Consider the following 57,671-nt stretch of genomic DNA (forward strand, 5'->3'; position numbering starts at 1 on the left):
TCGCCCAGATGCAGACCATCATGACCGCAATGATCGAGAAAGGTGGCAACGTCCTCGCTACCAGGGTGAGCGCGGTCAAGGGGAGAAAGCTCAAGGATCTCTTCCCGGAGGCGGTTTATCACGCCGATGCCCGCGCCCTGACCATCGAGCAGCACCCGGTGGAGGTACGCGGCAAGGGGAAGGTCCTCATCGTCTGCGCCGGCACCTCGGATATCCCGGTCGCAGCCGAAGCGGTGCTGACCGCGCGGCTCATGGGAAACGAGGTGGAGAAGCTCTACGACGTCGGCGTGGCGGGGCTGCACCGGCTCCTCGCCAGGCGGTCACTCATCTCCGAGGCCTCGGTCATCATCGTCGTCGCCGGAATGGAGGGGGCGCTCCCCTCGGTGGTCGGCGGCCTGGCGGACAAGCCGGTCATCGCCGTCCCCACCTCTGTCGGCTACGGCGCGGCCTTCGGCGGCGTCGCCGCGCTCTTGGGGATGCTCAATTCATGCGCCGCGGGTGTCACCGTGGTGAATATAAACAACGGCTTCGGAGCGGCCTACGCCGCCAGCCTGATCAACAGGGTACATGCATGAAGTTGCTTTACTTTGACTGCTTTGCGGGGATCGCCGGCGACATGACGGTGGCGGCCCTCCTGGAACTGGGATTGCCTATCGAGAAGCTGCGCGAAGACCTCGCCGTTCTCCCCTTGTCAGGCTACAAATTGGAAAGCTCGCAGACCGAGCGCCACGGGGTCTCCGGGACCACGTTCAAGGTCACGCTCCTCCAGGAGGACCAACCGCACCGCCACTACTGCGGCATCGAGAAGATGATCGAGGCGGCCCCCCTGAAGCCGCGGGTCAAGGAACTGGCGCAGCGGATCTTCAGGAGACTGGCGGAGGCCGAGGCCGCCGTCCACGGCGTCCCCCTGGAGCGGGTCCACTTCCACGAGGTCGGCGCCATCGATTCCATCGTCGATATCGTCGGCACCGCCATCGGGCTCGACTACCTCGGGATAGAGAAGATCTACGCCTCCCCCCTCCCCTTCGGCCGCGGGTTCATCCACACCGCCCATGGGCGGCTCCCCGTTCCGGCGCCCGCCACCGCGCATCTCATGCAGGGTATCCCCCTCTCCGGCGACATCGGCGAGGGCGAGCGCGTGACCCCGACCGGTGCGGCCATCGTCGCCTCGCTCGCCGAATCCTTCGGCCCGCCGCCCCCCATGACGGTGAAGGGGATGGGATACGGCGCGGGGGAAAAGGATTTCGCGGAGGTGCCGAACCTCCTTCGCCTGGTGCTGGGTGAGGACGGGGAAACGGGGGAGAGGGCGGAGGAGGAAGTCCTGGTCATCGAGACCCACATCGACGACATGAACCCGGAGCTCTTCGGATTCCTCATGGAAAGACTCCTCGAGGCCGGCGCTCTGGACGTGGCCTTCAGCCCGCTGCAGATGAAGAAGAACCGTCCCGCCACGCGGCTCACCGTGATCGCGGCCAAGGATGACCTGCAGAAGCTCTCGGGAATCATCCTCTCCGAATCGTCCACCATAGGGGTCCGCTACTACCCGGTCCGGCGCATCACCCTCGCCCGCAACATCGAGGAGCGGGAGACGTCGCTGGGAACGGTGAGGGTGAAGGTGCTGGAAGACGGACGGGTGGCGCCGGAGTATGAATCGTGCCGCGAGATTGCCGTGGCGCGCTCGCTGCCGCTCATAGAGGTGTACAGGACCGTGGAAAGGGAGACCTGGAAGGCATGAAGGCGTTCATTCTCATCGCCGCCACCTGGTTTGGCACCGGCTTTTCCCCCATAGCCTCCGGGACCGTCGGGACTCTCGGCGCCATCATCTTTTACCTGGTGCTCGCCCAGCTTTCGCTACCCCTTTATATCCTGACTACCGTGGCCTTCACAGTATTCGCCTGCTGGGTAGCCGGCCAGGCCGAGGCTCTTTTCGGCGAACACGACTCGGGCAAGATAGTGATCGATGAGGTGGCTGGCTACCTCGTCACCATGACTGCCGTGCCGCTCTCGTGGAAGGCGATCTGGATCGGCTTTTTCCTCTTCCGGATCTTCGACATCACCAAGCCGCAGCCGGCCCGCTGGTTCGACCGCTCGCTCAAAAACGGCTACGGGGTGGTACTGGACGACGTTTTCGCCGGGCTCTACGCCTGCCTCGCCACCCACCTCGTCTTGAGGTTCCTGTGAAGATATCGACCCTCTCCATCGGCGACGAGCTTCTCTGCGGCGAGGTCGTCGATACCAACGCCTCCCACATCGCGGCCAAGGTGTACGACGCCGGGATGCGGGTATCGAGACACCTGACCGTGGGTGACGACCGGGAGGCGATAGTTTCGGCGCTGAGGGAACTGGCCTCGACCGGCGATGCGGTGATCGTCACCGGGGGACTCGGACCCACCCCCGACGATGTGACGGCCGAGGCCGCGGCACAGGCAGCGGGGACTGTGCTCGAACTCTCCGATGAGGCGGTCGAACACCTGGCGCGCTTTTCGGCACGGGTTTCCGGCGGGCTGCACCCGGGAAACCGCCGGCAGGCGATGGTCCCGAAAGGCTGCTCACTAATCCCCAACCCGCTCGGCACCGCCTGCGGCTTCAACGTGAAGGTGGAAGGGGCGGAGCTCTTTTTCCTCCCGGGGGTTCCTTTCGAGATGGAAGCGATGCTCGGGGAGACGGTGCTGCCGGCCCTGGCGAGGAATGGGAGCCCGGGATGGAGAAGGATCACCCTCAAGCTTTTCGGCATCTCAGAGGCCGCCGTCGCCGCCAGGCTGGAAGGCTCCATCGCCGAAGGCTCTCCCGTCCAGCTCGCGTACTGCGTGAAGTTCCCCGAGGTCGACCTGATCCTCCGCGCGCCGTCCCTGCACGAGGACCTGCTGGATGCGGCGGCGGAAGAGATCCGCGGGCGCTTCCCGGCTGAGTTATTCGCGGAGGGCGACCAGACCATCGACGACGTCCTCGCCTCCTTGTTCAGGAGGAGCGGGCTCACTCTCGCGCTGGCCGAATCGTGCACCGGTGGCATGATAGCGGCTCGCATCACCTCGCAGGCCGGGAGTTCCGCCTATTTCCTCGAGGGGAACGTCACCTACAGCAACGCGGCCAAGACCAGGATGATCGGGGTCCCGGCCGGGCTGATCGATTCCAAAGGGGCGGTAAGCGCCGAGGTCGCCTGCGCCATGGCCGGCGGGGCCCGGCAGGCGGCGGGAAGCGACCTGGCCCTCTCCGTCACCGGGATCGCCGGCCCTGACGGGGGGACGCCGGACAAGCCGGTCGGCACCGTCTTCATGGCCCTGGCCGACGCCACCTCGTGCCGGGTCGACAGGTACAACTTCCACGGCGACCGTCAAAGGGTCCGGGAGATCACCTGCTTTACCGCACTTGACTGGCTGCGGACGTACCTGGCGGCTTTAGGGGAAGAATAATGGCACCTTCCCCCACCCCCTCGCCCCTCCCGCCAGGGGAGGAGGGATTCGTGCAGCTTTTCTCTCAGCTTAACTTTCAGGTCCCAGCTTCCATCTTTGCAGCTTCTGGTTTCAGTCTTTGCAGCTTCTGGTTTCAGTCTTTGCAGCTCCAGCTTCACAATCTTTGCAGCTTCCGCCTTTCAATCTTTACACCTTTGCGTCTTTGCGGCTTTGCGTGAGTAGTTATCGCTGGTACAGGGGGATCCGCCTTGCACTTTGCACCACTCACACTGCTGATCGTCTGCGAGTCCCTGCTCTTTTGGGTCGAGCGCCACATCGCGCTGCCGGTAGGGATCCATCTTGCCGCCACCCTCTCGCTTGCGACCACGCTGCTCATCCTTTCCGTAACCATGCGGAACAGGGAGGGGCGCGTCCTGACCGGCCTGCGCCGGGAAATCACGGGAATGCAGCAGGAGGTGGCCAAGGCGGCGCGCCGCTACAAGTCACTGCTGGAGGGAGCGGGGAATGCCATCTTCGTCTTCAATGCGGAAAGCGGCGTCCTCCAAGAAGCCAACCGTAAGGGTACCGAGCTGCTCGGTTTCACCAAGGCGGAGCTCTGCTCCATGATGGGGCGCGAACTGCTCCCCGCGGACGAGCACGAGAAGTTCCGCTCCTTCGTCTTCCAGCTGAAACGCTACGGCCGGGGTAGCACCGAAGCACTCCAGTTCCAGAGAAAGGACGGCTCGCTCTTCTTGGGGGAGATCGACGGGAGACTGATCGATCTAGGCGACCAGCAAGTCGTCCACTGCATCCTGAGGGACATCACCGACAAAAAGCGGGCCGAGAAGGAGATCTGGCAGAGAAACCGCGAGCTCTCCATCCTCAACGACATCCTGACCGGCATGAACCACGGGCTGGGCCTCGATGGCGTCCCGCAGGAGACGTTGGCCGACATCATCGAGCTCTTCCAGGCCGGCGGCGGCACCATCCACCTGCTGGGCCCCTCGGACGAGCCTCCGCAGCTCTCCGCCTCCCGGGAGGTCTCGGCGCAGTTGGGAAAGATGATCGCCGCCTTCATCGCGACAGCCCCGCAGCGTTTCCGGAACGTCCATGTCCGCTGCCATGCCGACGACGCGTTATTCTCCAGCGCCGCAGCCGACGGGTGGGGCTGCCTCACCTCGGTCCCCCTCACGGTCCAGGGGCACCTGATCGGCGTGATGCACCTCATGCACCCATCCCCGCAACACTATTCGGAGGAGGAACTCCGCTTCCTGGAGAGCGTGGGCAAGCAGGTCGCCAACGCGGTGGAGAAGAACCGGCTCTTCGCCGAGCTGAACTGGAAGAGCGCCGAACTCCTCCGCTCGCACCACCTCCTGGAAAAGACCAGCCACAACCTCTCCGTCTCCGAAATCAAGCTAAAGCGGAACCTTGCGCTGGTGGAGCAGGCCAACCTCGAGCTGAGCCGACTGGACCGCATGAAGAACCAGTTCCTGGGGATGGTCTCGCATGAGTTCAACACCCCCCTCACCAGCATCATCTCCGGCGCCGATCATCTGCTGCAGAACTCGGCAACCGGCGACTCCGCCGAGGTGCTGCAGATGGTCCGGGACGGGGGGCTGAGGCTCAAGGAGCTGGTGGCGGACCTTCTGAAGCTGATCAGGCTGGAGGCGCAAGGTGACGAGCTCGAGCCGTCGGCGGTGCACCTGAAGCAGTTCCTGGAGTTGATGCAGGAGAACCTCAAGCACCAGCTGGAGGAACGGAAACAGACGGTGAGGCTGGTAGACCTGGAAACGATCCCCTTCTTCGACGCGGACCGCGAGTACCTGGAGCGGATCTTCGGGGAGCTGCTGGTAAACGCCATGAAGTTCGGCCCGGAGGGGAGCGAGATCGAGGTCTGCGGCAAGGTAGTGGAGAAAAGTGCGCTGTTAAAGCGGCGGGAGACCCTGGAGAGATTCAACGCGGAGTTCCTCAAGCGCTGCGGCGATCGCTGCTATTTGCAGGTGGAGGTCCGTGACCGCGGCATCGGGGTTCCCCCGGAGGAACAGCAGGGGATATTCGAAATCTTCTACGAGGTGGGAGACATCCGGCATCACTCGAGCGGCAGCAGCATGATCCACGGCAAGGGGGCTGGCCTGGGCCTGGCCATGGTCAAAGGCATGGTGGAAGCTCACGGCGGAATGGTCTGGGTCGAGAGCACGGCGGGGAGCTCGTTCTTCCTTTTGCTGCCGCTGGAGCAGGAGCTGAGCCAGCCGGCCCTCTTTTAAGGCATGGCCCCTCCGGCCACCGAAGGAAGCTGCAGAAGTCTTCCCGCCCCCGGCTGGAGAGGGGGATCATCGCCGGACACCGCGCTGAATCCCCCCTACGGCATCCCCCGTCGGCGGGAGGTGCAGATAAAAGACCTTTTCGATGTTCAGCTTGAAATGGCGCTAGAGGTTGTGCTATGTGTGGAAGATATTACGGCAAGAGGAGATATCACCGATGCTCGACAAGGAAAAAGCGATAGACCTGGCACTAAGCCAGATAGAGAAGCAATTCGGCAAGGGTGCCATCATGAGACTCGGCAACGACGAGGCCCTTCCGGACGTAGCCGCGATCCCGACCGGCTCGCTGTCGCTTGACCTCGCACTCGGCGTCGGCGGGGTCCCCCGCGGCCGCGTCATCGAGATCTTCGGACCGGAATCCTCCGGCAAGACCACCCTGGCACTGCACATCATCGCCGAAGCCATGAAGCTTGGCGGCATAGCCGCTTTCGTCGACGCGGAGCACGCGCTCGACATAGGCTACGCCAGGAAGCTCGGCGTCAAGACCGACGACCTGCTGGTCTCCCAGCCGGATACCGGCGAGCAGGCACTGGAGATCGCCGAGACCCTGGTGAGAAGCGGCGCCATCGACGTCCTGGTCATCGACTCGGTTGCGGCCCTGGTGCCGAAGGCCGAGATCGAGGGTGACATGGGCGATTCCCACATGGGCCTGCAGGCGCGACTGATGTCCCAGGCCCTCAGGAAGCTGACCGGCATCATCTCCAAGTCCAACTGCTGCGTGATCTTCATCAACCAGATCAGGATGAAGATCGGCGTGATGTTCGGCAACCCCGAGACCACCACCGGCGGCAACGCGCTCAAGTTCTACGCCTCGGTCAGGATGGACATCCGCAAGATCGCCGCCCTCAAGCAGGGCAACGACATGATCGGCTCGCGCACCCGCGTCAAGGTGGTCAAGAACAAGGTAGCCCCTCCCTTCAAAGAGGTTGAATTCGACATCCTCTACGGCGAAGGCATCTCCAAGGAAGGGGACGTCCTCGACCTGGCCGTGGAGCGCAACGTGGTGGAGAAGAGCGGCGCCTGGTTCTCCTATGGCAAGGAGCGCATCGGCCAGGGCCGCGAGAATTCCCGGATGTTCCTGAAGGAGCACCCGGAAATGACCGCGGAAATCAGGGCCAAGCTTCTTGCTCCGGAAGCCGCGGCGCCCGCACTCTAATATATGGAATTAAACGAAATACTGGCCATAGCCATGAAGGCGAAAGGGTCGGACGTCCACCTCAAGGCGGGCATCCCCCCGATCGTAAGGATAGACGGACAGTTGAGGGCCATACCGAACGCCGAGAGGCTGACGGCCGATGGCGTCCGGAATATGGCCCTCAGCATCATGAACGACAGGCAGAAGAAGATCTTCGAAGACAACTTCGAATCCGACCTCGCCTACGGTGTCCCGGGGCTCGGGCGCTTCAGGGTCAACGTCTTCGCCCAGAGGGGCACCACCGCCATGGTCCTCAGGGCCATCCCGATCGCCATCCCGACCATGGAGTCGCTGAACCTCCCGCCGGTGCTGAAGAAGCTGGCACTGGAGCATCGCGGGCTGGTCCTGGTCACCGGAACCACCGGCAGCGGCAAGTCGACCACCCTCGCCTCCATGCTCGACTACATCAATGAGAACCGGACCTGCAACATCATCACCATCGAGGACCCGGTCGAATACCTGCACAAGGACAAGAAGAGCATCATCAGCCAGCGAGAAGTCGGCTTCGACACCCTCAACTTCGGCAAAGCCCTCACCTCTTCGCTGCGGCAGGACCCGGACGTGATCCTGGTCGGCGAGATGCGCGACTACGAGACCATCGAGATCGCGCTGACCGCCGCGGAGACGGGGCACCTGGTGCTTTCCACCCTGCACACCCTGGACGCCGCCGAGACCATCAACAGGATCATCTCGGTCTTCCCCCCCTTCCACCAGAGGCAGGTCAGGATGCAGCTCTCGGGGATCCTGAGGGGGGTCGTCTCGCAGCGGCTGGTGCCTCGGGCCGACACCAAGGGGCGCGTGCCGGCGGTCGAGATCATGATCGGCACCGCGCGCATCAAGGACTGCATCGACGACGAGGAAAAGACCAAGCAGATCCCCGACGCCATCGCCCAGGGATTCACGACCTACGGGATGCAGACCTTCGACCAGTCGCTCATGCAGCTGCTCACCAAGAAGCTCATCAGCTACGAGGAGGCCCTCAGGCAGTCCAGCAACCCCGACGACTTCGCCCTGAAGGTATCGGGCATCTCCTCCACCTCGAACTCCACCTGGGACGACTTCACCAAGGATGAACCGGAGAAGGATAAGGGCGGAGAGATGGTCATCGAGAAGTACTAGGTGAAGCAGGGATCCTCTTTCGACTCTGGCCTGAGGATACTCGCGCTGCGCGACCATTCGGAGGCGGAGCTAAGGAGAAAGCTCAAGGAGAAGGGGTACGAGGGAGGGGGGATCGAGGAGACGGTGGAGAGGCTGAGAGAGCTCGGTTACCTCGATGACGCCCGCTTCGCCCGCCACTTCGCCTCTTCCGCCATCAGGAACGGCAGGGGGTACGGACCACGGCTTAAGCTGGAACTGGCCCGGCGCGGAGTGGCTGCCGGGATAGTAAGCGAGGTCCTTGCCGAGATCGACCGGGAGTTCAGTGAAAGGGAACTGCTGTCGGATCTCGTCGGGCGGCGTTTCGCGGGGTTCGATCCCGAGACGGCAACAGAGAAGGAGCGGCGCAGGGTGGTGGCATACCTGCAGAGAAAAGGGTTCTCGCTCTCGGCCATCTTTGAAAGGCTTAAAACCGTGAAAGGTGAAGGGTGAAGGGTGAATAAAACCTGGCCTTGTACCTTCTGCATCCACGCGGCATGTTACGCGCGGGATTAGAATCTGATCGAATCGGATCAAACTCCAGTCCCCCTTTGAAAAAGGGGGATTTAGGGGGATTTGATTGTGACGGCCAAGAGGCACATCCCCCCTTTTAATGGGGGAAGGAAAACGACACAGACTTTATTTTGATTGCTGAATAATTTAATTTTATTGAGGTTTACATGACAGGCAGAGAGATCCGGGCCAAGTTCTTCGAGTACTTCCAGAAAAAGGGACACACCTTGGTGGAGAGTTCAAACCTCATCCCCAAAAATGACCCGACCCTCCTTTTCACCAACGCAGGGATGAACCAGTTCAAGGATACCTTCCTCGGTCTCGAAAAGCGGGACTACGTGAGGGCGGTCTCCTCGCAGAAGTGCGTGCGCGCCGGGGGCAAGCACAACGACCTCGAGAACGTCGGCCGCACCGCCAGGCACCACACCTTCTTCGAGATGCTGGGCAACTTCTCCTTCGGCGACTACTTCAAGAAGGAGGCCATCGCCTTTGCCTGGGAATTCCTCACCGGCGACCTGGGCCTGTCGAAGGACCGGCTCTACGTGACGGTCTACAATGACGACGACGAGGCGGCGGCCATCTGGCACGAGCAGGAAGGGGTGCCCAAGGAACGGATCTACCGCTTCGGCGAGAAGGACAACTTCTGGTCGATGGGCGACACCGGTCCGTGCGGACCCTGCACCGAGATCTTCTGGGACAACGGCCCCGGGACCGGTTGCGGCAGCCCCGACTGCGCGGTCGGCTGCGACTGCGACCGCTACATGGAGATCTGGAACAACGTCTTCATGCAGTTCAACCGCGACAAGGACGGCACCCTCGCGCCCCTTCCCAAACCCTCGGTCGATACCGGCATGGGCCTGGAGCGCGTCTCCGCCGTCATGCAGGGTGTGACCTCCAACTACGACACCGACCTGCTGCAGGGGATCATCCGCCACATCGAGACCCTCTCCGGGAAGAAATACCGCGCCGACGAGAAGGACGACGTCTCCATGCGCGTCATGGCCGACCACTCCCGCGCCATCACCTTCCTGATCTGCGACGGCGTCCTTCCCAGCAACGAGGGGCGAGGCTACGTGCTGAGGCGCATCATGCGCCGCGCCGCCCGCCACGCCAAGATGCTGGGCATCAGCGATCCCGTCATGTACAAGGTCGTGGACGCCGTCAACCTCATGATGGCAGACGCTTATCCGGAACTCCTGGAGCGCGAAAGCTACGTGAAGAAGGTGATCCACGCCGAGGAGCAGCGCTTCGCCGAGACGCTGGACCGCGGCCTGGCCATCCTCAATGACGAGACTGCCCGCCTGAAAGCTGCCGGTGAGAAGGTGATCTCCGGCGAGGTCGTCTTCAAGCTCTACGACACCTTCGGCTTCCCGGTCGACCTCACCGCTGATATCGTCGAGGCCGAAGGATTCACCCTCGACGAGGACGGATTCGCCCTCTGCATGGACAGGCAGAGGATGAAGGCCAGAGAGAACTGGAAAGGCTCCGGCGAGGAAGGGCTTGCCTCCATCTTCAAGGAGCTGCACGGCACCGGCATCACCAGCAACTTCGTCGGCTACTCCGAGCGGACCGCCTACTCCCCGATCAGCGCCATCATCAAGGACGGCATCGTGGTCGAAGAGGCCCACGAGGGCGACGAGGTCGAGATCATCACCGCCACCACCCCGTTCTACGGCGAGTCCGGCGGGCAGGCCGGCGACACCGGCTGGATCTCCACCGGCTCCGGCCATGTCGAAATCAGCTCCACCTCCCGCCCCTACCCCGATCTCATCGTTCACCGCGGCAAGATCACCTCCGGCAGCGTCAGGGTGAACGAGGCTGGCGATCTCAAGGTCGACACCGCCAGGCGCGCGGCGACGGCCAGGAATCACACCGCGACCCACCTGCTGCAGGCCGCCCTCAGGGAAGTGCTGGGCGACCACGTGAAGCAGGCGGGCTCCCTCGTTGCTCCGGACCGCCTGCGTTTCGACTTCACCCACTTCTCGGCCATGACTCCGGGCGAGATCAGAAGGGTGGAAACGCTGGTGAACGGCTACATCATGGAGAACTCCGGCGTGGAGTCCCGCGAGATGGCGGCCTCCGAGGCGCTTGCCTCCGGCGCAACCGCACTCTTCGGCGAAAAGTACGGCGATGTGGTCCGAGTCGTCAGGGTCGGTGACGTGAGCAGCGAGCTCTGCGGCGGCACCCACGTGCATGGCGCGGGCGAGATCGGCTTCTTCAAGCTCGTCTCCGAAGTCGGCATCGCAGCCGGGGTGAGAAGGATCGAGGCCCAGACCGGCACCGGCGCGCTGGCCTTCGTGCACGGGCTCGAGGACGAGCAGCGCGGCGTCGCGGCACTGGTGAAGGCCGAAAGCGGCACGGTGCTGGACAAGGTCGACAAGCTCCTGGCCAACCAGCGCGAGCTGCAGAAGGAACTCGAGGCGCTGCAGGCGCGGCTGAACGCTTCCAAGTCGGCCGACCTCATCCAGCGGGTCCGCGAGCAAAACGGCATCAAGGTCCTCTCGGTCAAGGTCGACGGCGACGCCAAGGGGCTGAGGGAGCTCTCCGATACGCTGAAGGAGCGGATCGGCTCCGGCGTCATCGTGCTCGGCACCAGCGACGGCGTCAAGGCCAACCTGCTGGTCGCCGTGACCTCCGATCTCACCTCGCGCTGGAAGGCCGGCGACATCATCAAGGCCATCGCCCCCATCGTGGGCGGCAACGGCGGCGGCAAGCCCGAGCTGGCCCAGGCCGGCGGCTCCAAACCGGAGAACCTCGCCGAGGCGCTGGAGGCGGTTTACCAGATCATCGGCTAGGTCTAGGCGTTTACCTCCCCCCCTTGACAAAGGGGGGAGATTTGCCTTTACCGGCAGCGGCAAATCCCCCTGAATCCCCCCTTGCCAAAGGGGGACTTCTGAAAGAGGTGAAGTACGCATGTTCGAACTCACCCAGCAATCGGACCAGGCGCTGGTCCAGGACAGGGAGCGAAAGACCCTGCTGATCGTCGACGACGAGCCGGTGATCCGCGACCTCTGCATGAGGGCCCTGCGCGACTACAACGTGGTCGAGGCGGCTGACGGCGAGGAGGCGCAGGAGATCTTCGGGCGCGGCGGGATCGACGTCATCCTCACCGACGTGATGATGCCGAGGGTCGACGGTCTCGAGCTCCTTAAGAGGGTGAAGGACCGGGAGCCGACAGTGGTGGTCATCATCATGACCGGCTTCGCCGACAAGGAACTGATCCTCAAGGCCCTCAAAGCCGACGCCGACGATTTCATCACCAAGCCGCTCAACCTGCTGCAACTGAAGAGCGCGGTCGACAAGGCGCTGGTCAAGAAGGCGCTCAAAGAGGAGATTGCCAACCTCAAGAACCTGGACCAGTTCAAGACCAACTTCCTCTCCCTGATATCCCACAAATTCCGCACCCCTATCACCTCCATCTCCCTCTTCCTCCAGAACCTCGCCGCCGGCGTCTACGACCCGGACGACGAAATGACCAGGGAAAACATCGGCCTCATCTACGAGGAAGCCTGCTACCTCGGCAAGCTGGTGGGCGATCTCCTCAACTTCTCCACGCTCATGGATACCGGTGGCGGGTTGCAGCTCCAGGGTTGCGACCTGAACGCGCTGATCACCAAGCTGGTCAAGGGGGCGAGGGAGTTGCTGGCAAAGCCCGGCATCTCCGCCGTCATCGAACTGGACAAGGTGCCGGAGCTCCTTCTGGACCGCGACAGGATCGCCTTCTCGATCCAGCAGGTGATCGACAACGCCGTGAAGTTCTCCGGCGACGAGGGGACGATCCGTATCGGGCTGAAGAGCGTGGGCGACAGCTGCCAGATCACCATCGAGGACGAGGGGATCGGCATAGCCAAAGAGGAACTCCCGAAGGTTTTCGAGAAGTTCTATCAGGTCGACGTCGACAGGACCGGCCAGATCCGCGGCTTCGGACTCGGACTCTTCTATGCCCGCGAATTCATAAGGATGCACGGCGGCAGCATCTCCATCCAGAGCGAGCCGGACGTCGGGACCAAGGTAGTGATAAGCATCCCCACCAAAGTCAGCAACAGCCCCTGAACCTGCCAAATTCACCCCTCTTTGAAGTTGATTATTTCCCCCTATCTGCTATATTAGCCTCTTTCCATGCAGAACTAACCATTCAGAGGCAGTCATGCAGAAACTCATAGAGAAGGCGAGCACTCTCATGGAGGCTCTTCCCTATATCAGACGTTTTTCCGGAAAGACCATCGTCATCAAGTACGGCGGCCACGCAATGGCCGACGAGAAGTTGAGAAAGTCCTTTGCACTGGACGTCATCCTTCTCAAATACATAGGCATAAACATCGTTGTCGTACACGGCGGCGGTCCGCAGATCAACGAGACACTGAAGCGCTACGGCATCGTCTCCGAATTCGTCAAGGGTATGAGGGTCACCGACGCCGAGACCATGGGCGTGGTGGAGATGGTGCTGACCGGCCAGGTCAACCGCGAAGTGGTCGGCTACATCAACCAGAGCGGCGGTCGCGCCGCGGGCGTATCCGGGAAGGACGGCGATCTGCTGATCTGCGAGAAACTCCTGCAGGAGATCCGGCAGGACGACGGCAGCGTGGAGAAGGTCGACATCGGCTATGTCGGCGACATCATCGAGGTCAACCCCGCCCTGCTCCAGGCGCTGGAGAAGGGCGGCTTCATCCCGGTCATAGCCCCCATCGGCGTAGGGCGCGACGGACAGAGCTACAACATCAACGCCGACGTGGTGGCCGGGAAAGTAGCGGCGGCCCTCAATGCCGAGAAACTGATCCTGCTGACCGACGTTTCGGGGGTGAAGAACAAGGAAGGGGAGTTGCTGTCGAGCATTTCCCTCGCCAAGGTACCGGCGCTGATCGACAACGGCACCGTCACCGGCGGGATGATCCCCAAGGTCACCTGCTGCACCGACGCCCTCGCCGCCGGGGTAAAGAAGGCCCACATCGTCGACGGCAGGATCGAGCACGCCATCCTGCTGGAGATCTTCACCAACGTGGGGATCGGGACGGAGATAGAGGCTTAGAAGAAAAGGAGTACAGCAATGAATTCAGCAGCGTGGATTGAGAAGTCAGACAGATACATAATGAAGACTTACGGCCGCTACCCCCTGGTCCCGGTCAAGGGCGAGGGTTGCTACCTGTGGGATGCGGACGGGAAGAAGTACCTCGACTTCCTGGCTGGCGTCGCCGTCAACAACCTCGGGCACTGCCATCCCGCCGTCACCGCGGCGCTGGCGAAGCAGGCTGCCGAGCTGATCCACTGCTCGAACTACTACCACATCCCGCAGCAGATCGAACTCGCCGAACTCCTTTGCAGCCACAGCTTCGCCGATAAGGCCTTCTTCTGCAACTCCGGAGCCGAGGCCAACGAAGCCGCCATCAAGCTGGCCCGCAAGTACAGCCGCGAGAAGTACGGCCTCGACCGCTACGAGATCATCACCGCCATCTCTTCCTTCCACGGAAGGACCATGGCGACCGTCTCGGCCACCGGGCAGGAAAAGGTCCAGAAATTCTTCGATCCGCTGCTGCACGGTTTCCGCCACGTGCCGTTCAATGACGCCACCGCGCTGCGCGCCGCCATCTCCCCCTGCACCTGCGCCGTCATGCTGGAGCCGATCCAGGGCGAAGGCGGGGTCGTGGTCCCCGATGCCGACTACCTTCAGGAAGTCCGCCGGATCTGCGACGAGAACGGCCTCATCCTGATTTTCGACGAAGTACAGGTAGGGATGGGCCGGACCGGCAAGCTTTTCGCCTATGAACATTTCGGAGTGACCCCGGACATCATGACCTTGGCCAAGGCGCTGGCAGGCGGAGCCCCGATCGGGACCATGCTGGCGACCGACGAGCTCGCCGCAGCCTTCAGCCCGGGCACCCACGGTTCGACCTTCGGCGGCAATCCGTTGGTAACTGCCGCGGGAGTCGCCACCCTTCAGGTCATCCTGGGTGAGGGTATTCTCAACAGGGCCTGCGAGATCGGTGAGTACCTGATGGGAGAGCTCGAGGCCCTGCAGCGGAAGTTCCCGGTGATCACCGACGTCCGCGGTATCGGCCTCATGATCGGGGCGGAGCTTTCCATCCCGGGCGGCGACATCGTGAAAAAGGCGCTGGAGCGCGGGCTGCTCCTGAACTGCGCCCAGGACAAGGTGCTCCGTTTCGTTCCGCCCCTCATTGTGGGCAAGAAGGAAGTGGACGATATGCTCTCGATCCTGAGTGACATACTCGAGGAGATGAAGTAAGGGGCTCGAAAGGCAAATCCCCCCTGTCCCCCCTTTGACAAGGGGGGGACGCTCCGGGCAGTGCCGTAGGAGCGCCCTTCCGGGCGCGAACCCGCGGATCACGTTGTAACAAAAAGCTGACGACCGCGACGGTCCATTAAAATAAAGAAGAGAGACGCCAGCATATGAAAAAAGATTTCCTCGCCCTGAGCCACTTCTCGAAGGCGGAACTCGACGCGATCTTAGCGCTGACCAAAGAGCTCAAGCAAAAGCAGAAGAGCGGCATCGAGCACCACCTGCTCAAGGGCAAGACGCTGGCCATGATCTTCGAGAAGTCCTCGACCCGGACCAGGATCTCCTTCGAAGTAGGGTTCTACCAGCTGGGCGGGCACCCGCTCTTCATCTCCGGGAAGGACTCCCAGATGGGACGCGGCGAGCCGATCAAGGACACCGCCCGTGTCATCGCCCGCTACTGCGACGGCGTCATGATCCGCACCTTCGCCCAGGAGACGGTGGAAGAGTTCGCCAAATACGCATCGATCCCGGTCATCAACGGCCTTACCGACCTCCACCACCCCTGCCAGATCATGGCCGACATCTTCACCGTGATCGAGCACAAGGGGAGCTACGAGGGGCTCAAGTTCGCCTGGATCGGGGACGGCAACAACATGGCCAATACCTGGATCGAGGCCGCCGCCATCTTCGGCTTCGACCTCGCCCTCGCCTGCCCCGAAGGGTACGATCCCGACCCGAAGGTGTTGGAGTGGGCCCGCGCCAACGGCAGCTCCAAGATCGTGGTGACCCGCGATCCGAAGGAAGCAGTCAAAGGCGCCGATGTCATCAATACCGACGTCTGGGCGAGCATGGGGCAGGAAGAGGAGCAGAAAATCCGCGAGAAGGCATTCGTCGGTTTCCAGCTCAACGAGGAGTTGGTCGGATTGGCCAACCAGAAGTCGATCGTGCTGCACTGCCTCCCGGCCCACCGCGGCGAGGAGATCACCGACGGCGTCATCGAAGGTCCCCACTCCGCCGTCTGGGACGAGGCTGAAAACCGCCTGCACGTACAGAAGGCCATCATGGCTACGCTGATGAAGTGAGGTAACAACAGCTTTTGGGAGCCTTGTGAGATGAAACCTCTAAACGAAATAAAAGAGATCATCCGGGATCATAAGGTGGAGTTGTCCGAACAATTCGCAGTCAGCGAAATCGGCATTTTTGGTTCCGTCGTCCGTGGCGAAGCGCGTGAGGACAGTGACGTCGATGTGCTGGTCGAATTCAGTCGTCCCATCGGGCTCATGAAGTTCATGTCTCTGGAGTACCACCTTGAGCAGCTTTTTGGTGGCACGAAGGTTGATCTTGTCGCCAGGAAATCTCTCAAGCCGTACATAGGCAAGGTTATCCTGCGAGAAGTCCAGTATGTCTGACTACAGAGATGTCCGGGACTATCTGATAGATATGAGTGATGCCGTTGAGAGCATCCTTGAGTTCACTGGTGGCATGACCTATGAAGAGTTCACCAACGACAAGAAGACGCTCTATGCAACAATCAGGGCCTTTGAGATTCTCGGTGAAGCAGCAAAACACATAGATGAATCGATCAGACTTCAGTTCCCGTGCGTTCCATGGAGGCTGATTGCGGGAATGCGGGACAAGCTGATCCACGAATATTTTGGGATATCAGTTGAGACGGTCTGGAGCACGATACAGGACGACCTGCCTGAAGTGCAAAGAGATCTGGCGCCTGTCCTGGAAGAACTAGTATATAAAAAACCTTAAGGAGAACCCATGGCTAAGAAAGAAGTGAAAAAGATCGTCCTCGCCTATTCCGGCGGGCTGGATACCTCCATCATCCTCAAGTGGCTCAAGAACGAGTACGGCTGCGAGGTCGTGACCTTCTCCGCCGACCTCGGCCAGGGCGATGAGTTGGACCCGATCCGCGACAAGGCTTTCGCAACGGGCGCCGATAAGGTCTACATCGACGACCTGCGCGAAGAGTTCGTGCGCGACTTCGTCTTCCCGATGTTCCGCGCCAACGCCATCTACGAAGGGCACTACCTGCTCGGCACTTCGATCGCCCGTCCGCTGATCGCCAAGCGCCAGATGGAGATCGCCGCCATCGAGGGCTGCGACGCCGTTTCCCACGGCGCCACCGGCAAGGGCAACGACCAGGTCCGCTTCGAGCTCGGCTACTACCACTTCAACCCGGCCATCACCGTTATCGCTCCCTGGAGGGAATGGAAGCTGAACAGCCGCCAGGCGCTGATCAACTACGCCAAGAAGAACGGGATCCCGATCCCGATCACCAAGAAGCGTCCCTGGTCCAGCGACCGCAACCTGCTGCACATCTCCTTCGAAGGCGGCATCCTTGAGGACACCTGGCTCGAGGCGCCCGAGAACATGTACGTGCTGACCAAGTCGCCGGAAAAGGCGCCCAACAAGCCGCAGTACATCGAGATCGAGTTCGAGAAGGGCAATGCTGTCGCAGTCGACGGCGAGAGAATGTCCCCGGCTCAGCTCCTGGCCCACCTGAACGTGCTGGGCGGCGAGCACGGCATCGGCCGCGTCGACCTGCTGGAAAACCGCTCGGTCGGCATGAAGTCCCGCGGCGTCTACGAGACCCCGGGCGGCACCATCCTCAGGGAAGCCCACATGGCGGTCGAGCAGATCACCATGGACCGCGAGGTCATGCACCTGCGCGACTCGCTGATCCCGCGCTACGCCGAGATGGTCTACAACGGCTACTGGTTCGCTCCCGAGCGCGAGATGCTGCAGACGCTGATCGACGAGTCCCAGAAGACCGTCAACGGCGTCGCCCGCGTCAAGCTCTACAAGGGCCACTGCCGCACCGTTGGGAGGAAGTCGGAGACCGACTCCCTCTTCAACCTCGACTTCGCCACCTTCGAGAAGGATCAGGTCTACAACCAGCAGGACGCCGAGGGCTTCATCAAGCTCAACTCGCTCAGGCTGAGAATCCGCTCCCTGATGCAGGCGAACAAGAAAAAATAAGGTATAAGGTCACTTCAGGAGGTAATAGGGGCACGAGAGCATCGTGCCCCTATCCGCTTATATGGAGCAGCAACCTTTCAAGGCGGGTCATATAGTCACCTCGGTCGTCGCCGTCATCGTTGACGGTGATGATCAGATCCTCCTTACCCGGAGAAACGTCCCGCCCTTCCAGGGCGAATGGGTCATGCCGGGGGGGAAGATCGACCTCGGCGAGCCGATCGTCGAGGCGCTGAAGCGCGAGGTGTGGGAGGAGGTCGGCCTGGAGGTAGAAGTCGGCGATTTGATAGATGTTTTCGAGCACGTGACCCCCGGAGCCGACAACTATCACTTCATCATCATCTACTACCGGTGCACCCCTCTTTACTGCGACGTCAAGCACAATGACAGCGAGGTCGCCGAAGCACGCTGGGTGCGCCCGGAGGAACTCGATAAGTACAGGATCCCCGCCGGCGCCAGCTTCATACTCGGGAAAGTATTCCCGGGGCTAAGGGCCAAGGGCTAAAGGCTAAAGGAAAAAAGAAGACCATACCGCCAGCCCGTATAAAACGTATAAGACAAATAGCTAATGATCCCTTAGCCTCTTGCCCTTAGCCCTTAGCCATTAGCTCCTTTTCTAGCCCCTTAGCCCGAGCGCCGTCCTATGGTCAAGATCATAGAAAAGCATCTCCACCTCGACTTTCCCCTGGGTCATCACCTGCACTGCCTCATCGCCCAGATCCCGAACCGACTGAGACGCCAGGACCACCTCTACTGCCTCGAGAACCCGGACGAACAGTGGACCATGGTGAAGGGTATCCTGGACCTGGTCGCGGCGGGGGAAGGGAACATGAAGAGGCTGCACTTCCTGATGTTCCCGGAGTGCTCGATCCCGATGGCCCGCTTCGAAGAGATGCTGTCCATCATCGACAAGGGATTCCACGCCAACACGGTGACCATGTTCGGGCTTGAGCAGATCACCCTGCGGGAATACCGCAAGATGCTGATCCGCTACCACGCCGACAACTCCGAGGTGATCGAGATCCTGGAGCAGGACGTGGATTCCGGCGACATCCTGGGAATGCCGGTCAACTGGTGCTGCATCGCGGTCAAGGAGGCCACGGGCAAGCTGCGGGTCTTCCTGGAGGCCAAGACGCATCCCTTCCGGGGCGAGGAATTCCTCGACAAGGACCACGACCTGTACCGCGGGCGTCACTTCTACCTCTTCAGGGGAGAGCCCGCCTGCTTCAATTTCATGTCGATCATCTGCCTTGATTTTCTCTACCGGGACCTCTACTCGTCCAACATCATGCAGATCGTCGACTGCGCGAACAACCTCTTCTTCACCAAGAGGCAGTCGCTGGACGCCCTCTTCGTCATGCAGTGCAACCCCAAGCCCGAGCACCGGACCTACCGCGACGTGCTGAGCGGCTTCTACGGCGAGTATCTCGAGGATACGCCCGGGGTGCGCGACACGGTGACTATTTTCGGCAACTGCTCGGATGAAAGCGCGGTGGAGGGGGTGCAGTGCGACGCCTGCTACGGCGTCTCCTTCGTGGCGATCAGCGGCAGGCACAAGATGCTGCAGTACCAGGAACGGGAATTCTCCAGCGACGATTTCGATGGCGCCCCGGTGTGCCGGCTCAGATTCGGCTCGCAGACCAGGCTCTACTACTTGAACCTCCCGCTCCACCACGAGCTCGACCCCCGCAGCTCCAGGCTGCCGCTCAAGGTCCACTCCGTGCTGAAGTGGGAAGAGGGGAAGTGGGTCAAGTCGGGCGACGGACAGGTCCCCGGCTTCTAGCGTTTTGACCATGACGCCCCCTCCCCCATCCGGGTGAGGAGTGGCGGACAACAATCCGCCATCCGGCGGGAATAACGTATTACAGAAACAGCGGCCACCTGCGGGGAGGCCCATGCTGGCATCAAATTCAAAGCAGCAGGAGACTCAAACATGTCAAAAGACAAACTCTGGGGCGGGCGCTTCACCCAGCCGACCGACAAATTCGTCGAGGAATTCACCGCTTCCATAAACTTCGATAAGCGCCTCTACCACCAGGACATCCGCGGGTCCATCGCCCATGCCACCATGCTCGGCAAGCAGGGGATCATCCCGATTGAGGACGTCGAGGCCATCGTCAGCGGCCTGAAGGGCATCCTCGAGCAGATCGAGGCCGGCACCTTCGACTTTTCCGTTTCGCTGGAAGACATCCACATGAACATCGAGGCCAGGCTCTCCGAGCGTATCGGCGACGCCGGGAAACGGCTCCACACCGGGCGATCCAGGAACGACCAGGTCGCGCTCGACATCCGCCTCTACATGAGAGACGAACTGGTGGAGATCTCGGCCTACATCGACCTCCTGATGGACGCGCTCATCTACCAGGCCGAGCAGAATCTTTCCGTCATCATGCCGGGCTTCACCCACCTGCAGACCGCCCAGCCGATCCTCTTCTCGCACCACATGATGGCCTATCATGAGATGCTCAAGCGCGACAAGGGCCGGATGGAAGACTGCCTCAAGCGCACCAACGTCCTGCCGCTTGGGGCCGGCGCCCTGGCCGGGACCACCTTCCCCATCGACCGGGAGTTCGTGGCCCAGCTGCTCGATTTCCCCGAGGTCACCCGCAACTCGCTCGACTCCGTCTCCGATCGCGACTTCGCCCTCGAGTTCTGCTCCGCTTCTTCGATCCTGATGATGCACCTCTCCCGCTTCTCCGAGGAACTGATCCTGTGGTCCACCAGCGAGTTCAAGTTCGTCGACCTCTCCGACTCCTTCTGCACCGGCTCCTCCATCATGCCCCAGAAGAAGAACCCGGACGTCCCCGAACTGGTCCGCGGCAAGACCGGGCGCGTCTACGGGAACCTGATGTCGCTCCTCACCGTGATGAAGTCGCTCCCCCTGGCCTACAACAAGGACATGCAGGAAGACAAGGAGCCGCTCTTCGACACCGTCGACACCGTCAAGGGGAGTCTCAAGATCTTCGCCGACATGGTTCGCGAGATGCGTATCAACCCGGTGCGCATGAAGGAAGCTGCCGCCGGCGGGTTCTCGACGGCGACGGACGTGGCGGATTACCTGGTGAGAAAGGGTCTCCCCTTCCGCGACGCCCACGAGGTGGTCGGTAAGGCGGTCCGCTACTGCATCGAAAACAACATGGACATACCCGAGCTCTCGCTTGCCGAATGGCAGCTCTTCTCCGGCCGCATCGACAGCGACATCTTCGAGTCCATCACCCTCGAGGCCTCCGTCAACGCCCGCAAGGCAACCGGCGGCACCGCCCTCGAGCGGGTGAAGGACGAGATCGCCCGGGCCAAGGAGGGGAGGTAACAGGTGGCGGGCGCGCGAAGGCTCCTTTTCCTGCTCCTCGCCCTCGCCGCGTCGGGGCTCGTCTCCGGCTGCGGCAAAAAAGGACCGCTCATCCCCCCCGAAGCGCTGGTGCCGGCGCCGATCTCCGACCTGGCCGTGACGCAGAAGGGGGAACGATTCGAGGTGAAATGGTCTGCCCCGTCGAAGCTGGAAAGCGGCGCACGACTTACCGATCTCGCGGGTTTCCTGCTGTTCCGTCGACCGGTGCTGCCGCCGGCCGAGGACTGCGAGGAATGCCCGACCGCCTACGGCGAGCTGGCGAAGATCGAGCTGGACTACCCGCGTAACGTCAGAAGGATAGGCAACAGTTTCCTTTTCGATGACCTTGACCTCAGCAAGGGGAAGACCTACCAGTACAAGGTCCGTTCCTTCACGGCCGGAGGGGTTCAGAGCAAGGATTCCACCAGAGCGCGCCGCACCGCCGTTACTCCTCCCGCTCCCCCCGTTCTTGAGGTTCTCCCCGCCGCGACCGGCGTGGTGCTCGCCTTTGCCGCCGCCCCCCCGACGGAAGGATCCCTCGTCGGGTACAACATCTACCGGTTCAAAGAGGGCGCGGAAATGCCGCTCGCCCCGCTGGTTTCCGCATCCAGCGCCTGCACCACCTACGAGGACAAGGAAGTTTTGATCGGCACCCGCTACAGCTATTACGTGACGGCCGTCGCAAAGGTCAATGGCGAGACGGTGGAAAGCGATCGGTCCCCTGTCGTGAGCGGGGCCATAAGCGGGCGGGATTAGGGGCGTCTCCTTGCCTTTTTAACCCTTTCATGATAATAACCGATAGACCGAAAACATGGGCGCCGCCCCATAAAGGCGCACCCCTTGGAGCATGCATGAAGATCACCAGAGCTGAAGTGGAGCATGTGGCGCGGCTGGCCCGGTTGGAGCTTTCCGAGCCCGAGCTCGACACCTTCACCGCCCAGATGGACTCGATACTCGCCTACGTAGAGAAGCTAAACGCCTTGGACACCGAAGGGATCATTCCGACCTCGCACGCGGTACCGATGGAGAACGCGTTCCGCCCCGACGAACTGCGGGACGCCATCGGCGTCGATGCAGCCCTCGCCAACGCCCCCAAGCACACCGAGACCTTCTTCAGAGTGCCGAAGGTGATCGAGTAGGTTGTGTCTCCCCACCTTCTTTCTCCCCCGCCCTTGACGGGACTACGCGTCGGAGCGCTTCGGCGCGCAGGCAGGAGGGGCAGGGGGGGAAGCTGCCACCTGCGTCAGTCGTGGAAACTACCCCCACCCCCTCACCCCCTCCCTCGAGGGGAGGGGACTTTGTTCGATTTGGAACTGCGGAGCGTTTAATGGAAATTTTCGACCTGACCATACATGAACTGCATGAGAAACTGAAGGCTAGGGAGCTCTCCTCCGTGGAGGCGACCAAGGCCCTCCTCGCCCGCATCGAGTCGGTAGACGACCGCGTCAAGGCTTACATAACGGTGACTCCCGAGCAGGCTCTTGCCGAGGCAGAGGCGGCGGACAAGCGCATCGCGGCCGGCGACATCGCCCCACTCACCGGCATCCCCATCGGCCTCAAGGACATCTTCGTCACCAAGGGCATCCGCACCACCTGCGGCTCCAAGATGCTGGAGAACTTCATCCCGCCTTATGACGGGACGGCTGTGGCCCGACTCAAGGGGCAGGGCGCGGTCATCGTGGGCAAGCTCAACCAGGACGAATTCGCCATGGGTTCCTCCTGCGAGTCCAGCTACTTCGGCTCGACCAGGAACCCCTGGAACCTCGAATGCACCCCTGGCGGCTCGTCTGGGGGCTCTGCTGCGGCGATCGCGGCGCGTGAAGCCACGGGGACCTTGGGCACCGATACCGGCGGATCGATCCGCCAGCCCGCCTCCCACTGCGGCTGCGTGGGACTGAAGCCCACCTACGGCAGGGTCTCCCGCTACGGCGTCATCGCCTATGCCTCCTCCCTGGATCAGGTCGGCCCCATGACCCATGACGTCACCGACGCCGCCATCATGCTCAAGGCCGTCGCGGGGCACGACGTGATGGATTCCACCTCCGTCGACACCCCGGTTCCCGACTATGCTGCAGGCCTTGGAGCGGGAGTCAAGGGACTCAAGATCGGCCTCCCCAAGCAGTACTTCATCGAGGGGCTCGACCCCGACGTGAAGAAGGCCATGGACGAGGCGATCGCGGTGTACAAGAGCCTGGGCGCCGAGATGAGGGAGGTGAGCCTCCCGCATACCGAGTATGCCGTCGCCACCTACTACCTGATCGCCACCGCCGAGGCCAGCTCCAACCTGGCCCGCTACGACGGCGTCCGGTTCGGCCACCGCAGCGAGGCTGCCAGGGGGCTGACCGAGATGTTCTCCAAGAGCCGCGCCGAAGGGTTCGGGGCGGAGGTCAAGCGCAGGATCATGCTGGGGACCTACGCCCTCTCCTCCGGGTACTACGACGCGTATTACCTCAAGGCCCAGAAGGTCCGCACCCTGATCATGCAGGACTTCCTGAAGGCCTTCGAGGAGGTCGATGTCCTGCTGACGCCGGTGGCCCCGACACCGGCCTTCACCATCGGGGAGAAGCTCGCCGATCCGCTCCAGATGTACCTTTCGGACATCTTCACCATTCCGGTGAACCTGGCGGGGACCTGCGGCATCTCGGTACCTGCCGGCCTGAGCAGGGGAGGTCTTCCGATCGGGCTCCAGCTGATCGGCAAGCCGTTCGGCGAAGAGTCCATCCTCAGCGCGGCCTACTCCTTCGAGAGGGAGACGAAGTGGCACGAGATGAAGGCGGCACTGTAAAACCTTTTTCGCCGCGGAGAACTTCTGAGGAAATCTGAGAAAGACAATACCCTGAACCAGGGGTAAAGACCCTCAGGCTGCTTTTGACTATATTTTAGAAAGAACTTATAGCTTGGTTTCTCCGCCTTTCTCCGAATTTCTCCGTGGCTAATACTTTGTTTCGAACGCGAGACAACCTTTTTCGCCGCGGAGAACTTCTGAGGAAATCTGAGAATGCAAAGTTCCAAGGAAGGGGTGAACCCCTCAGGCTGCTTTTGAGACGTTTTTTTGGAAGTGACTTCAGCCTGGTTTCTCCGCCTTTCTCCGATTTTCTCCGTGGCTAAACGATTTTGTTTTTGGAGCTCTCCTATGAAATATCAGGTAGTAATCGGGCTTGAGGTCCACACCCAGCTCACCACCAACACCAAGATCTTCTGCGGCTGCTCGACCCGCTTCGGCAGCCAGCCGAACTCCCAGACCTGCCCGGTCTGCCTCGGTTTCCCGGGGGCGCTCCCCGTCCTGAACAGGAAGGTGGTCGAATACGGCATCAAGGCCGGCCTCGCCACCAACTGCACCATCACCCCGCGCAACGTCTTCGCCCGGAAGAACTACTTCTACCCGGACCTCCCGAAGGGTTACCAGATCAGCCAGTTCGACCTCCCCATCTGCCAGCACGGCCACCTGGACATCGAGGTGGACGGCCAGCAGAAGCGGATCGGCATCACCCGCATCCACATGGAGGAGGACGCAGGGAAACTCGTCCACGCCGACGTCCCCAGAATCGGCGACGACTCCTGCGTCGACCTGAACCGCGCCTGCACCCCGCTTCTCGAGATCGTCTCCGAGCCTGACATGCGCTCCCCGGACGAGGCCATCGCTTACCTCAAGAAACTGCACCAGATCGTGGTCTACCTCGGGATCTGTGACGGCAACCTCGAGGAGGGAAGCTTCCGCTGCGACGCGAACGTTTCCCTGATGCCGGTCGGCTCCAACGTCTTCGGCACCCGCGCCGAACTCAAGAACATCAACTCCTTCCGCTTCATCAAGCAGGCGATCGAGTACGAGATGGAGCGCCAGGCCGAGATCCTCGACGACGGCGGCCGCGTCATCCAGGAGACCCGCCTCTTCGACCCGAACACCGGCACCACCCGCTCCATGCGCGGCAAGGAAGAAGCTCACGATTACCGCTACTTCCCGGACCCGGACCTGGTCCCGGTGATCATCGAGCCGAACTGGATCGAGGAGGTCCGCGCCTCCCTCCCGGAACTCCCCGAGGCCAAGCGGGAGCGCTTCATGAGCGAGCTGGGGCTTCCGGAGTACGACGCCGAGGTCCTGGTGGCAAGCCGCGAACTGGCACAGTACTTCGAGGATACCGTCGCCCTCTTCGCTCAACCCAAGACTGTTTCCAACTGGGTCATGGGCGAGGTCACCCGCGCCCTCAACGATGATGGCAAGGCGATCACGGAATCTCCCGTGACCCCGGCTCTGCTGGCCGAGCTGCTCAAGCTGATGGAGAAAGGGACCATCTCTGGCAAGATCGCCAAGACCGTCTTCGACGAGATGTACAAGACCGGCAAGGACCCCGCCACCATCGTCCAGGAGAAGGGGCTGGTCCAGGTTTCGGACACCGGCGCCATCGAAGCCATGGTCGACGAGGTGCTGCAGAAGAACCCGGGCCAGGTGGCGGAGTACAGAGGCGGCAAAGAGACCCTCTTCGGCTTCTTCGTCGGGCAGGTGATGAAGGCCTCCAAAGGGAAGGCCAACCCCGCCGTGGTGAACGAGCTGCTGCAGAAAAAGCTGAAAGGGTAAACGTTTTCCTCCCCCCTTTATCAAGGGGGACTTTAACAGCCCTTCTCAAGGGGCGACCGTCAGAGGTAACAGCATGTCCTTTAGAACCATCGAGTGGCGCGACAACAAGGTGATCATGATAGACCAGACCAAGCTCCCGGGCGAGGAGGTCTACAACGAGTACACGGACTTCAGCGGGGTAGCCGAGGCTATCCGCGGCATGATCATCCGTGGGGCCCCGGCCATCGGGGTCGCCGCCGCCATGGGGGTAGCTCTCGGCGCCCGCGAGATCATCGCAGACACCTTCGACTCCTTCTACCGCCAGTTGGAAAACGTCTGCGACGTGCTCGGCCGCACCCGCCCCACCGCGGTCAACCTCTTCTGGGGGCTGGAACGGATGAAGCGGGTCGCCCAGCAGCATCGCGACCTCGACCTCAACTCGATCCGGGAAATCCTCAAGGCCGAAGCGATCAGCATCGAGCAGGAGGACCTGAAGATCTGCCGGGAAATCGGCCGGCATGGCTGCGCCCTGGTCAAGGAAGGCGCTTCCATCCTCACCCACTGCAATGCCGGAGGCCTGGCTACCGCCGGCTACGGCACCGCTCTCGGGGTCATCCGCGCCGCTCACGATGCCGGCAAGGGCATCCGCGTCTTCGCCGACGAGACCCGTCCCTGGCTGCAGGGGGCCCGCCTCACCGCCTGGGAGCTGATGAAGGACTCCATCCCCGTCACCCTGATCACCGACAACATGGCCGGCTGGCTGATGAGGACCGGGCAGATCGACTTCTGCGTGGTCGGCGCCGACAGGATCGCCGCCAACGGCGATACCGCCAACAAGATCGGCACCTACAGCGTTGCCGTCCTCGCCAAGGAAAACAGGATCCCCTTCTACGTCGCTGCCCCCATCTCGACCCTCGACCTCAAGCTGGCCAGCGGCGACGACATCCCGATCGAGGAGCGGACCGCGTCCGAAGTCACCCATGTCCAGGGGGTACGGACCGCCCCTGAAGGGGTGAAGGTCAGGAACCCCGCCTTCGACGTGACCCCCGCCCGCTACATCACCGGAATCATCACCGAAAAGGGTGTGGTGCGCGGCGACTACGAAAGGGAGTTGAAAGCACTGGTCGGGTTATGAACCGCCTCTCCGACTTCGCAGCCTCGCTCTTCTCTGCCCTGGCGGGTGAAGCCGCCGCCGAACTCCCGCTTCTCCTCGAGCAGGGAGGCTTCAGCTACGGAGCCCGCTCCGCCGAAAACCTGCGCCTCCTGGGGGAGTTGCTTCCCCGGGAGCAGCTGGTCGAAATAGTCCTCGCCGCCCTGGCTACCCCGCTGCCGGACATGGCCCTGAACGGGGTCGAGCGCGTAGCCAACATAGTCGGACGCGACTCCCTCATCGAGCTATGCTCCCGCCGCGCCCTCATCGTCCAGTTGATGAACATCTGCGGTTCCTCCCCCTTCCTCACCAACATCATCTGTAAAGAGAGATCGTACTTCGACCGCCTTTTCAACGAGCGCGACGTCATGCGCCGTCGGTCCGAGGCGGAGATGCTGGCAGCACTGCGCAGCACGGTTCCGGAGGGTACGCCATACCAGGAAGTCTTCCCCTATCTGCGCCGATTCAAGTACGCCGAGGTGCTCCGCATCGCCGCCCGCGACCTCAACGGCCTCGCCCCCCTCGAGGAGGTCACCGGGGAGCTCGCCTCGCTGGCCGCCGCCACCCTGCAGATCGCCTATGAAGCCGCCCTCCGGGAGCTGGTCCAGGAGCATGGGACGCCGATCGCCCAGACGCCGGAGGGGCCGGTCGAGGCGACCTTCACCATCATCGGCATGGGCAAGCTTGGCGGCCGCGAACTCAATTTCTCCTCAGACATCGACCTGATCTACTTCTACTCCTCGGACAAGGGTGAATCGACCGGCGTTCCCGACGGCAAGGGGGGGACCAGGGGCAAGCTCTCGCTGCACAGCTTCTTCGTCAAGCTCGCGGAGATGGTCAGCCGCGCCATCTCGCAGGTGACCGGGGACGGCTTCGTTTTCAGGGTCGACATGGGACTGAGACCCGACGGCAAGGCCGGCGATCTCGCCCACTCCATGCGCTCCGCCGAGATCTACTACGAATCGTGGGGCCAGTCCTGGGAGCGCGCCGCCATGATGAAGGCACGCCCGGTGGCCGGTTCCATCGAACTCGGCGAGGCCCTCCTTGAAACGCTCACCCCCTTCATCTACCGGCGCTACCTCGATTACAACCTCATCGAAGACATGATGTCGATGAAAAAGAAGATCGACGCGTCGCTGGCGAGGTCGCAGGAGTCGGAAGTAAATATCAAGCTCGGGCGTGGCGGGATCCGCGAGATCGAGTTCTTCATCCAGGCGCTGCAGCTTGTCTACGCGGGGAAGGCTCCCAAGCTGAGGGAGAGGAACTCCCTGATGGCCCTGCAGACGCTGCAGGAGTCCCGGGTCATCAAGGAAGCCGACTGCCTGGCACTCAGTGACGCTTACCGCTTCCTGCGCACGGTCGAGCACCGGATCCAGGTGGTCCAGGAGCGCCAGACCCACGCCCTTCCCACCAAGGAAGACGAGATGCGGGCCCTGGCGCGGCGTTGCGGTTATCTCAGGAGGGACGGGATGCAGCGCTTCGTCGAGGCGCTTGAGGTGCACCGGAAAACCGTCTCAGCCATCTACGGCGACCTTTTCCTCTCCCGCGACAAGCGCATCAAGGAGGAGGTCCTTCCCGAGGTCTATTTCTTCCTCGACCCCAGCGCGGACCCGGACCTGATCAAGGACATGCTGGCCGAGCGCCGTTTCGAGAACCAGGAGACGGGCTACGAGAACCTGCTGGTGCTGCGCGACGGCCCTCCCAAGCTGAACCTCACCGAGCGTGCCAGGCGGACCCTGGAGAAGATCGCCCCCCTCTTCCTGCAGGAGGTCTTCGCCTCCCCGGACCCCGACCTGGCACTGGCGAACCTCGACCGGTTCCTCATCTCCACCAGGACCCGCTCCACCTTCTATGCCCTCCTCGCGGAAAACCGGGATGTCCTCAAGGTGATCACCTCGATGTTCGGCATGTCCGAGTTCCTCTCCAAGATCTTCATCGGGCACCCCGAGCTTCTGGACAGCCTGACCACTCGTGGATACGCCTACCTGCGCAAGGAACGGGAGGTCATGGCGGCGGAGCTCGACGGGCTTCTCTCCCAGGCTGACGACTTCGAGGAGCAGCTCGACGCCATGAGGCGTTACCGGCACGAGGAATTCCTGCGCATCGGCATGAACGACGTGCATGGGAAAATGGGGCAGCCCGAAGTGGCCATGCAGTTGAGCAACCTGGCGGAAGTCTGCCTCGCTGCCGCCTGCTGTATCGCGACCGGGGAATTGGCACGCTTCGGCAGGCCGATCGTTGCCGCCGAGGACGGCTCCGTCCATGAGGCCTCCTTCGCCATCGTGGCCATGGGCAAGCTCGGGGGGTACGAGCTCAACTACCACTCCGACCTGGACATCATCTACATCTACGACGGACAGGGGATGACCGACGGCGAGAAGAGCATCACCAACAGGGAGTACTTCGCCAAGCTGGGCCAGAAGATCATCATGATCCTGACCACGCAGACCCGGGAGGGATTCGTCTACAAGATCGACACCCGCCTTCGCCCCTCCGGCAACGCCGGGCCCCTGGTCACCTCCGTCGATGCCTTCATCAGCTATCACTCCACCGAATCCCAGATCTGGGAGCGGCAGGCGCTGACCAAGGCCAGGGTCTGCTACGGAGAGCCCAAGCTCAAGGAGGTCGTGGAGGAGGTAATTGAACGGGCGGTCTACGGGACGGCGGCCGACGAAACGGTGAGGGGCGAGATCCACCGCCTGCGCATGAGGATGGAGAACGAGCTGGCCAAGGAGAGCGAGGGGAGCTACAACATCAAGACCGGCCGCGGCGGGATGGTTGATGTCGAGTTCATCATCCAGTTCCTGCAGCTGAAGTACGGCATCGAGCACCGGGAGCTTCGCAACTGCAACACGCTGCAGGCCCTGGAGGCTATGCGGAAACTGGAGATACTGCCGGAGGAGGAGTTCCAGGCGCTCTCGGAAGGATATCGTTTCCTGCGCCGGCTGGAAAACCGGCTGCGGCTCATCCACGACTACTCGATGAACGATCTCGGCGGCCCCCTCAGGTACCTCAACAAGCTGGCGCGCAGGCTGGGGTACGACGCGCAGCTGAAGAACCCGGGGCAGGCGCTGATGGCAGATTACGAGCGGGTCACGGGTGCGGTGCGCGCGGTGTACGAGAGGGTCTTCTTCCCCATTGCGCCCGCCGCCTGAGCGGTTTTTGTCACCTTATGGCGATCGCGGAGGAGGATTGATTGGAAGTAAGAATCTATTACGAGGACACCGACGCCGGAGGGGTCGTCTACCACGCCAACTACCTCTGCTACATGGAACGGGGGAGGATGGAGTTCCTGAGGGGGCATGGCCTCTCGGTGCGCGAGATGCACGATCAGGGGATCATTTTCCCGGTCGTCGCCATCGAGATAAATTACCGGGCACCGGCCCGTCTGGACGATCTGCTGGAGGTTGAGACGGAGATACTCGAGGTGCGTAACAGCGCCTTCGTGGCCGGACAGCGGGTGATAAGGAAGGAAGACGGGAAACTGCTGGTGGAAGCGCGGGTGACGCTGGCCTGCGTGGGAGAAGGGATGCGCGCCCGTCGCCTCCCGCCGCTGCTGAAGGAACTGCTGGTCTCACTTTCCGCCTAAGGAGTACAGATTCGACGCAAGTGGCAGCTCCGGAGATTCTTGCGTGCGTCGACAAGCTCGGCACGAACGGTTCAACACGAACGGTTTAGCCATCGTTTAGCCATCGTTCAGCCATCGTTCAGTGCTTCGATAGGCTCAGGCTCTGCAGGGACGGGCGCGATCAGCTTTGGGTGCTTCGACAAGCTCGGCACGAACGAAAATGGAGCCTTTAGGTGAGAGGGGCGAACTGAAAAGAGGATACTGAGAAGTCTCGGTATCCTCTTTTTTCATGTCAACGGTTCACCCTGGCTTGTCGAAGGGCGTGGGATTACTTGGGCTGGTTTCTTCGCTCCTCGAGGAACATGTCGAGGGCGAGGAGGAAGACGCCGACACAGATGGCGGAATCGGCTACGTTGAAGGCGGGCCAGTGGTGGCTGTACCAGTGGGCGTCCAGGAAGTCGATGACCTCGCCCAGCCTGACGCGGTCGATCAGGTTTCCGAGCGCGCCGGAGAAGATCAGCGAAAGCGAAACCGCTGCCAGCTTCTGGTCCTCCCGAAGCTTCCTGATGACGGCCACGATAACGAAGGCGGCCACGGCGGAGATCAGGATGAAGAAGGGGAGCCGGAAACTGGAATTGGCCAGGATTCCGAAGGCCGCGCCCTTGTTGCGCAGATAGGTGATGTTGAAGAACCCTTCGATGACGGTGATCGAGCTGTGCAGCGCCATGCTGCGGTCGATATAGAGCTTGGTCACCTGGTCCACGACCAGCACCAGCACCGAAACCACCAGAAGGATGATGTATCTTGATTTCATTCGAGATCCAATTTTGCTCCTCGCCAGAGGGGCATCTCCCCCCTCCCTTGAAGGGAGGGGGCCGGGGGGTGGGTGAAGCTGCCAACTGCAGAAATGGCGGCGCCTTCCCCCACCCCCTACCCCCCTCTCTCAGGGGAGGGGGGAGTGGTTTTGTGCCCCCTCCGCAGAAGGGGCTGGTTATCGTTTAAAGGCGACTGCCTACTTCACCGCCGCCAGGCACTTCGGGCACAGCGTCGGGTGATCCGCATCGCTGCCGAGCTCCTCGCTGTAGACCCAGCAGCGCTCGCACTTGTCGCCGGCGGCCGCGGCAACGGCAATCTCCAGTCCCTCGACCCCTTCGGCCGTGTAAATCTCACCGGCAAGATCGTCTGTCACGTACGCCTGCGAAACGATGAAGATCGCCGCCAACTCGCCCTCGAACTCCTTCAGCAATGCAGCGGTGTCTCCGGACGCCTTGATGGCGACGGCGGCATCGAGGGAGTGCCCGATCACCTTCTTCACCCTGGCAAGCTCCAGGGCCTTCGAAACCTCGGAGCGCACCTTCATGATCTTCTCCCAGCGCTGCGCCAGGGCCTCGTCCTTGTTCGACGGGATGAGCTCGGGGAAGAGCGCCAGATGCACGCTCGACTCCCGCCCGCCCGGCATCGCCTCCCAGACCTCTTCGGCCGTGAAGGAGAGGACCGGCGCCACCATCCTGACCAGTGAGTCGAGAATTGTGTACATCACGGTCTGCGCGCTCCTTCTGGCCAGCGACGTGGTCTTGCTGGTGTAGACGCGATCCTTGAGGATGTCGAGGTAGAAGGCGCTCATCTCGACCGTGCAGAAGCCGTTCACTGCGTGGTAGAGGATGTGGAACTCGCACTCGTTGTAGGAGGTCAGCACCTTCTCCTTCAGGAGCTCCAGCTGGTGCATGGCCCAGCGGTCAAGTTCAGGCATGTCGGCGTAAGCTACCGTGTCGGTCTCGGGATTGAAGTCGTGAATGTTCCCGAGGATGTAGCGGCAGGTGTTCCTGATGCGGCGATAGGCTTCGGAGAGCCGGGTCAGGATCTCCTGGGAGATGCGCAGGTCGTCGCGGTAGTCCTGGGCGGCGACCCACAGCCTCAAAACATCGGCGCCGAACTTCTTGATCACGTCTTCCGGGGCCACGACATTGCCGACCGACTTGCTCATCTTGCGACCCGAGCCGTCCACGACGAAGCCGTGGGTCAGCACGTTCTTGTAGGGGGCGTGACCGCGGGTACCGACGCTGGCCAGCAGCGACGAGTGGAACCAGCCGCGGTGCTGGTCGCTTCCTTCCAGGTACATGTCGGCGGGTGCGCGGAGGTCGTCCCGCAGCTCGAGGACGGCGGCATGGGAGACGCCGGAGTCGAACCAGACGTCGAGGATGTCGGTTTCCTTGTCGAAGTCGGTCTTGCCGCAGGAAGGGCAGCTGGTCCCTTCGGGCAGGAAGGCGGCGGCGTCCCAGTCGTACCAGACGTCGGAGCTGTGCTCGGCGAAGATGTCGGCGACGTGGTGCATGATCTTGCCGTCGGCCAGCACTTCTCCGCAGCTCTTGCAGTAGAAGGCCGCGATCGGAACGCCCCAGGAGCGCTGCCTGGATACGCACCAGTCCGGGCGGTTCTCGATCATGCCGTAGATCCGCTCACGGCCCCACTTGGGAATCCAGTTCACGTTGTTGATCTCGGCGAGCGCGTTCGCACGCAGGTCGTTCTTTTCCATCGAGATGAACCACTGCTCGGTGGCCCGGAAGATGATGGGCTTCTTGCAGCGCCAGCAGTGCGGATAGGAGTGGGTGATCTCCTTGTGAGCCAGGAGCGCCCCCACCTCGGTCAGCTTCTCGATCACCGATTGGTTGGCGTCGAAGACGAACTGCCCGGCGAAGAACTCGATGTTATCGTAGAAGCGCCCGCGGTTGTCGACCGGGTTGTAGATGTCGAGCCCTTCCCTCAAGCCCACCTCGTAGTCCTCCTGGCCATGCCCCGGAGCGGTGTGGACGGCGCCGGTTCCGGCCTCGAGGGTGACGTGCTCGCCAAGGACGATCAGGGAGTCGCGGTCGTAGAACGGGTGACGGCAATGCCGGCCGGCGAGAAGGGGCGCCTTGAAGGTGGCGATGACCTTCCCTTCGGCGCTGATATCCTTCAGGAAGCTCTCTTTCAGGCCGTCGGCGACGATGAGGATGTCGCCGTTCACGTCGAGGGCCACGTAGTCGAGCTCCGGGTGGAGAGCCACGGCGAGGTTCGCCGGAAGGGTCCAGGGAGTGGTGGTCCAGATGACGATGGAAGCCTTCTTCCCGGCCAGTTCGGGCACCACGTCGCCCGCCTCGTCCTTGAGCGCGAACTTGACGAAGACGGACGGGGACTTGTGGTCGGCGTACTCGACCTCGGCCTCGGCCAGCGCCGTCCCGCAGGAGGAGCACCAGTGCACCGGCTTCTTCCCCTTGTAGAGGCCGCCGTTCTCGGCGAAGCGGGCGAGCTCGCGGGCGATGGTCCCTTCGTAGCTGTTGTGCAGGGTCAGGTAGGGATGCTCCCAGTCACCGAGGACGCCCAGTCGCTCGAACTCGGCGCGCTGGATGGCCACGAACTTCTGGGCGTACTCGCGGCAGAGCTTGCGCATCTCGAGCTTGGAGATCTCGTGCTTCTTGGAGCCGAGGTTCTTCTCCACCTGCAGCTCGATCGGAAGGCCGTGGCAGTCCCAGCCCGGAACGTACGGGGCCTCGAAGCCGCTCATCCTCTTGCTCTTGAGGACGACATCCTTCAGTATCTTGTTCAATGCGTGGCCGATATGGATGTGACCGTTGGCATACGGCGGACCGTCGTGGAGGATGTAAAGCGGCCTCCCTTTGCCGGTCTCTTCAACCTTGGAGATGAGGTCGGTCTGCTCCCACCGCTTGAGCATCTCGGGCTCGCGCTGGGGGAGATTTCCCTTCATCGGGAAAGAGGTAACAGGCAGGTTGAGTGTATCCTTGTAGTCCATTTATGCGGCCTCCGCTGTTGATAAAGCCATGAGAAAAACGATTTAAGCTACAAGGAATACCCTGTCATGTCAAGCCTAAAGGGGGAATTTGTGTTGTAATGAATAGTGCCAAGTGCTATAAGAGCGCTGCCAATCTCGTCCCCTCCCCTTCAATGGGGCAGGGCGGGGGACGGGAGCTGGCCTGGCAGCGCGCAGTGTGAAATCGAAAGGGATTCTAGAGCATGCAAAAACACGCACAATCGTACTGGGGCGGGGTCGTCAAATCGATGGGCCTCGTCTTCGGCGACATCGGTACCAGCCCCATTTATACGCTTACCGTCATCTTCGCCCTCACCAAGCCGACCGAGGACAACATCTTCGGCATCCTCTCCCTGATCGTCTGGACCCTGATCGTCCTGGTGACGGTCGAATACGCCTGGCTCGCCATGAGCCTGGGCAGAAAGGGGGAGGGGGGGACCATCGTGCTCAAGGAGATCCTGGTCCGGCTCCTCAAGGGCGGACGCTATCTCGGCCTGGTCAGCTTCCTCTCCTTCGTCGGTGTCTCGCTCCTTTTGGGCGACGGCGTTATCACCCCCGCCATCAGTATCCTTTCCGCCGTTGAAGGTCTGGTGCTGATCCCGGCCTGCGCCAGCCTCACCCAGTCCACGCTGATCCTGATCGCCGCCGTCATCGCCGTCATCCTCTTCGTCTTCCAGTTCAAAGGTACCGACAAGGTCGCCGGCGCCTTCGGGCCCTTGATGGTCCTCTGGTTCCTGGCCCTTACCGTATCGGGCCTCATCGGCATCTACCACTACCCCGCCATCGTCAAGGCGGTCTCGCCGTGGTACGCGATCAAGTTCTTCCTCCAGAACGGCCTCTCCGGCTTCTTCGTCCTCTCCGAGGTCATCCTGTGCGCCACCGGCGGCGAAGCGCTCTACGCCGACATGGGGCACCTGGGGAGGAAGCCTATCGTCCGGGCCTGGTATTTCGTCTTCATGGCGCTGGTCATCAATTACCTGGGACAGGGGGCCTTCCTCCTCGGGCATCCGCACGCGAAGAACACCCTCTTCGGCATGGTGCAGGGAGAATCGCAGTTAGCCTACATCCCCTTCCTGATCCTGACCGTCATCGCCACCGTCATCGCCTCCCAGGCCCTGATCAGCGGCGTCTTCTCCATCGTCTACCAGGGGATCACCACCAGGATCATGCCCCTGATGAAGGTCGACTACACCTCCAGCCATCTCAAATCGCAGATCTACATCGGTTCGGTGAACTGGTTCCTGATGCTCATGGTCCTCTTCATCATGCTGATCTTCGAGAAGTCGGAGAACCTGGCAGCGGCCTACGGCCTGGCGGTCACGGGGACCATGACCATCACGGGGATCATGATGACCATCATCTTCGGGCACACCACCAAGAAGTGGAAGGTCCCCATCGCCGTCTTCGTGACCATCATCGACTTCGTCTTCCTGGTGGCCAACCTGAACAAGCTCCCGCACGGCGGTTACTGGTCGCTGATCCTGGCCGGCGTCCCCTTCACCACCATCCTGATCTGGACCAAGGGGCAGCGCGCCCTCTACAAGGCGCTCAAGCCGCTCGACATCGAGACCTTCATGCTCTCCTACGAGCAGATCTACCAAAAGGGGAGGACCATTCCCGGGACGGGGCTCTTCTTCACCCGTGAATGGCACGTGGTGCCGCCGTACGTGGTGCACTGCATCATCCGCAGCAACATCATCTACGAGCGCAATGTCTTCATCTCCATCCTCAGGACCGACGAGCCTTTCGGGGTCGCTTCCAAGCTGACCAAGGACCGCGGACCCGGCCTCGAGTCTTTCGAGATCTACGCCGGCTACATGGAAGTGATCGACATCGAGGGACTGCTGAAGAGACACGGCATCGTGGAGAAGGTCATATTCTACGGCGTCGAGGACATCCAGACAGGCAACCCGATCTGGAAGATCTTCGCCATGATCAAGAAGCTCACCCCGAACTTCGTGCAGTTCAACAAGCTCCCCGCCAGCAAGCTCCAGGGCGTGCTGACGCGGGTGGAGATGTAGACGCCGCATTTCTGACCTCAGTTGTCAAAACCTTGACCCACCCCTCATTCCTCCCCTGAAACCTCTGGGATATTGAAGCCTTTCAGTCAGCAACTGCCGTGGTACGGTAGTTGCTGACCTGGTTTCGTCGCACCATATCCATTGCCAGAGGTTCTTCAGATGAAAGTATCGATGCCGAGCGGCTCCACCCACGGGTGGGGGATCGCCGGGACCTATCTCCAGCGCGAGATCGCCAAGCTCCCTCCCGTCGAGGGGGTAACGCTCCACTGCATGACGCGCAGCCTGGCCCCGCTCAAGCCCGAGGAGTGGGACTCCATCAATATCGGCTACTGCTTCTTCGAAGACAACATCGAGATCCTCAATTTCGCCCGGCAGATGGGTAAGAAGTGGGACTTCATCGTGGCCGGCTCGAAGTGGTGCGAATACCATCTGAGGATCGGCGGGGTGTCCAACACCTGCACCATCCTGCAGGGGGTCGACCCGGCCAACTTCTACCCGCTCCCCCTCCCCCCCGCTGACCGCTTCGTGGTCTTCTCCGGCGGCAAGTTCGAATTCCGCAAGTCCCAGGACATCGTGATCGCGGCCATGAAGGTCTTCATGGAGCGTCACCGCGACGCCTGGCTTTCCTGCAGCTGGACCAACCAGTGGCCCTTCTCGTTGGCCACCATGGCCAATTCACCCTTCATCACCTACCGCCACGACGAGCAGAACTTCCTGGACCTTCCGCAGAGGACCATCCTGGCCAACGGGCTCGACCCGGCGCGGGTCCTGGCCCACCCGCTGGTCGATAACGCCTCGATCCGCCGCATCTTCGCCGACACCCACCTGGGGCTTTTCCCCAACCGGTGCGAGGGCGGGAACAACATGGTCATGTGCGAGTACATGGCCTGCGGGCGGACCGTGATCGCTTCCGGGACCAGCGGGCACGCCGACGTCATCAACGCCGACATCGCCTACCCGCTCTCCAACTACCGCCCCATGGTGGTCAACAACGATGGCGTGCAGACGGCAGTGTGGGAGGAACCGCTGCTGGAAGAGGTGATCGAGCGGCTCGAGTCGGCCTACCAGCGCCGCGATGAACTGGCAGCCAAGGGTGCCAGGGCGGCTGCCGAAATGAACATGCTGAGCTGGGAGGGCGCGGCGCGCCAGTTCCACTACCTGGCCATGAAGCTTGCCAGCCAGGCCGAACTCCGCAGGATGAAGGGTGTCTAGACCGTCCGGGATAGCCGGAACGAGCTCCGGCCACAGCTTCGCCCGCGCCCTCGACCTGCACCGTGCGGGACAGATCGCGCAAGCCGCCGAGATCTACCGGGCACTGTCGTCCGAGGGAGGGCTCTTCGCCGCGGATGCCAGGATCAATCTGGGCGCCATCCTCGATGATCTCGGGCAGCACGAAGAGGCGCTGCTGAACTATCGTGACGCCCTGGCACTGAGGGAAGGAAACCCGCTGGCCCTGAACAACATGGGGAACTCCCTGATGAAGCTCGGCCGCTTCGCCGAGGCGGCGGAGGCCTTCCAAAACGCGGTGCAACAGGCCCCGGATTGCCAAGAGGCACGTATAGGCCTCGGAGCCGCCCTGCAAAGGGAGGGGGACGCGGCGGGCGCCATCGCCTCTTTCCGGGAAGCGTTGGTCCGGGACCCCGCGTGCGCCGAGGCCCATTGGAACCTCGCCCTGGCGCTCCTCATCGCCGGAGAGTTCAGGGAAGGTTGGATGGAGTACCAGTGGCGCTGGCGCAGGGACTCGTTCACCTCCCCCCGGCGCGCCTTCAAGGAGCCCCTCTGGGACGGCTCACCGCTAAAGGGACGGCGCATCCTGATCCACTGCGAGCAGGGACTGGGCGACACCATCCAATTCATGAGATACCTCCCGCTGGTCGCGTCCGCCGGCGGCGTGGTGCTGGCGGAGTGCCAGTCGCCGTCGCTGCGCCCTCTCCTTCAACGACTGCCGGGCGTGGCGGAGGTTTTCGTCATGAGCGAACCTCTCCCCTCCTTCGACCTGCAGGCGCCGCTTCTGTCGCTCCCCCATCTCTTCGGCACCACGCTGGGCGATCTCCCCGACCAGGTCCCGTACCTCACCGCCGATCCTGCCCGCGTCGGGATCTGGAAACGACGACTCTCCCCTCATGATGGAGTGAGAGTCGGGATCGTCTGGGCCGGGAAGCCGGTGCCCGATCCCTTTCGCTCCAGCACAATCCAGGCATTCGCCCCCCTTGGCCAGATCCCGGGCGTCACGCTGTACTCGCTGCAGGTCGGCGACCGAGCGGGTTCCTCAACGTCTGTCCAGGGACCGGCGCTGATCGACCTCACCCCCCACATTGCAGATTTCGCGGACACGGCGGCGCTGGTCTCCCTCCTGGACCTGGTCATTTCCGTCGACACCTCCGTTGCACACCTGGCGGGGGCGCTGGGGAAACCGGTCTGGCTCCTCCTCCCGAAGGCCGGCGACTACCGCTGGCTTCTTGAGCGCGAGGACTCACCGTGGTACCCGACGATGCGCGTTTTCAGGCAGGAGCGGCAGGGTGAGTGGGCATCGGTCATGGAACGGGTATCCGGGGAACTCAAGGAGGTGGCCTGGCGGCATCTGGAGGAGGCGTCTGCCCGGGACCCTTTCAACGGCTGGCGGATCTACCAGTGCGGCATCTTTCTGGCCGAGCAGGGGAAACACCGGGAGGCGACGGTGCGCTTCACCAAGTCCGCCCAGCTCCTGCGCTCCGACTGGGAGCCCCATTACAGCCTGGCCATCTCGCTGCAGCAGCTTGGGCGGATTGGCGAGGCCAGGGAAAGCCTGCAGAACGCGGTGGCGATACGGGGCGATCTGGCCATGCTGCACGAGGCGCTGGGGATCATCAGGCAGATGCAGGGCGATCTTCGAGCCGCCACCTCCTCTTATGAGCAGGCGCTGAAGCTGGACCCGGATCTGGTGAAGGCCGGATACAACCTCGCCACCGCCTATCGCGAGACCGGCAGGTTTGATGAAGCCATTGCATTGTTCAGGAGGGTGATCACGCTCGCTCCGGGGCACGCTGATGCTCATTGGAACCTCGCCGTGCTGCTACTCCTCAAAGGGGATTTCACGGAGGGGTGGCGGGAGTTTGGCTGGCGCTTCAGCAAAACCGGGCTCGCACCCGCCCGCAGGTGGCAGGACGTTCCACGCTGGGACGGCTCCCCCCTCGTCGGCCGGACTATCCTCCTCTATGCGGAACAGGGCCTGGGCGACACGCTGCACTTTGTCCGCTACGCCCCGATGGTGGCCGCGCGCGGCGGTCGTGTCGTGGTCGAGGTGCAGTCGAAGTCGCTGGCGAGTCTCATTCGCCGGGTCGCCGGAGTCTCGGACGTTGTGGTCTTCGGCGAAGAGCCGCCAGCCTTTGATTGCCAGGCCTCGCTTCTGGATCTCCCGCAGATATTCGCCACCGACGTGGCTGCTATTCCGGCCGAGGTCCCCTATCTCGTCACCGATGCGGCGTCGACGGGCAAGGCCGCCAAGCTGATCCCCCGCGACGGCTCGTTCAGGGTCGGGATCGTCTGGGGTGGCAACCCCGGCCACACCAACGACGCCAACAGGTCGATCCCGCTGGAAAGGCTGACCCCGCTGGCACAGGTCCCCGGGGTTACCTTCTACTCCCTGCAGCTCAGGGAGCGGGAGGGAGAGGCGGAACTGATGTCGCGGCTGGGATTCAGGGACCTCTCCCAGGCCATCGATGACTTCTCCGATACCGCGGCGTTCGCGGCGGAGCTTGATCTCGTCATCACCGTCGACACCTCCGTTGCCCATCTCTGCGGAGGGGTGGGGCTTTCCGTCTGGGTGCTGATCCCGTTCATCCCCGACTGGCGCTGGCTCGTCGGCCGGGACGACTCCCCCTGGTATCCGACCATGCGCCTCTTCAGGCAAGCGGCGGCCGGCGACTGGGATGGGGTCATCCTGCAGGTGCGGGAGGCGCTGATGGCGGTTTCATCCCGGACCGGAGAGGGATCGGCCGAGCTGCACAAGACACGCGGGCTGGCCCTCAGCGGACAGGGGCGGTTCCCGGAGGCGATCGAGGAGTTCCACCGGGCGCTTCAGGGCGACGCCTCGGATTGCGACCTCCTCAACAACCTCGGTTGTGCCCTGGCCGGTGCCGGGAGGCATGAGGAGGCGGTTCAAGCCTACCGGCAGGTGATCTCCCTCAGCCCGGACTTCATGGTCCCTCATTACAACATGGGGAACAGCCTCAAGGTCCTGGGGCGTCCCGCCGAAGCCATCGAGGCCTTTTCACGGGCTCTGGCTCTGGACCCGAAGCTGCCGCAGGGATGGCACAACCTGGCGCTCTCCCTTCAGGATGCCGGGCGTCATGACGAGGCCAGGGCCGCACTGGAGCGGGCCATCAGCATCAGCCCCGGCTATCTGGAGGCAAGACATAACCTGGGCGAACTGTACCACCTGCTGGGGGACCTGGACGCGGCTATGGTTTGCTTCAAGGAGGTCATCAATCGAGATCCCCGTTATATTCCCTCCTGGAACGCGCTGGGGATTGCGCTGCAGGTGCAGTACAAGCTGGAGGAGGCCGCAGAATGCTACCTGAAGGCGCTCTCGCTCGACCCCGACTATCTGCACGCCCTCAACAACCTCGGCTCCGTCAGCAAGGGGCTGGGGCTGCTCGACCGGGCGGTGGCCTGCTACCAGAGGGTGCTGACGATCGATCCCGAGTATGCCGATGCCCGCTGGAATCTCTCTCTGGTGCAGCTGCTGCTGGGGCAATACGAGGAGGGATGGAAGGGGTACGAATGGCGGTTCCGGAAGGTGGATCCGATACCGCGGAAGAGCTTCCCGCAGCCCCTTTGGGACGGCCGGCCGCTAGAGGGGCGGGTGATCCTGCTCCACAGCGAGCAGGGCTTCGGCGACACCGTGCAATTCGTCCGCTACGCCACGGCAGTGGCCCGAATGGGCGGCGTGGTGCTGGTCGAGTGCCAGAGCGAGGCGATAGCACCGGTGGTCGCGACCGTACCTGGTGTGACGCGGGTGCTGGTGCGCGGGGAGGCGCTGCCCCAGTTCGATGTCCACGCTCCCCTCATGAGCCTGCCGCACCTCTGCGGCACGTCTCTTGCGACCATACCGGCCGAGACGCCATACGTCTCCGCCGATCCCCTACTGGCCGACCAGTGGCGCGCCCGGCTGCAGGGGAAGAGCTTCAGGGTCGGGATCGTGTGGGCCGGCAGGAAGAGCTACAAGGACGACGGCAAGCGCTCTCTCGACCTCGGGCTTTTCGCCCCCCTGGCGCGGGTGCGGGGTATCCGCCTTTATTCCCTGCAGGTCGGAGAGGGGTCGGAGCAGGCCGCAACGCCTCCGGCGGGGATGGAGATCATTCACCTCGGTGACGGGATCAGGACTTTTGCGGACACGGCAGCCATTATTGAGAACCTCGACCTGGTGATCTCCGCCGACACTGCCGTCGCCCACCTGACCGGCGCGTTGGGAAAACCGGTATGGGTACTGTTGCCGACCGCCTGCGACTGGCGCTGGCTCCTGGGCCGGGAGGATTCCCCCTGGTACCCGGGCGCCCGCCTCTTCAGGCAAAAAAGGCGAGGCGAATGGGCCGAGGTGCTGGAGCGGGTGGCCCAGGCGCTGGAGGCACTCAGCACGTAAATCCCTCTCGTGCGAAAGCCCCCATCCCCTGGAGGGAAGGGGGTCAGGGGGTGGGGGAATCCGGGGCAGAAGAACAGGATTTGTCGGAAACTTCTGACAGGTCAATGAGGATCGGAGATACATTGGACGGATTGGTCGAATTAACGGATGCGCTGAGGGACAACCGGATGGAGCGGGCGGGAAAGCTCTGCGCCCAGCTTCTGAAGGCAGCACCGGACAGCGTCGAGCTGCTGACGGTGGCGGGCTCGCTGGCGCGCCGGAAGGGTGAGCTGGAACAGGCTCTGGCCTTCTTCTCGAAGGCGGCAGCGGCCGCCCCTTCGATCCCCGAACTTCACAACAACCTCGGCGTGATACTGGAAGATCTGAAGCGGTACGACGAGGCGGTCTTCCACTACCGTAACGCCCTGGCGCTGAGGCCGCGCTACTGCGAGGCCAACTGCAACCTCGGCAATTCGCTCAGGAATCTCGGCAGAAACCACGACGCCATTTCTGCTTACCGTGCCGCCCTGGCCGCCGATCCCGCCTACCCGGATGCCCACTACAACCTCGGCAACGTGCTGCGCGCGGAAGGGATGTGGCAGGAGGCGGTCGAGAGTTACCGCAATCTGCTGGCCTTGCAGCCACGCCATCTTTCCGGGTGGATCAACCTCGGCGGCTCCCTCCTCGCCTTCAACCGGTTCGATGAGGCGTTCGAGGCTCTGCGGCGAGCCCTTGCCATTGACCCGGGGAGTGTCGATGCCCATTGGAACCTGGCCCTTGCCCTTCTTGCCATCGGCGATTTTGAGAATGGGTGGCGGGAGTACGAGTGGAGGCTGAAAAATCCGGCGGCTGCCTTCTCCACGACCTTTGCCGGAAAGCCGATGTGGGATGGCTCGCCGCTTGACGGTAGGACCCTGTTGCTGCGCACAGAGCAGGGATTCGGGGATGCCCTGCAGTTCTTCCGCTATATCCCGCTCCTTGCCCGTATGGGCGGCCGCATCGTGCTGGAGTGCCGCCGCGAACTCCTGCCGCTCCTCGCTTCACAGCTTCCGACGATCGAATGCTTCGCGGCAGGAGAAGCCCCGCCCGACTTCGATACCTACGCCTATTTCATGAGCCTGCCGCTGCTCCTGAAGACCACGCTTCCGACCATCCCCGCGGAAATCCCCTATATCAAGGCGGATCCAACGGTCGCAGCCGGCTGGCGCGGGAAGATGGAGGGCAGAGCCTCCCTTATGGCCGGGCTGGTGTGGGCCGGGAGCGCGGGGTACAAGAACGACAGGTATAGATCTCTCCCGCTTCGACTCCTGGAGCCCCTCACCGAGGTGCCGGGCATCCAGCTCTACAGCCTCCAGATGGGAAACGCGGCACGGGAGGTGACAGGCGAGCCGTGGGGGAAGGCGGTGTGCGACCTTTCAGCCGGGATTCGCGATTTCTCCGATACAGCCGCCATCATCGCCAACCTGGACGTCGTCATCTCCGTCGACACCGCGGTTGCCCACCTCGCAGGGGCGATGGGGAAACCGGTCCTCCTCATGCTCCCGTTCTCCTGCGACTGGCGCTGGCTAAACCAGAGATCCGATTCCCCGTGGTATCCGTCGATGCGCCTCTACCGGCAGCCCGAGCCCGGAGATTGGGAGTCGGTGATAGCCGCCATACTCCGCGATCTCTCGCCGGAGCAGGTGGACACCAACCGGCTTTTCCGCGCTGCCAATGAGCTGCGTTGCCAAGGACGGCATGAGGAGGCGATTGCCGGCTACCAGCAGCTTCTCGCCCTGCGGCCCGACTGTGCCGAGATACACAACAACCTCGGACTCGCCCTGCAGGACCAGGGGCGCCTTGAGGAGGCGGCAGCGAGTTACCGGCGGGCCCTGGCGTTGAAGCCACAGTTGGCCGATGCCCACAATAACCTCGGTACCGTGCTGGTCTCGCGGGGCGACCGCGAGGCCGCCATCCCCTGCTTCCAACGGGCCATCACTTTGCGTGAGGAGTACATCCCCGCCTACGTCAATCTCGGCTCCTGCTATCAGCACCTCGAGCGGGCGGAAGAGGCGCTGCCGGTCTACCGCCGGGCGATTGCCCTGCAGCCGCGAGCCATCGAGCCGCGGGTGAATCTGGGCAATGCCCACCAGGAATTGATGCAACCCCGGCAGGCTATTGCCGTGTACCGGGAGGCCCTCCAGATCGACCCGCAGTACCCCGAGCTGCACTGGAACCTGGCATTGAGCCTCTTGAGCGTGGGTGATTTCGAACGCGGCTGGCAGGAGTACGAATGGCGCTTCAAGAGCGGGGAGAGTCCAACTCCCCACTCGCCTCTCTCCCCTCCCCGGGTCGATCCCCAATCCCCGGTTCAGAGTCCCCATTGGACTCCCGGTCAAACGATCCTGCTGGAATGCGAGCAGGGGCTGGGCGACACCCTCCAGTTCGTCCGGTATGCCCCGCTCGTGGCGGCGCTGGGATTGAAGGTAGTTCTGCAGTGCCAGTACCCGTCGCTCAAGCCGCTCCTGGAGCGGGTCCAGGGGGTACGTGCCGTCTCGGCCAGGGGCGAGGCTGTCCCTCCCGTCGACTGTTACGCCCCGCTACTTAGCCTGCCGCGCATCTTCGGCACCACGCTGGAACGGCTTCCCGCGACGGTCCCCTACCTGATCCCGGATCCAGCCCGAGTCGCCCATTGGCGCGCTGCCATAGGTGACACCAGGGAGCTGAAGGTGGGGCTGGTGTGGAAGGGAGGGCCGTTGCCGAAAAACAGGGCCTGCCCCTTTGCCGAATTCGCCGCGCTCTCCGGATTGACCGGCATCCGCTTCTACAGTCTTCAACTCGGTGAGACGCCGGACCAGGGGGTGCTGAACGTCATGGACTTGGCGCCAGCCATCCGGGATTTCGGCGACAGTGCCGCCATCATCGCCAACCTCGACCTTCTCATCTCGGTCGATACCGCCAGCGCCCACCTCGCTGGAGGAATGGGGGCGCCTGTCTGGACCATCCTCCCCTATGCCTGCGACTGGCGCTGGATGGCAGCGAGACCGGATTCCCCCTGGTACCCGTCGATGCGCCTCTTCAGGCAAGATAGCCGCGGAGAGTGGAGCGGTGTGATGCTTCGGATCAAAGAGGCGCTGGTGGAGTTGGCGTCGAGGAAGAGTTCGTCGGCCCGACGGCATGACAATCATGAGAAGGAGAATCTGGTTAACTAATTATAATACAGAAACCTGACAGATCATTAAAGTTTGACGGCCAGCCGTCGATATGACGCCTATATGTTGGAAGGAACCATCCAGAAGGGAAGGTGCTTCCGGCAAATAGGCGTCTTTTTTTGATCCATCCGGCAAGAAATGCCGGATCAAACCCCAGAAAGGAGAAACACCATGGCCAGCGACATCTCTCTCACCGCCGGAATGAGGACCAACCTTCTTAACCTGCAGAACACCAGCCAGCTTCTGAACAGAACGCAGCAGAGGCTCTCTTCCGGAAAGCAGGTCAACAGCGCACTCGACAACCCCACCAACTTCTTCGCCGCCCAGAACGCCAATCAGCGCGCCAGCGACCTTTCCGATCGCAAAGACGGCATGGCCGAAGCGGTCCAAACTGTTTCCGCTACCAATGCCGGCATCACGGCCATCACCGGCCTGATCAACGCCGCCAAAGGTATCGCACAGTCCGCTCTCTCCACCAGCGACACCAACGTTCAGTCGAAACTGGCAGGCCAGTACGACACCATCCGCAGCCAGATCGACAACATCTCCTCCGACTCCGGTTATCGTGGCCTCAACCTGCTGAGCTCGACCAACACCCTCTCCGTCAACTTTAACGAAGACGCGTCCTCCAAGCTGCAGGTCGTCGGCTTCCTCGGTAGCGCCACCGGCCTCAGCCTCTCGGCCGCCAGCGGCAATTGGCAGACGGTTTCTGACATCACGACAGACACTGCTAAAATGGACACTGCCATAACCACCCTGAGGACCAACACCCAGACCCTGGCCGCCAACCTGAACATCATCACCACCCGTCAGAACTTCACCGACAGCATGATCAGCACGCTGCAGACCGGTGCGGACAACCTGACCCTGGCGGATATGAACCAGGAAGGCGCCAACATGCTGATGCTCCAGACCCGTCAGTCCCTGGGCACCACCTCGCTTTCGATGTCCTCGCAGGCAGCGCAGTCCGTACTGAGACTCTTCTAACCCAAGCCGTGGGGCGGGGATAGTCCCCCGCCCCACATACCTCTGAAAGGAGGTAGCCATGTCGATATACCGGTTAAATATTGACAGTGGTGCGATTCACCAGTCCGGGCAGGTCCCGAATCCCCCCTACCCCGTAGGCCGTGACCAGCAGGCCCCCGATGGCACCGACGGCACCGTTGCGCCTGACCAGGTGCTGGTCTCGGGAAGCCTGGGGAAAACCTACAAAGAATTCCTGCTCAAGACCGAACATCAGAACGGCATCGCCGGCTCCATCCGCAACAGCGACCGCGCGGCAGAACTGCTGGGCCAAAAGATTGACGCGCTGAAAGAGCCGCTGGAAACCATCGTCAAGAACTTCCCCCCCTTCTCGAAAGAGGATAAGGAGCGGATGAGGCTCTTGAGGGGCTACTCCTCCATCAGAAAAGAGATCGACGAACTCACCGTACCTCCCCCCCCTGAAGTGATCAAGGCCCGTAAGGCGGCCGAGGCGCTTCCACCGACTCTCCCCATGACCGCCGATGACAGTCAAATTGCTGACCACGTCTCTAAACTTGACGCCACCGCAGCGTCGCTTAGCGACTTTCGCAAGGGACTGGCAGCGGAAACGGCCTCTCTACTGCACAATGGCGGCTTTACAGCACTCTCTCCGGCGCCGAAAGCGGGAAAATCCGCGGAAGTGAAGACCATTCTCACCGAATCAGCAGCTTCGCAGGTTAGTGCCGAAGTTGGCCGGCAATTTGCAATATCCACTGGGCAGGGGGTGACCGCCGATGACCACTCCCAATTCCTGAAAGGATTGAGCTAACCGAAATGGCCCTAAAAATTAGCTTGAAAAGCAACGAGCGGCTGATCCTCGGCGGCGCTGTCGTCCGCAACGGCGGCAAGGGAACCGTTCTCTTCATCGAGAACACCATCCCGATTCTCCGCGAGAAGGACATCCTGGGCGAGAAGGATGCCGATACCCCTTGCAAGAGGGTCTATTTCACCATCCAGCTCATGTACATAGACGAGCCCAATGTCCCACAGTACCGGTCCGCCTACGCCGAGCTGGCGCGCGACATCACCCAGGCCGCGCCGAGCACTATCCCCCTGGTCGAGCAGATAAACGAGCGCATCGAGGCCCGGAACTACTACCAGGCTCTCAAAATTGCCAGGAATCTCATTGATTACGAAGAGGAGCTACTGAAAAATGCACACTAACAACGCGATCAGAGAGTACGTCGGTATCCAGAAAGAGAGCATGTCGGGGCGGGAGCTCGAGGCCTCCGTGCTGACCAAGGCGGGGCTGATGCTGAAGGCCTGCCAGGACAACTGGGATGCCCCGGACCGTGAGGCGAAGCTGCTGGACGCCATCAAGTTCAACCAGAAGGTCTGGAGCTTTTTCCAAGCAGAACTCTCCGAGCCTGCCAACCCCATGCCTAGGAAGCTGCGTGAGGACATCCTCAACCTGAGCCTCTTCCTGGACAAGAGGTTGTTCGAGGTGATGGCGTATCCCGAGCCGGAGAAGCTCTCCATCGTGATCGATATCAACTTCAACATTGCCGCCGGCCTCAGAACGAATCCCGAAGCGGAAGCGTAATCATCAACTACTGACAAGAACGAAAGGGGATCAAGGGATGGCAAAGGAGACGAGCTCTGCTTTGTCGGATCCCTCTGATCCCCTTTGGTGCTCCAGTCATTTTTGTCGCGGCCCGGTGCTTTAGGGCTGTTCCCCGATTATCCCCATCAGAGCTCCTTCCAGCTCCCGCGTCACGCCCACCCCGTCCATCAGCGGCGATGCCTGCATCCTTTTTCTCAACCCACCCCGTAATGCACGCAATACCGAACGGTCTCCCGCCAGCTCACGGGCGAGGGCGACATAACCGTCTTCATCGGCCGAGATAAAATCCCGGAGACCGCAGTTGGTGAGGATCGTTGCCCCGGTACGGGATGCGTGCCTGGTCCCCGCCAGCGTCACCACGGGGACGCCCATCCACAGGGCCTCGCAGGTCGTGGTGGTGCCGTTGTACGGGAAGGTATCGAGGGAGATATCGACGTTTGCATAGTGCGCCAGATGATCCGAGATCGAGGGGTTGCCACCATGCAGCTCGACCCGCCCCGGATCGACCCCTCCCCGGGCGAAACGTTCCCTGATCCGGTCGGCGACCTCCTGGTCCGTGAGCGGCCGGCATTTCAGCAAGAGCCTGGATGCGGGAACCGCCTGCAGCACGCGGGCCCAGAGCGCTATCACCTCCGGCGTCACTTTCGCGAGGTTGTTGAACGAGCCGAAGGTGATGCGACCGGTTAGGTCTGCGGGCAAGGGCGCCACTTCAGGGGACCCCGGAGCAGGCTGGTAGCAGGAAAATGTCCTCGGCAGCCGGATCAGGCGCTCGGTGTGGAACGCCTCACGGCCCGGGGGATCGGCGAGGAGATCGGTGATCCGGTAGTCCATCTGCGGCAGCCCCGTGGTGTCGGGATAGCCGATCCAGGTGACCTGCAGCGGCGCAGGGCGCCGGGCGAAGAGGGGGAGACGGTTTCCGGCAGTGTGCCCGGCCAGGTCGATCAGGATCTCTATCCCGTCGTTGGCGATGATGAAGGCCGCCTTCTCGTCGGTTATCGCCCGGATATCCCGCCAGTGCTCGGCCAGCCCCATCAGACGCTCGGTCGTTCGGTCCGCTCTTCCCACGTTCGCATAGCAGAAGATCTCGAAGCGGGTCTTGTCGTGATTCGCCAGGATCGGCTCGATGAAGCGGGCAACGGAGTGGTCGCGGAAATCGGGGGAGACATAGCCGATTCTGATGCGGCGGCCAGGAGCGGCGTGGGAGCGCCATTCCGGCGGCGAACCGCTACCCGCCGCATGGTTCGCGCCCGGGAGGGCGCTCCTACGGATGGGGCCGGCGTCCGCGTAGGCGCGCCATTCCTGGCGCGCCCCCCCATCTTCCATATCGTTCGCGCCAGGAAGGGCGCTCCCACGGGCCGATACCCCCTCGGGCTGGAACATCCTCTTCCGTCCCGCCGCCAGATGCTCCTGGAAAATCTCCTCGTCGGAAAACCGGGAGGAGTAGTGCAGGGCGAAGAGGAGGTTTTGCTGGGCATCTAGATGCTCAGGGTCGAGCCGCAGGGTCTCCCGATACGCGGCGACCGCCTCGAGGCTTCTCCCCTGGGAATGAACGATATTGGCGAGGTTGTAGGCCAGCCGAACGCTGCCGGGATCAAGCCGCACGGCCTCGATCAGACACCGTTCCGCGTCCGACAGCATGCCGTGCTCCTTCAGCAAAGTTGCAAGGTTGATCCTGGCATCCTGGTAGCGGGGGTCGATCCTCACGGCCTGCCGGTAGCACAGCCCGGCATCCATCACCCTGCCCATCTGCTGCAGGGCGATCCCCAATCCGTTCAGGGCCTTCACATCATCAGGAACCAACCGCAGGGTCTCCTGGAAATGCCCGGCAGCCTCTTCGGGCCTTCCTTCGGAGGCGTGAATGGCCGCCAGCGTGTAGTGAGCCCTCGCACAAGCGGGATCCTGCCGCAGCACATCCTGCAACCGGGCCCGGGCCTCCTCGTGCATCCCCTTCCTGAGCAGGAGATCGGCGTACTTCAACAGGGATTGAATGGCGGCGTCAGTCACGTCAACTCCTGTAGAGGGTGATTTGGCGAAGCCGGTCCAGCCGCGCGCCGAGAAGCCGCAGGGTACCAGGCGCCCAGGCTTTCATCTGCGCCACCGCGCACGATACGTTGGAGAGTCCATTGCCGATAAACCCCTGGCATCGCAGGGCCAGCAGCACGTCCACGACGACCTCCTCTCCGAGTCGGGATCGGCTTGAGTGCCTCTGGTAGTGAACGCCTTGGGCGTTCCCGGTGCGGGTCGCGCTGGTGGTGACGACCCTCTCGCCATAGCGGGCGCGGTACTGCGAGAGGATCTCACCGTCATCGGTCAGGAGGAACAGCCCGGCCTGAGGGGAGTGCTGGAGGTAGCGCTCGATCTCGGGGTGATAAAGGGTGTTCAGCAGAGCCAGGTTTTGGTCCTCGCCCCCCTTGTCTCCTCCGCGAACATGAAGCGCCAGGCATTCCCTTCCCGCCATCTTCTCCGTGTAAAACGTCTCCGCCTTCGCTGTGATCCCACGCTTCACCTTCAGGTAACGCTGGCACAGATCGAGATATATTTCGTCGGTGCTCTTGCCATGGAGCCTGTGGCCGGGCGCGATCCAGGGGGCGAGATCGTTGACGGCGTAGTGGAAGTCACTGACCACCACGTCCTCTCTCCTCTGCAGCACGTGAAGGGCGGAAAGCCGGGACCCGGGGCCATCGAACTGGTTGAGTATGGGGACGGCGAGGTTGCCGGAATTCCACTTGGAAGGGTAGTAGCTGCGGCTCCGTCGTGCCAACTCCTCAATCGTGAAGCGGCTGACGGGCTCGAAGAAGCTCTCGAAGGCGTTCCCGGCGGGATCGTCGCTGAAAAGGCTGTTACCTCCCCAGTGGACGACGGGAATCCGCCCGGTCATTTCGGCCAGCAGGAGTTGCCCCAGCACATGGTTGACGTCGGACCAGAAACCGTACCCCCAGGCTTTTATCAGCAGGAAGCGCTGGCTCCGGCCCGGAACCGGCTTCAGGCGCGCCGCTTCCTCTGCCTTGAGCAGGTGGATGCGTGTCGCATTTGAAGAGTCTCCGAGGGAAATCGCTTCACGAAAATGCTCCGCGGCGGTGGATGACTCCCCGATGGCAAGGGCGATGTTTCCCAAAAGGGGGCTGATCCGGCGATCCAAGACATGGCGGCCGAAGGCGTTGTGGCGGTCGAGGACGTAGTGGCAGATGAGATCGGCGGGAGTGACGAAGCCGGCGGCAAGGAGCACCTCGGCGGCCTCCTCCAGGGTACCGTCCTCGATGGGCTCGGTCATCGCGGGGAGTCCCGGAAGGTTGAGTCTCCGGGCGTCGCGACTGACGGCCTCACGCAGCTCTGCGGCCATCTGCCGGTTCAGCGTCTCTTCGATGCCACCCATGGCAGCCGGCCCGGCTCCATCGTGGCGCAGCACAGCCAGAAAGGATTTCAAGGCCCGGTCGAGGTCGCCTCGCTGCAGGAAGTCGCTACCGGCTGAGGAAGCCACCCTCCCTCCCCCTCCGGGGCCGGGGATGTCCGAATGCCCAACACACCACCGGAGCCAGACCTCCCGGTACGCCGATTCCAGACCGGCCGTGAAGCGCGCGCCGTCCGTCAGCGGGGAGGCAGCCATGGTGGTCCGCAAGGACCTCCTGAGCCTTCCCAGCCGCTCGGTGTCCGCAGCCAGGGCAGCGGCAACGTCCACATATTGCCGCGGGTCATGCGCGACCAACGATTCCAGCCCGACGCTCTTCAGAATCGAGGTCCCGACCCTGGAACGATGCGTGTTGCCGCAGAGGGTTACGACCGGGACGCCCATCCAGAGGGCTTCGCAGGTCGTGGTCGTGCCGTGATACGGGAAGGTGTCCAGGGCGATGTCGACCCGGCCATAAAGGTCCAGATGCTCACCATAGGACGGCGTGTTCCCCAGCTGCTCGAGGCGCTCCGGGGGTATGCCCTGCTCGGCGAAGAGCAGCGCCAGCCTTTCCCGGGTCCCGCGATCGGCCAGGGAATATCCTTTCACCAGCATCCGCGATCCCGGCACACCCTTCAGCACCGCTGCCCACAGGGCTACCGTCTCCGGGGCTATCTTCGCCGGGTTGTTGAAGGAACCGAAGGTCACGCTCCCGCGTGATAGCAGCGGGAGATCGGCCACATCCGGGGCCTCTTCCGGTGGTGCGAAGCAGGAGAAGGTACCCTCCAGCCTGACAAGCTTTTCGGCGTAGTGCCGTTGCGGTGTACCGGGGGGGTCGGTGACCCCGTCGGTGATGCGGTAATCGATGGCGTCCAAGCCGGTGGTGTTGGGATAGCCAAGCCAGGTCATCTGGACAGGAGCGGGTTTCCTGGCGAAAAGAAGCAGCCGGTTGTCGGCGGTGTGGCCCGAGAGATCGACGAGGATGTCGATGCCGTCCTTGCGGATCATCTCGCAGGCGGCCTCATCGGGAATTCCGGCGATATTGACGAAGCTGTCCGCCAGCTTGCGCAGCGCCTCGCTTCGTGCATCGGGAACGGCGACGTTGGAGTAGCAGAAGATCCTGAACTGACCGCGGTCGTGATGGCGCAGCACCGGCTCGATGAAGCGGGCCACGGCATGAGCCCTGAAGTCCGCGGAGACGTAGCCGATATTGACGATCCGGTCTGGAGAAGGCCTGTTGTCGTGATGGGGTGTGGCAAAGCGGTGGGCTGCCCCGAAGGCGAGATGCGCGGCGGCCACGGCGTCTTCCGCGATACCGGCCGGATAGCAGAGCGTGAAGAGGAGCGAGCTATGGGCCTCGGTATAGTCGGGCCTCAGGCGTAGCGCCTCCCGCAGCTGCGCCAGGGACTCCGCGTGCCGCCCCTGTGATTTAAGTGCGTTGGCCAGGTTGTTGTGCGCCTCCGGGTAGTCGGGGCGAAGCTTCAGCGCTTCTTGACAGGAGGCAATGGCTTCGGACGTCCTGCCATGTCGCTCCAGCAGGATGGCAAGGTTGTTGTGGGCTTCGGCGTAGCCGGGGTTGAGGCGGATAGCCTCGCGGAAGGAGGCATAGGCATCCTCTCCTCTCCCCAAGGCGCTGAGGGCCAGACCGAGGTTGTTCCTGATACCGGGATCGTCACCTTTGAGAGCCGCCGCAGCCTCGAGTTCGGCTGCCGCCTCAACCATGCGGCCTGTCCTGGCCAGTGCCAACGCCAGGTTGCCGTGCGCCTCGCACCATGCCGGCTTGAGGGATGCTGCCTTCGCGAAGTGGAGGACAGCTTCAGCCGGACCGGACAGCCTGTCCAGCGTGCACCCGAGGTTGAAACTCGCCGAAGCGAACGCCGGGTCCAGCTCGAGCGCGCGCCGGTAAAACTCAGCCGCAGCCTGGAGGTTTCCGTCGCGGTACAGGTCGTTTCCCCGCCCGAACAGCTCGTCGGCGGTCTCAACTGGCATGAGAATACCTCTCCGCCACCTCACTGTCGGAGTTGTCGTGAGCGGCATCATCTCCCCTGATCGTCCCGGCGAACTCCAGCAGCGTGGCCGAGAGCTCCGCATGCCCCCCCTTCATCAAGCCATCGGCGTATTCCTTCAGGAAGTCGCCGCAGTCAAAGTGCAGCCGCCGCAGCTTGCCGACGATGGCCTCGGCTTCAGCCTTCCTTCCCATCAACAGCAAGGTGACGCTGAGAAGCGAGAGCGCCGGCGGGTACTCGGGGAAGTCATCGAGCATCTTTTGGGCGACCGAGAAGGCTGCCGAAATATCGCCCAGGAAGAGCTCACACTTGGCCAGGTTGAAGGCGGCTTCCTTCATCCCCGGTGCAAGCTCGGTGGCCCTCAACGCATGAGCCCGCCCCTTCGAATAGTCACCTGCAACCAGATGCAGGTAGCCGAGGCTGAAGTAGGCATCGACACTCTCGGGCCGCAGCTCAAGCACCCGGTGCCAGAGTGCTTCGGCCTCCTGGAATCTCTGCAGTTCCGTTGCTTGCATCGCCAGTTCCGTCAGGGATTCGATGCTCCCTCCCGTCTCGGCCAGCTTCCTGAGTCCCAACTGGTAATAGTGCTCCTGTTTCTCGGCGTTCTTTGCCGCATCGAGCCTGCCGTAGTGGTGCACCGGGACGTCGCAGCCGTGGATCGGGATGTCGCACTGCATGAGGGAAAGCTCCAGCAACTCGTGCACCGCGCCCTGGAAGCGGATCCGGCTGTCATTGGGGAAGAGCCGGACCTTATCGCTGGGCGTCCAGCCACGCCCCCGTTCTTCGCAGCGGTACTCGCCGGTGTTCGCCGTCCAGTTTTTCCGGGTAATCTCCTCGGTGTAATTGCGGGTGGTGAAGGAGTATGCGGTCGGCGACGTGGTGCGCTTCACCAGCTCCTTGAGCGGGCCCAGGTCCGTCGCCGCCAGCGCCTCGTCCGCGTCGAGCACCATGATCCAGTCGCCCTGCGCATTGGACAGGGAGAAGTTTCGGGCATCGGAGAAGCTGCCGTTCCAGGGGAAGGAGAAGAGCCGGGCGCCGAAGATGCGGGCAACGTCGCCGCTCCTGTCGCTGGAGCCGGTATCGACCACGATGACCTCGTCGGCGAACCCCTTGACCGAGGCAAGCACCGCCGGCAGGTGTTCGACCTCGTCCTTCACGATCATGCAGACCGAGACACTGCCCGTTCCGCGCACCACTGGGGCCGGCATCCCGGCAAAGCGCCTGATCTCGAGAGCCGCGTCGATGGTGGCCTCATCGAGACCGAAATCCACTGCCGCCCGCTCGATCTCGGCGATCGCCTCGCGGTAACGCCCCTGGCGGATCAGGACCTCGATCAGCCCGAAGGCGAGCCCCTTGTGCTCCGGGTAGATGGCGCGAGCCTCGCGTACCCTTTGTTCCTCGCGCGTCAGCGCCTCGCAGGCGATGGCGTGCTGGTGGAACCGATCCAACGCGCTCATGCTCAGCGGGGAGAGGAAGAATCCCATCTCCGCCGAGTCGAGAGCCGCGTCACGGGCCCCTCTTTGCCAGAGGATGCTGCTTAGCTCGGTGAACGGCATTCCCAAACCGGGGTCGCATGCGATGGCGCGGCGAAAGAGTCCTTCCGCGGCAGTGACGTCTCCGCTGTCAGCCGCGAGGACTCCCTTCAGGCAGAGGAAGCGGGGAGATTCCGGGGCCAGGGCCAAGCCCTGCTCGGCAAGTTCCCGCGCCTCGGCCGACTGTCCAAGGCCCCGCCGGCAGAGCGCCATCAGCTGGAGCTTGGCCACCTCCTCGCCCTGCGGCATCTGCGCCAGGACCTCGATGGCATCCTGGTAGCTCCCAGCCTCTGCCAGCACTTCCGCAAGCCGGACGAATGGCTCAGGATCCAGGGGAGAAAAGCGTATCCCTTCATGCAGGAATGCGTCCACCGCCTCGTTCAGCCGCCCCTGCCGGGCCAGCTTCCGCCCCTTCACCAGGGCATTGCGGGTAATCACTTTACTGGCGAGTTCGTCATCCAGCCGCCCCAGGTGCCACTTCTCGTCGAACTTCGTACGGTTCCTTGTCATGGCGGCCGCGTAATCGATGCCATTTCCCTTGAAAGAGCGGCTTCCGTAGTGGTGGACGAAAACGTCTCCCGCGATGACGCAGCCGTAGCCGGCCAGCGCCGCCCTCAGGCAGAAATCGTCATCCTCGAAGTTGCCTGACCCGAACCGGGTATCCAGCTCCCCGACGGATTCGACGAGGCCTCGGGTGAAGAGCATGCAGAACCCGACGAGGCGATCGACGGGAAGACGACGGCCGGAATTTGCCACCCTGAAGGAGCTGGCGAACTGTTCGAGCTGGTCAAGAGTGCGGTAGCTGGTCGTCAGGAGCCGCTGGGGACCGGCGATTTCATTGGTCATCGGTCCGACGATGGCGGCGCGGGGGCCGCGCTGCAGGCAGTCGAGGAGGCCACCGAGCCAGCCGCGAGTCACCACCACGTCGTTGTTCAGCAACAGGATATGCCCGCCCCTGGAGGCCTTCATGCCTATGTTGCAACCGGCGGCGAAGCCGAGGTTCTCGCCGTTCGCGATGACCCGGTACCCGCTCTTCCCGGCGGTGAACTCCTTCAGCCACTCGTGGGTGCCGTCGGTCGAGCCGTTGTCCACCAGGATTACCTCGTGCGGCTCCGGCGTGTTGCGCTCGATGCTCTCCAGACACTCCTTCGTGCAATCGAGCTCGTTGAAGGTGAGGATCACGATGGAGGTACGCTGGGCGGCCTTCGGTACCAGGCGGAACAGATACTGGTAAGCAGCAGCCTCCTCCTGCAGCGTCGGGCTCTTCACGCCCCCCTGCCGCAGGGCTTTCAGCATCTCTTCCGGTATCCCGCCATCTCCCTCGATCATGACCGGAGTGACGCTCTTGACCGCGTACCCTGCTCTCTCGAACATCCTGACGGCACTGACCCTGGTGAAGAACCTCAGATGGGTGCGGTCAAGGATCCCCGCCTCCTCGTACTCCCAGCTCCCCTCCAGCAACCCTTCCAGCACGCTCCAGTGCCTCACGTTCGGAAGGCTCACCACCACTTCTCCGTCGGCGGAAAGCTTCTCCGCCAGCGCGATCAATACCCTTTCCGGATCCACCAGGTGCTCCAGGACATCGGCCAGAATGACGGCGTCGAAATGGCGCTGCGGCACCTCGGCCAGCGCCTCCTCGACCGGGGCCGTTATCACCCGGTCCAGAACCTTTCCGGCCCGGGCCGCAGCCTCGTCGGAGACCTCGATCCCCCAGACCGTTGCCCCCTGGCGGTGCTTGATGCCGGCGCCGACCTTCCCTGACGCGCAACCTATATCCAGCACCGTCTTCGCCTTGCGGCTCACCAGCCGCTGCACCTCGGGGCGGTTGAAGCCATAATAGCCCGCGGTGTTTTCGGCTTTTTGCTCCCCGTCCTGACGCTCCAGGTATGCCCGGTTCTCCCGGGCCAGCGCGTTATTCGGCTCCATCGCCAGGGCCCGCAGGTAGTGGACGCGTGCGGCGTCGAAGCGCTCCAGCAGGATGCAGATCATGCCCAAGGTCAGCTGTGTCTCCAGCACCTCCGGCTTTTCCGCAGCTTGGGCGGTGTGGTACTGGAGGGAGCCGTAGAGTTCCATGCGCATGAAGGCCTGCAGCTTGTCCCGGTAGGCGGCGGAGGCGGGATCGACAATGGCGGCCTTTTCGAAGTGCTTCTTTGCGTAGCCGATTTCCCCGTGCTTGTAGAAGAGCTCGGCCAGGTCGTGATGGCCACGCGGCCAGCGCGGGTGGAGGTCGGTGAAGCGCTGGAGTTCTGCGACCGCTTGCGGCGGCCCTGCGGCAACGCGCGCCAGCAGAGCCTCATACCCGGCTTCATCCTCCGGCGAGAGAACGGCCGGCGGCGGGGTCAGAGGCGCGTACTTGGGGCGATACTCTTTCTGGACTTCCAGGTATTCGAGGGTCGGGAGATCCCCTTTCCGTGAGACCGTCTCCTCGCTAAGCCAGTAGAGGCCCAGAAAGTCGGGGACGTGGATGAAGTCGTGCTTGAGTGCGGCACGCAGCCAGAACTCGTAATCAGCCGCGCTCTTGAAGCGCTCGTCGAAGTACCCCAGCTCATCGTGCAGGGACCTCCTCCAGAGGGGGAAAGGCCCGACGCAGCAGAGCTCCAGCAGGGAAATGCGGTCGAACTCGGGCCAATCCCTGAAGCCAAACGGCTGGTGACCCTCGAAGGTGGCGTTCTCCTGCCGGGTGATGCGCATGTCAGGATAGGCGAGGACAGAGCGGGGATGCTCCCTGAGCGCGCGGACCAGCACCTCGTAGCAGTCGCGGCGCAGGCGGTCGTCGGTGTTGGCGTTGGTGACGAACTCGCCACGCGCCGCCCTGATGCCGCGGTTCCAGGCCTGGTAGACCGTTTCACGCTCATCGGTCCGGATATAGCGGATGTTGGAGTAGCGGCGCTGAAACTCTTCAACGATCGCGCGCTCGTTCTCCCTCGAGCCGCTGTCGATGACGATGATCTCCAGCTCCTGCGCGATGGTCTGCGCTTCCAGGTCCTCCAGCTTCCCCTTGATGAAGCGTTCGGCGTTGTAGGTGGAGACTATGGCTGAGACGAGGGGGGCGCGGCCGGTCATCATAATGAAGCTCCCATGGCGGCACGCTCACGACCGGCTGCTGCACATCGCTCACGCCCGACCAGGATCGGCAGCGGCGCGGGCGGGTTGAAGGGCCTTCGCTCAGCGGCAA

40 protein-coding genes (1 of these 40 running past the window's edge) are annotated in these 57,671 nt (G+C 62.7%); 34 read left to right on the plus strand and 6 right to left on the minus strand.

The genetic code is table 11. The features are described 5' to 3' along the window. From larB to AC11W3_RS01650, 26 genes are all read left to right on the plus strand, one after another. Window positions 1–575: nickel pincer cofactor biosynthesis protein LarB (gene larB, locus AC11W3_RS01525; protein ID WP_484092371.1), on the plus strand; the 575-nt coding region annotated here is incomplete at its 5' end. After that, the gene (larC, locus tag AC11W3_RS01530) at window positions 572–1,735 is read left to right on the plus strand and encodes a nickel pincer cofactor biosynthesis protein LarC (protein ID WP_484092372.1); all 1,164 of its coding nucleotides are present in this window, start codon (window positions 572–574) and stop codon (window positions 1,733–1,735) included. The genes larB and larC, both read left to right, overlap by 4 nt. Beyond that, window positions 1,732–2,181: a phosphatidylglycerophosphatase A family protein gene (locus tag AC11W3_RS01535; RefSeq protein ID WP_484092373.1), complete on the plus strand. Its 450-nt coding sequence runs from the start codon at window positions 1,732–1,734 to the stop codon at window positions 2,179–2,181. The genes larC and AC11W3_RS01535 overlap by 4 nt, the downstream gene beginning before the upstream one ends. Continuing rightward, window positions 2,178–3,410 carry a competence/damage-inducible protein A gene (locus AC11W3_RS01540; protein ID WP_484092374.1) on the plus strand — a complete coding sequence of 411 codons (1,233 nt, stop codon included), beginning with the start codon at window positions 2,178–2,180 and terminating at the stop codon, window positions 3,408–3,410. Before AC11W3_RS01535 ends, AC11W3_RS01540 begins: the two co-directional genes overlap by 4 nt. A gap of 248 nt (window positions 3,411–3,658) precedes the next feature. Beyond that, window positions 3,659–5,653 (plus strand): sensor histidine kinase, encoded by a 1,995-nt coding sequence (locus tag AC11W3_RS01545; RefSeq protein WP_484092375.1) that lies wholly within the window; start codon window positions 3,659–3,661, stop codon window positions 5,651–5,653. A gap of 214 nt (window positions 5,654–5,867) precedes the next feature. Then, the gene (recA, locus tag AC11W3_RS01550) at window positions 5,868–6,866 is read left to right on the plus strand and encodes a recombinase RecA (protein ID WP_484092376.1); all 999 of its coding nucleotides are present in this window, start codon (window positions 5,868–5,870) and stop codon (window positions 6,864–6,866) included. Between the two features lie 3 nt (window positions 6,867–6,869). Continuing rightward, window positions 6,870–8,024 (plus strand): type IV pilus twitching motility protein PilT, encoded by a 1,155-nt coding sequence (locus AC11W3_RS01555; protein ID WP_484092377.1) that lies wholly within the window; start codon window positions 6,870–6,872, stop codon window positions 8,022–8,024. Then, entirely contained in the window at window positions 8,025–8,492 is a 468-nt protein-coding gene (locus tag AC11W3_RS01560) for a regulatory protein RecX (RefSeq protein ID WP_484092378.1), read from the plus strand. A gap of 227 nt (window positions 8,493–8,719) precedes the next feature. Further along, the gene (alaS, locus tag AC11W3_RS01565; protein WP_484092379.1) at window positions 8,720–11,347 is read left to right on the plus strand and encodes an alanine--tRNA ligase; all 2,628 of its coding nucleotides are present in this window, start codon (window positions 8,720–8,722) and stop codon (window positions 11,345–11,347) included. Between the two features lie 118 nt (window positions 11,348–11,465). After that, entirely contained in the window at window positions 11,466–12,605 is a 1,140-nt protein-coding gene (locus AC11W3_RS01570; RefSeq protein WP_484091934.1) for a sensor histidine kinase, read from the plus strand. A gap of 94 nt (window positions 12,606–12,699) precedes the next feature. Next, window positions 12,700–13,578, plus strand: coding sequence for an acetylglutamate kinase (gene argB, locus AC11W3_RS01575; protein WP_484091935.1), 879 nt, complete (start codon window positions 12,700–12,702; stop codon window positions 13,576–13,578). Between the two features lie 18 nt (window positions 13,579–13,596). Then, on the plus strand, window positions 13,597–14,790 hold the full coding sequence (locus tag AC11W3_RS01580; RefSeq protein WP_484091936.1) for an acetylornithine transaminase: 1,194 nt from the start codon (window positions 13,597–13,599) through the stop codon (window positions 14,788–14,790). A 164-nt stretch (window positions 14,791–14,954) separates the two neighbouring features. Continuing rightward, window positions 14,955–15,866 carry an ornithine carbamoyltransferase gene (argF, locus tag AC11W3_RS01585; protein WP_484091937.1) on the plus strand — a complete coding sequence of 304 codons (912 nt, stop codon included), beginning with the start codon at window positions 14,955–14,957 and terminating at the stop codon, window positions 15,864–15,866. A 30-nt stretch (window positions 15,867–15,896) separates the two neighbouring features. Beyond that, window positions 15,897–16,193 (plus strand): nucleotidyltransferase family protein, encoded by a 297-nt coding sequence (locus AC11W3_RS01590; RefSeq protein WP_484091938.1) that lies wholly within the window; start codon window positions 15,897–15,899, stop codon window positions 16,191–16,193. Continuing rightward, complete coding sequence (locus tag AC11W3_RS01595) at window positions 16,186–16,545, plus strand: HepT-like ribonuclease domain-containing protein (protein ID WP_484091939.1); 360 nt, start codon at window positions 16,186–16,188, stop codon at window positions 16,543–16,545. Before AC11W3_RS01590 ends, AC11W3_RS01595 begins: the two co-directional genes overlap by 8 nt. A gap of 9 nt (window positions 16,546–16,554) precedes the next feature. Then, window positions 16,555–17,775 (plus strand): argininosuccinate synthase, encoded by a 1,221-nt coding sequence (locus AC11W3_RS01600; protein ID WP_484092380.1) that lies wholly within the window; start codon window positions 16,555–16,557, stop codon window positions 17,773–17,775. A 61-nt stretch (window positions 17,776–17,836) separates the two neighbouring features. Beyond that, window positions 17,837–18,277 (plus strand): NUDIX domain-containing protein, encoded by a 441-nt coding sequence (locus AC11W3_RS01605; RefSeq protein WP_484090215.1) that lies wholly within the window; start codon window positions 17,837–17,839, stop codon window positions 18,275–18,277. Between the two features lie 138 nt (window positions 18,278–18,415). Beyond that, the gene (locus AC11W3_RS01610; protein WP_484090211.1) at window positions 18,416–19,555 is read left to right on the plus strand and encodes a hypothetical protein; all 1,140 of its coding nucleotides are present in this window, start codon (window positions 18,416–18,418) and stop codon (window positions 19,553–19,555) included. Between the two features lie 150 nt (window positions 19,556–19,705). After that, complete coding sequence (argH, locus tag AC11W3_RS01615; protein ID WP_484090212.1) at window positions 19,706–21,082, plus strand: argininosuccinate lyase; 1,377 nt, start codon at window positions 19,706–19,708, stop codon at window positions 21,080–21,082. A gap of 3 nt (window positions 21,083–21,085) precedes the next feature. Further along, complete coding sequence (lptM, locus tag AC11W3_RS01620; RefSeq protein WP_484090213.1) at window positions 21,086–21,856, plus strand: LPS translocon maturation chaperone LptM; 771 nt, start codon at window positions 21,086–21,088, stop codon at window positions 21,854–21,856. Between the two features lie 95 nt (window positions 21,857–21,951). Then, window positions 21,952–22,239 carry an Asp-tRNA(Asn)/Glu-tRNA(Gln) amidotransferase subunit GatC gene (gene gatC / locus AC11W3_RS01625; RefSeq protein ID WP_484090214.1) on the plus strand — a complete coding sequence of 96 codons (288 nt, stop codon included), beginning with the start codon at window positions 21,952–21,954 and terminating at the stop codon, window positions 22,237–22,239. 188 nt (window positions 22,240–22,427) lie between these two features. Then, a complete protein-coding gene (gatA, locus tag AC11W3_RS01630; protein WP_484089922.1) occupies window positions 22,428–23,885 on the plus strand; it encodes an Asp-tRNA(Asn)/Glu-tRNA(Gln) amidotransferase subunit GatA in 1,458 nt (485 codons plus the stop codon). A 348-nt stretch (window positions 23,886–24,233) separates the two neighbouring features. After that, window positions 24,234–25,673 (plus strand): Asp-tRNA(Asn)/Glu-tRNA(Gln) amidotransferase subunit GatB, encoded by a 1,440-nt coding sequence (gene gatB / locus AC11W3_RS01635; protein ID WP_484089923.1) that lies wholly within the window; start codon window positions 24,234–24,236, stop codon window positions 25,671–25,673. Window positions 25,674–25,746: 73 nt separating this feature from the next. Beyond that, a complete protein-coding gene (gene mtnA, locus AC11W3_RS01640) occupies window positions 25,747–26,787 on the plus strand; it encodes an S-methyl-5-thioribose-1-phosphate isomerase (RefSeq protein WP_484092381.1) in 1,041 nt (346 codons plus the stop codon). Continuing rightward, a complete protein-coding gene (gene glnE / locus AC11W3_RS01645) occupies window positions 26,784–29,957 on the plus strand; it encodes a bifunctional [glutamate--ammonia ligase]-adenylyl-L-tyrosine phosphorylase/[glutamate--ammonia-ligase] adenylyltransferase (RefSeq protein WP_484089925.1) in 3,174 nt (1,057 codons plus the stop codon). Before mtnA ends, glnE begins: the two co-directional genes overlap by 4 nt. 41 nt (window positions 29,958–29,998) lie before the next feature. Next, window positions 29,999–30,391 (plus strand): YbgC/FadM family acyl-CoA thioesterase, encoded by a 393-nt coding sequence (locus tag AC11W3_RS01650; protein ID WP_484089926.1) that lies wholly within the window; start codon window positions 29,999–30,001, stop codon window positions 30,389–30,391. Window positions 30,392–30,698: 307 nt separating this feature from the next. Here the strand turns inward: AC11W3_RS01650 and lspA are convergent, their stop codons facing one another. Together lspA and ileS are read right to left on the minus strand one after the other, a co-directional pair. Continuing rightward, on the minus strand, window positions 30,699–31,184 hold the full coding sequence (gene lspA / locus AC11W3_RS01655; RefSeq protein WP_484089927.1) for a signal peptidase II: 486 nt from the start codon (window positions 31,182–31,184) through the stop codon (window positions 30,699–30,701). A 198-nt stretch (window positions 31,185–31,382) separates the two neighbouring features. Continuing rightward, window positions 31,383–34,157, minus strand: coding sequence for an isoleucine--tRNA ligase (gene ileS / locus AC11W3_RS01660; RefSeq protein ID WP_484089928.1), 2,775 nt, complete (start codon window positions 34,155–34,157; stop codon window positions 31,383–31,385). 221 nt (window positions 34,158–34,378) lie between these two features. Here ileS and AC11W3_RS01665 point away from each other — a divergent pair, with 221 nt between their 5' ends. From AC11W3_RS01665 to flaF, 8 genes are all read left to right on the plus strand, one after another. Next, window positions 34,379–36,196 carry a KUP/HAK/KT family potassium transporter gene (locus tag AC11W3_RS01665; RefSeq protein WP_484089929.1) on the plus strand — a complete coding sequence of 606 codons (1,818 nt, stop codon included), beginning with the start codon at window positions 34,379–34,381 and terminating at the stop codon, window positions 36,194–36,196. A gap of 159 nt (window positions 36,197–36,355) precedes the next feature. Then, window positions 36,356–37,408, plus strand: coding sequence for a glycosyltransferase (locus AC11W3_RS01670; RefSeq protein WP_484089930.1), 1,053 nt, complete (start codon window positions 36,356–36,358; stop codon window positions 37,406–37,408). Continuing rightward, window positions 37,401–41,816 carry a tetratricopeptide repeat protein gene (locus tag AC11W3_RS01675; protein ID WP_484092382.1) on the plus strand — a complete coding sequence of 1,472 codons (4,416 nt, stop codon included), beginning with the start codon at window positions 37,401–37,403 and terminating at the stop codon, window positions 41,814–41,816. Before AC11W3_RS01670 ends, AC11W3_RS01675 begins: the two co-directional genes overlap by 8 nt. Window positions 41,817–41,938: 122 nt before the next feature. Further along, window positions 41,939–44,986 (plus strand): tetratricopeptide repeat protein, encoded by a 3,048-nt coding sequence (locus AC11W3_RS01680; RefSeq protein WP_484089932.1) that lies wholly within the window; start codon window positions 41,939–41,941, stop codon window positions 44,984–44,986. A gap of 171 nt (window positions 44,987–45,157) precedes the next feature. After that, window positions 45,158–45,973, plus strand: a complete 816-nt coding sequence (locus tag AC11W3_RS01685; protein WP_484089933.1) for a flagellin N-terminal helical domain-containing protein — start codon at window positions 45,158–45,160, stop codon at window positions 45,971–45,973. A 58-nt stretch (window positions 45,974–46,031) separates the two neighbouring features. Next, entirely contained in the window at window positions 46,032–46,778 is a 747-nt protein-coding gene (locus tag AC11W3_RS01690; RefSeq protein WP_484089934.1) for an ATP-binding protein, read from the plus strand. A gap of 5 nt (window positions 46,779–46,783) precedes the next feature. Then, the gene (locus AC11W3_RS01695; RefSeq protein ID WP_484089935.1) at window positions 46,784–47,173 is read left to right on the plus strand and encodes a flagellar biosynthesis repressor FlbT; all 390 of its coding nucleotides are present in this window, start codon (window positions 46,784–46,786) and stop codon (window positions 47,171–47,173) included. After that, a complete protein-coding gene (flaF, locus tag AC11W3_RS01700; protein WP_484089936.1) occupies window positions 47,163–47,552 on the plus strand; it encodes a flagellar biosynthesis regulator FlaF in 390 nt (129 codons plus the stop codon). The genes AC11W3_RS01695 and flaF overlap by 11 nt, the downstream gene beginning before the upstream one ends. A 120-nt stretch (window positions 47,553–47,672) precedes the next feature. On the opposite strand, the gene AC11W3_RS01705 is transcribed toward flaF, so the two are convergent. The 4 genes in view from AC11W3_RS01705 to AC11W3_RS01720 are tightly spaced (at most 1 nt apart) and all read right to left on the minus strand, a layout consistent with a single transcriptional unit that may run on beyond the window. Further along, the gene (locus AC11W3_RS01705; RefSeq protein ID WP_484089937.1) at window positions 47,673–49,577 is read right to left on the minus strand and encodes an O-linked N-acetylglucosamine transferase, SPINDLY family protein; all 1,905 of its coding nucleotides are present in this window, start codon (window positions 49,575–49,577) and stop codon (window positions 47,673–47,675) included. A 1-nt stretch (window position 49,578) separates the two neighbouring features. Continuing rightward, window positions 49,579–52,947 (minus strand): O-linked N-acetylglucosamine transferase family protein, encoded by a 3,369-nt coding sequence (locus tag AC11W3_RS01710; RefSeq protein WP_484092383.1) that lies wholly within the window; start codon window positions 52,945–52,947, stop codon window positions 49,579–49,581. Further along, the gene (locus AC11W3_RS01715) at window positions 52,937–57,562 is read right to left on the minus strand and encodes a glycosyltransferase (RefSeq protein WP_484092384.1); all 4,626 of its coding nucleotides are present in this window, start codon (window positions 57,560–57,562) and stop codon (window positions 52,937–52,939) included. The genes AC11W3_RS01710 and AC11W3_RS01715 overlap by 11 nt, the downstream gene beginning before the upstream one ends. After that, a protein-coding gene (locus AC11W3_RS01720; protein WP_484092385.1) for a glycosyltransferase crosses the window boundary here: on the minus strand, window positions 57,559–57,671 show its 3' end. It continues 2,173 nt past the right edge of the window; only the last 113 of its 2,286 coding nucleotides appear in the window; its start codon lies off the right edge, out of view; its stop codon occupies window positions 57,559–57,561. Before AC11W3_RS01720 ends, AC11W3_RS01715 begins: the two co-directional genes overlap by 4 nt.

The sequence above is a fragment of the Geomonas sp. genome, assembly GCF_056994735.1.

Excerpts from the sequence above, each read along its gene's own strand:
- larC (WP_484092372.1), top strand. The coding sequence starts at position 572 with ATGAAGTTGCTTTACTTTGACTGCTTTGCGGGGATCGCCGGCGACATG.
- AC11W3_RS01535 (WP_484092373.1), top strand. The coding sequence starts at position 1,732 with ATGAAGGCGTTCATTCTCATCGCCGCCACCTGGTTTGGCACCGGCTTT.
- recA (WP_484092376.1), top strand. The coding sequence starts at position 5,868 with ATGCTCGACAAGGAAAAAGCGATAGACCTGGCACTAAGCCAGATAGAG.
- AC11W3_RS01555 (WP_484092377.1), top strand. The coding sequence starts at position 6,870 with ATGGAATTAAACGAAATACTGGCCATAGCCATGAAGGCGAAAGGGTCG.
- alaS (WP_484092379.1), top strand. The coding sequence starts at position 8,720 with ATGACAGGCAGAGAGATCCGGGCCAAGTTCTTCGAGTACTTCCAGAAA.
- AC11W3_RS01570 (WP_484091934.1), top strand. The coding sequence starts at position 11,466 with ATGTTCGAACTCACCCAGCAATCGGACCAGGCGCTGGTCCAGGACAGG.
- argB (WP_484091935.1), top strand. The coding sequence starts at position 12,700 with ATGCAGAAACTCATAGAGAAGGCGAGCACTCTCATGGAGGCTCTTCCC.
- AC11W3_RS01580 (WP_484091936.1), top strand. The coding sequence starts at position 13,597 with ATGAATTCAGCAGCGTGGATTGAGAAGTCAGACAGATACATAATGAAG.
- argF (WP_484091937.1), top strand. The coding sequence starts at position 14,955 with ATGAAAAAAGATTTCCTCGCCCTGAGCCACTTCTCGAAGGCGGAACTC.
- AC11W3_RS01590 (WP_484091938.1), top strand. The coding sequence starts at position 15,897 with ATGAAACCTCTAAACGAAATAAAAGAGATCATCCGGGATCATAAGGTG.
- AC11W3_RS01595 (WP_484091939.1), top strand. The coding sequence starts at position 16,186 with ATGTCTGACTACAGAGATGTCCGGGACTATCTGATAGATATGAGTGAT.
- AC11W3_RS01600 (WP_484092380.1), top strand. The coding sequence starts at position 16,555 with ATGGCTAAGAAAGAAGTGAAAAAGATCGTCCTCGCCTATTCCGGCGGG.
- AC11W3_RS01605 (WP_484090215.1), top strand. The coding sequence starts at position 17,837 with ATGGAGCAGCAACCTTTCAAGGCGGGTCATATAGTCACCTCGGTCGTC.
- AC11W3_RS01610 (WP_484090211.1), top strand. The coding sequence starts at position 18,416 with ATGGTCAAGATCATAGAAAAGCATCTCCACCTCGACTTTCCCCTGGGT.
- argH (WP_484090212.1), top strand. The coding sequence starts at position 19,706 with ATGTCAAAAGACAAACTCTGGGGCGGGCGCTTCACCCAGCCGACCGAC.
- gatC (WP_484090214.1), top strand. The coding sequence starts at position 21,952 with ATGAAGATCACCAGAGCTGAAGTGGAGCATGTGGCGCGGCTGGCCCGG.
- gatA (WP_484089922.1), top strand. The coding sequence starts at position 22,428 with ATGGAAATTTTCGACCTGACCATACATGAACTGCATGAGAAACTGAAG.
- gatB (WP_484089923.1), top strand. The coding sequence starts at position 24,234 with ATGAAATATCAGGTAGTAATCGGGCTTGAGGTCCACACCCAGCTCACC.
- mtnA (WP_484092381.1), top strand. The coding sequence starts at position 25,747 with ATGTCCTTTAGAACCATCGAGTGGCGCGACAACAAGGTGATCATGATA.
- glnE (WP_484089925.1), top strand. The coding sequence starts at position 26,784 with ATGAACCGCCTCTCCGACTTCGCAGCCTCGCTCTTCTCTGCCCTGGCG.
- lspA (WP_484089927.1), bottom strand. The coding sequence starts at position 31,184 with ATGAAATCAAGATACATCATCCTTCTGGTGGTTTCGGTGCTGGTGCTG.
- ileS (WP_484089928.1), bottom strand. The coding sequence starts at position 34,157 with ATGGACTACAAGGATACACTCAACCTGCCTGTTACCTCTTTCCCGATG.
- AC11W3_RS01665 (WP_484089929.1), top strand. The coding sequence starts at position 34,379 with ATGCAAAAACACGCACAATCGTACTGGGGCGGGGTCGTCAAATCGATG.
- AC11W3_RS01670 (WP_484089930.1), top strand. The coding sequence starts at position 36,356 with ATGAAAGTATCGATGCCGAGCGGCTCCACCCACGGGTGGGGGATCGCC.
- AC11W3_RS01685 (WP_484089933.1), top strand. The coding sequence starts at position 45,158 with ATGGCCAGCGACATCTCTCTCACCGCCGGAATGAGGACCAACCTTCTT.
- AC11W3_RS01690 (WP_484089934.1), top strand. The coding sequence starts at position 46,032 with ATGTCGATATACCGGTTAAATATTGACAGTGGTGCGATTCACCAGTCC.
- AC11W3_RS01695 (WP_484089935.1), top strand. The coding sequence starts at position 46,784 with ATGGCCCTAAAAATTAGCTTGAAAAGCAACGAGCGGCTGATCCTCGGC.
- flaF (WP_484089936.1), top strand. The coding sequence starts at position 47,163 with ATGCACACTAACAACGCGATCAGAGAGTACGTCGGTATCCAGAAAGAG.
- AC11W3_RS01710 (WP_484092383.1), bottom strand. The coding sequence starts at position 52,947 with ATGCCAGTTGAGACCGCCGACGAGCTGTTCGGGCGGGGAAACGACCTG.
- AC11W3_RS01715 (WP_484092384.1), bottom strand. The coding sequence starts at position 57,562 with ATGATGACCGGCCGCGCCCCCCTCGTCTCAGCCATAGTCTCCACCTAC.